At 71.8% G+C, this 56,980-nt stretch carries 48 protein-coding genes and 1 pseudogene (2 of these 49 running past the window's edge); 17 read left to right on the forward strand and 32 right to left on the reverse strand.

Translation table 11 applies throughout. The features are described from left to right. A protein-coding gene (locus WMF36_RS11230) for an nSTAND1 domain-containing NTPase (RefSeq protein ID WP_437579600.1) crosses the window boundary here: on the reverse strand, window positions 1-4,530 show its 5' portion. 1,272 nt of this gene lie to the left of the window's left edge; the window shows 4,530 of its 5,802 coding nt (coding positions 1-4,530); its start codon is at window positions 4,528-4,530; its stop codon lies beyond the left edge, outside the window. 666 nt (window positions 4,531-5,196) lie between these two features. Beyond that, entirely contained in the window at window positions 5,197-5,619 is a 423-nt protein-coding gene (locus tag WMF36_RS11235; RefSeq protein ID WP_437579601.1) for a hypothetical protein, read from the reverse strand. Window positions 5,620-6,294: 675 nt separating this feature from the next. Here WMF36_RS11235 and WMF36_RS11240 point away from each other — a divergent pair. The 3 genes from WMF36_RS11240 to WMF36_RS11250 all read left to right on the forward strand — a co-directional run bounded on the left by WMF36_RS11240 (window position 6,295) and on the right by WMF36_RS11250 (window position 8,501). Further along, window positions 6,295-6,822 carry an IS110 family transposase gene (locus WMF36_RS11240; RefSeq protein WP_437579602.1) on the forward strand — a complete coding sequence of 176 codons (528 nt, stop codon included), beginning with the start codon at window positions 6,295-6,297 and terminating at the stop codon, window positions 6,820-6,822. Window positions 6,823-7,215: 393 nt separating this feature from the next. Then, window positions 7,216-7,365, forward strand: coding sequence for a hypothetical protein (locus WMF36_RS11245; protein ID WP_437579603.1), 150 nt, complete (start codon window positions 7,216-7,218; stop codon window positions 7,363-7,365). A 296-nt stretch (window positions 7,366-7,661) separates the two neighbouring features. Then, window positions 7,662-8,501 (forward strand): transposase zinc-binding domain-containing protein, encoded by an 840-nt coding sequence (locus tag WMF36_RS11250; RefSeq protein WP_437579604.1) that lies wholly within the window; start codon window positions 7,662-7,664, stop codon window positions 8,499-8,501. 126 nt (window positions 8,502-8,627) lie between these two features. On the opposite strand, the gene WMF36_RS11255 is transcribed toward WMF36_RS11250, so the two are convergent. The 6 genes from WMF36_RS11255 to WMF36_RS11280 all read right to left on the reverse strand — a co-directional run bounded on the left by WMF36_RS11255 (window position 8,628) and on the right by WMF36_RS11280 (window position 14,796). After that, entirely contained in the window at window positions 8,628-9,800 is a 1,173-nt protein-coding gene (locus WMF36_RS11255) for a hypothetical protein (protein WP_437579605.1), read from the reverse strand. After that, window positions 9,793-10,470 carry a hypothetical protein gene (locus WMF36_RS11260; protein ID WP_437579606.1) on the reverse strand — a complete coding sequence of 226 codons (678 nt, stop codon included), beginning with the start codon at window positions 10,468-10,470 and terminating at the stop codon, window positions 9,793-9,795. The genes WMF36_RS11255 and WMF36_RS11260 overlap by 8 nt, the downstream gene beginning before the upstream one ends. An 8-nt stretch (window positions 10,471-10,478) precedes the next feature. Further along, a complete protein-coding gene (locus tag WMF36_RS11265; protein ID WP_437574015.1) occupies window positions 10,479-11,063 on the reverse strand; it encodes a transposase in 585 nt (194 codons plus the stop codon). 32 nt (window positions 11,064-11,095) lie between these two features. Further along, entirely contained in the window at window positions 11,096-11,539 is a 444-nt protein-coding gene (locus WMF36_RS11270) for a helix-turn-helix domain-containing protein (protein WP_437574014.1), read from the reverse strand. A gap of 1,688 nt (window positions 11,540-13,227) precedes the next feature. Beyond that, the gene (locus WMF36_RS11275) at window positions 13,228-13,908 is read right to left on the reverse strand and encodes a cysteine hydrolase family protein (protein WP_437581893.1); all 681 of its coding nucleotides are present in this window, start codon (window positions 13,906-13,908) and stop codon (window positions 13,228-13,230) included. A 405-nt stretch (window positions 13,909-14,313) separates the two neighbouring features. Next, window positions 14,314-14,796 (reverse strand): hypothetical protein, encoded by a 483-nt coding sequence (locus WMF36_RS11280; RefSeq protein ID WP_437579607.1) that lies wholly within the window; start codon window positions 14,794-14,796, stop codon window positions 14,314-14,316. Between the two features lie 166 nt (window positions 14,797-14,962). Here WMF36_RS11280 and WMF36_RS11285 point away from each other — a divergent pair, with 166 nt between their 5' ends. Then, window positions 14,963-15,439, forward strand: coding sequence for a hypothetical protein (locus WMF36_RS11285; RefSeq protein WP_437579608.1), 477 nt, complete (start codon window positions 14,963-14,965; stop codon window positions 15,437-15,439). Window positions 15,440-15,448: 9 nt separating this feature from the next. Here WMF36_RS11285 and WMF36_RS11290 read toward each other — a convergent pair whose 3' ends face one another. Together WMF36_RS11290 and WMF36_RS11295 are read right to left on the reverse strand one after the other, a co-directional pair. Beyond that, complete coding sequence (locus WMF36_RS11290) at window positions 15,449-16,234, reverse strand: hypothetical protein (protein ID WP_437579609.1); 786 nt, start codon at window positions 16,232-16,234, stop codon at window positions 15,449-15,451. A gap of 174 nt (window positions 16,235-16,408) precedes the next feature. Next, window positions 16,409-17,350, reverse strand: coding sequence for a hypothetical protein (locus tag WMF36_RS11295; protein ID WP_437579610.1), 942 nt, complete (start codon window positions 17,348-17,350; stop codon window positions 16,409-16,411). 929 nt (window positions 17,351-18,279) lie between these two features. On the opposite strand from WMF36_RS11295, the gene WMF36_RS11300 reads away from it, so the two are divergent. From WMF36_RS11300 to WMF36_RS11320, 5 genes are all read left to right on the forward strand, one after another. Further along, window positions 18,280-18,702, forward strand: coding sequence for a protein kinase domain-containing protein (locus tag WMF36_RS11300; protein WP_437579611.1), 423 nt, complete (start codon window positions 18,280-18,282; stop codon window positions 18,700-18,702). Window position 18,703: 1 nt separating this feature from the next. Continuing rightward, window positions 18,704-19,267 carry a hypothetical protein gene (locus WMF36_RS11305; protein WP_437579612.1) on the forward strand — a complete coding sequence of 188 codons (564 nt, stop codon included), beginning with the start codon at window positions 18,704-18,706 and terminating at the stop codon, window positions 19,265-19,267. After that, window positions 19,264-19,662, forward strand: a complete 399-nt coding sequence (locus tag WMF36_RS11310; RefSeq protein WP_437579613.1) for a PE-PGRS family protein — start codon at window positions 19,264-19,266, stop codon at window positions 19,660-19,662. Before WMF36_RS11305 ends, WMF36_RS11310 begins: the two co-directional genes overlap by 4 nt. Window positions 19,663-19,666: 4 nt before the next feature. Next, window positions 19,667-20,029 carry a hypothetical protein gene (locus WMF36_RS11315; RefSeq protein ID WP_437579614.1) on the forward strand — a complete coding sequence of 121 codons (363 nt, stop codon included), beginning with the start codon at window positions 19,667-19,669 and terminating at the stop codon, window positions 20,027-20,029. 171 nt (window positions 20,030-20,200) lie between these two features. Continuing rightward, window positions 20,201-21,013, forward strand: a complete 813-nt coding sequence (locus WMF36_RS11320) for a PP2C family protein-serine/threonine phosphatase (RefSeq protein ID WP_437579615.1) — start codon at window positions 20,201-20,203, stop codon at window positions 21,011-21,013. Between the two features lie 41 nt (window positions 21,014-21,054). Here the strand turns inward: WMF36_RS11320 and WMF36_RS11325 are convergent, their stop codons facing one another. Continuing rightward, window positions 21,055-21,495, reverse strand: coding sequence for a nucleotide triphosphate diphosphatase NUDT15 (locus tag WMF36_RS11325; protein ID WP_437579616.1), 441 nt, complete (start codon window positions 21,493-21,495; stop codon window positions 21,055-21,057). A 151-nt stretch (window positions 21,496-21,646) separates the two neighbouring features. Here WMF36_RS11325 and WMF36_RS11330 point away from each other — a divergent pair, with 151 nt between their 5' ends. Then, window positions 21,647-22,339 carry a hypothetical protein gene (locus tag WMF36_RS11330; protein ID WP_437579617.1) on the forward strand — a complete coding sequence of 231 codons (693 nt, stop codon included), beginning with the start codon at window positions 21,647-21,649 and terminating at the stop codon, window positions 22,337-22,339. Between the two features lie 20 nt (window positions 22,340-22,359). On the opposite strand, the gene WMF36_RS11335 is transcribed toward WMF36_RS11330, so the two are convergent. The 4 genes from WMF36_RS11335 to WMF36_RS11350 form a co-directional block, all read right to left on the reverse strand. After that, a complete protein-coding gene (locus WMF36_RS11335) occupies window positions 22,360-23,211 on the reverse strand; it encodes a PhzF family phenazine biosynthesis protein (RefSeq protein ID WP_437579618.1) in 852 nt (283 codons plus the stop codon). A 103-nt stretch (window positions 23,212-23,314) separates the two neighbouring features. After that, window positions 23,315-24,196, reverse strand: coding sequence for a tRNA1(Val) (adenine(37)-N6)-methyltransferase (locus WMF36_RS11340; RefSeq protein WP_437579619.1), 882 nt, complete (start codon window positions 24,194-24,196; stop codon window positions 23,315-23,317). A 27-nt stretch (window positions 24,197-24,223) separates the two neighbouring features. After that, window positions 24,224-24,937, reverse strand: a complete 714-nt coding sequence (locus WMF36_RS11345; RefSeq protein ID WP_437579620.1) for a hypothetical protein — start codon at window positions 24,935-24,937, stop codon at window positions 24,224-24,226. Between the two features lie 236 nt (window positions 24,938-25,173). Continuing rightward, entirely contained in the window at window positions 25,174-26,103 is a 930-nt protein-coding gene (locus WMF36_RS11350) for an SIMPL domain-containing protein (RefSeq protein ID WP_437579621.1), read from the reverse strand. 164 nt (window positions 26,104-26,267) lie between these two features. On the opposite strand from WMF36_RS11350, the gene WMF36_RS11355 reads away from it, so the two are divergent. Then, a complete protein-coding gene (locus WMF36_RS11355; protein WP_437579622.1) occupies window positions 26,268-28,469 on the forward strand; it encodes a serine/threonine protein kinase in 2,202 nt (733 codons plus the stop codon). A 58-nt stretch (window positions 28,470-28,527) separates the two neighbouring features. On the opposite strand, the gene WMF36_RS11360 is transcribed toward WMF36_RS11355, so the two are convergent. From WMF36_RS11360 to WMF36_RS11370, 3 genes are read right to left on the reverse strand one after another with little or no spacing between them, the layout of a single operon-like run. Beyond that, window positions 28,528-30,999, reverse strand: coding sequence for a SpoIIE family protein phosphatase (locus WMF36_RS11360; RefSeq protein ID WP_437581894.1), 2,472 nt, complete (start codon window positions 30,997-30,999; stop codon window positions 28,528-28,530). Window positions 31,000-31,016: 17 nt separating this feature from the next. Continuing rightward, a complete protein-coding gene (locus tag WMF36_RS11365) occupies window positions 31,017-31,394 on the reverse strand; it encodes a hypothetical protein (protein ID WP_437579623.1) in 378 nt (125 codons plus the stop codon). After that, a complete protein-coding gene (locus tag WMF36_RS11370; protein WP_437489736.1) occupies window positions 31,375-31,899 on the reverse strand; it encodes a hypothetical protein in 525 nt (174 codons plus the stop codon). Before WMF36_RS11370 ends, WMF36_RS11365 begins: the two co-directional genes overlap by 20 nt. Window positions 31,900-32,588: 689 nt before the next feature. Here WMF36_RS11370 and WMF36_RS11375 point away from each other — a divergent pair. Further along, window positions 32,589-33,041 (forward strand): annotated as a pseudogene (locus WMF36_RS11375) (DNRLRE domain-containing protein); the annotation flags it as partial. Between the two features lie 59 nt (window positions 33,042-33,100). On the opposite strand, the gene WMF36_RS11380 reads toward WMF36_RS11375, so the two are convergent. Then, a complete protein-coding gene (locus tag WMF36_RS11380) occupies window positions 33,101-33,286 on the reverse strand; it encodes a hypothetical protein (protein ID WP_437582068.1) in 186 nt (61 codons plus the stop codon). A 172-nt stretch (window positions 33,287-33,458) separates the two neighbouring features. On the opposite strand from WMF36_RS11380, the gene WMF36_RS11385 reads away from it, so the two are divergent. Further along, window positions 33,459-35,507, forward strand: a complete 2,049-nt coding sequence (locus tag WMF36_RS11385) for a PQQ-dependent sugar dehydrogenase (protein ID WP_437581895.1) — start codon at window positions 33,459-33,461, stop codon at window positions 35,505-35,507. A gap of 97 nt (window positions 35,508-35,604) precedes the next feature. Here the strand turns inward: WMF36_RS11385 and WMF36_RS11390 are convergent, their stop codons facing one another. Further along, the gene (locus WMF36_RS11390; RefSeq protein WP_437579624.1) at window positions 35,605-39,702 is read right to left on the reverse strand and encodes a serine/threonine-protein kinase; all 4,098 of its coding nucleotides are present in this window, start codon (window positions 39,700-39,702) and stop codon (window positions 35,605-35,607) included. A gap of 399 nt (window positions 39,703-40,101) precedes the next feature. Here WMF36_RS11390 and WMF36_RS11395 point away from each other — a divergent pair, with 399 nt between their 5' ends. Beyond that, window positions 40,102-40,521, forward strand: a complete 420-nt coding sequence (locus WMF36_RS11395) for a hypothetical protein (protein ID WP_437489746.1) — start codon at window positions 40,102-40,104, stop codon at window positions 40,519-40,521. Window positions 40,522-40,590: 69 nt separating this feature from the next. Here WMF36_RS11395 and WMF36_RS11400 read toward each other — a convergent pair whose 3' ends face one another. Next, on the reverse strand, window positions 40,591-41,127 hold the full coding sequence (locus tag WMF36_RS11400; protein ID WP_437579625.1) for an N-acetyltransferase family protein: 537 nt from the start codon (window positions 41,125-41,127) through the stop codon (window positions 40,591-40,593). A gap of 209 nt (window positions 41,128-41,336) precedes the next feature. Here WMF36_RS11400 and WMF36_RS11405 point away from each other — a divergent pair, with 209 nt between their 5' ends. Next, the gene (locus tag WMF36_RS11405) at window positions 41,337-41,777 is read left to right on the forward strand and encodes a CBS domain-containing protein (RefSeq protein ID WP_437489751.1); all 441 of its coding nucleotides are present in this window, start codon (window positions 41,337-41,339) and stop codon (window positions 41,775-41,777) included. Between the two features lie 174 nt (window positions 41,778-41,951). Here WMF36_RS11405 and WMF36_RS11410 read toward each other — a convergent pair whose 3' ends face one another. The 3 genes from WMF36_RS11410 to WMF36_RS11420 form a co-directional block, all read right to left on the reverse strand. Further along, window positions 41,952-42,326 (reverse strand): hypothetical protein, encoded by a 375-nt coding sequence (locus tag WMF36_RS11410; protein WP_437579626.1) that lies wholly within the window; start codon window positions 42,324-42,326, stop codon window positions 41,952-41,954. A gap of 120 nt (window positions 42,327-42,446) precedes the next feature. Next, window positions 42,447-43,031: a hypothetical protein gene (locus WMF36_RS11415; protein WP_437579627.1), complete on the reverse strand. Its 585-nt coding sequence runs from the start codon at window positions 43,029-43,031 to the stop codon at window positions 42,447-42,449. Further along, window positions 43,028-45,139, reverse strand: a complete 2,112-nt coding sequence (locus WMF36_RS11420) for a hypothetical protein (protein ID WP_437579628.1) — start codon at window positions 45,137-45,139, stop codon at window positions 43,028-43,030. The genes WMF36_RS11415 and WMF36_RS11420 overlap by 4 nt, the downstream gene beginning before the upstream one ends. 191 nt (window positions 45,140-45,330) lie before the next feature. Here WMF36_RS11420 and WMF36_RS11425 point away from each other — a divergent pair, with 191 nt between their 5' ends. After that, window positions 45,331-46,296, forward strand: coding sequence for a hypothetical protein (locus WMF36_RS11425; protein WP_437579629.1), 966 nt, complete (start codon window positions 45,331-45,333; stop codon window positions 46,294-46,296). A 170-nt stretch (window positions 46,297-46,466) separates the two neighbouring features. Here WMF36_RS11425 and WMF36_RS11430 read toward each other — a convergent pair whose 3' ends face one another. Further along, window positions 46,467-47,648, reverse strand: coding sequence for a vWA domain-containing protein (locus WMF36_RS11430; protein WP_437579630.1), 1,182 nt, complete (start codon window positions 47,646-47,648; stop codon window positions 46,467-46,469). 278 nt (window positions 47,649-47,926) lie between these two features. Between WMF36_RS11430 and WMF36_RS11435 the strand changes: the two genes are divergently transcribed. Next, a complete protein-coding gene (locus WMF36_RS11435; RefSeq protein WP_437579631.1) occupies window positions 47,927-50,173 on the forward strand; it encodes a molybdopterin oxidoreductase family protein in 2,247 nt (748 codons plus the stop codon). A 23-nt stretch (window positions 50,174-50,196) separates the two neighbouring features. Here WMF36_RS11435 and WMF36_RS11440 read toward each other — a convergent pair whose 3' ends face one another. From WMF36_RS11440 to rarD, 7 genes are all read right to left on the reverse strand, one after another. Further along, on the reverse strand, window positions 50,197-50,844 hold the full coding sequence (locus WMF36_RS11440; protein ID WP_437579632.1) for a class I SAM-dependent methyltransferase: 648 nt from the start codon (window positions 50,842-50,844) through the stop codon (window positions 50,197-50,199). Between the two features lie 21 nt (window positions 50,845-50,865). Then, the gene (locus WMF36_RS11445; protein WP_437579633.1) at window positions 50,866-51,219 is read right to left on the reverse strand and encodes a type II toxin-antitoxin system RelE/ParE family toxin; all 354 of its coding nucleotides are present in this window, start codon (window positions 51,217-51,219) and stop codon (window positions 50,866-50,868) included. Continuing rightward, window positions 51,171-51,407: an addiction module protein gene (locus WMF36_RS11450; RefSeq protein ID WP_437579634.1), complete on the reverse strand. Its 237-nt coding sequence runs from the start codon at window positions 51,405-51,407 to the stop codon at window positions 51,171-51,173. The genes WMF36_RS11445 and WMF36_RS11450 overlap by 49 nt, the downstream gene beginning before the upstream one ends. Before the next feature lie 177 nt (window positions 51,408-51,584). Continuing rightward, the gene (gene pepN / locus WMF36_RS11455) at window positions 51,585-54,167 is read right to left on the reverse strand and encodes an aminopeptidase N (protein WP_437579635.1); all 2,583 of its coding nucleotides are present in this window, start codon (window positions 54,165-54,167) and stop codon (window positions 51,585-51,587) included. A gap of 185 nt (window positions 54,168-54,352) precedes the next feature. Next, window positions 54,353-55,450, reverse strand: a complete 1,098-nt coding sequence (locus WMF36_RS11460; protein WP_437579636.1) for a lysylphosphatidylglycerol synthase domain-containing protein — start codon at window positions 55,448-55,450, stop codon at window positions 54,353-54,355. 201 nt (window positions 55,451-55,651) lie between these two features. Then, the gene (locus WMF36_RS11465) at window positions 55,652-56,743 is read right to left on the reverse strand and encodes a TauD/TfdA family dioxygenase (protein ID WP_437579637.1); all 1,092 of its coding nucleotides are present in this window, start codon (window positions 56,741-56,743) and stop codon (window positions 55,652-55,654) included. Between the two features lie 202 nt (window positions 56,744-56,945). Continuing rightward, window positions 56,946-56,980, reverse strand: the final stretch of a protein-coding gene (rarD, locus tag WMF36_RS11470; protein ID WP_437579638.1) for an EamA family transporter RarD. It continues 892 nt past the right edge of the window; only the last 35 of its 927 coding nucleotides appear in the window; the start codon falls outside the window, past its right edge; the stop codon is at window positions 56,946-56,948.

The following is a 56,980-nucleotide window of genomic DNA, read 5'->3' on the forward strand; positions in this document are numbered from 1 at the left end:
CTTGCCATCGGGGCTGAACGCCGCCGCGTAGAGCTCGTCCTCGTGACCACGGAGGACGGTGGGCACGCCGGTGCCGTCGGCGTTCCACACCCGCGCGGTCTTGTCCCAGGACGCGGTGGCGATGCGCTTGCCATCGGGGCTGAACGCCGCGAAAGAGACGCCCTCCTCGTGACCATGGAGGACCATGGGCGTGCCGGTGCCGTCGGCGTTCCACACCCGCGCGGTCTTGTCGTTGGACGCGGTGACGATGCGCTCGCCGTCGGGGCTGAACGCCGCCGAAGAGACCTCATGCTGGTGACCGCGAAGGACCACGGGCGTGCCGGTGCCGTCGGCGTTCCACACCCGCGCGGTCTTGTCGTTGGACGCGGTGACGATGCGCTTGCCATCGGGGCTGAACGCCGCGGAAGAGACGCTCTCCTCGTGACCATGGAGGACCATGGGCGTGCCGGTGCCGTCGGCGTTCCACACCCGCGCGGTCTTGTCGTTGGACGCGGTGACGATGCGCTTGCCGTCGGGGCTGAACGCCGCCGAAGAGACCTCATGCTGGTGACCGCGAAGGACCACGGGCGTGCCGGTGCCATCGGCGTTCCACACCCGCGCCGTTCCATCCGAGCTGGCGGTGACAATGCGCCCGCCGTCGGGGCTGCAGTGCGCGTACGTGACCCAATCTGGATGGCTGAGAACCGCGCGAGCGACCCCGCTGCTCAGCGCCCAGTTCGCGAGAACGGCCCACCCCCGCGGCACGTCGGGCGGCTCGACCTCGCGCAAGAGCGCGAGCACGGTCGTGGGATCTGCTTGCAACTCGCGGGCCGTGGCCATGCGGGTCGCGTTGCGCGCGTCCCGGGCCTCGACGTGCGCGCGGGTGGCCTCCTGGTCGGCGCGCGCGGCCTGCTGGCCGGCGCGGACCGCCAGATACGACACGATGAGCGCGATCGCGCCGAGCGTCGCGCCCACGCCCGAGGCGAGTCGGCGGCGCAGGCGGCGCGCGCGGCCGCAGAGGGCCAGGACGGCGAGGAGATACCGCTCCTCGCGCCGGCTGAGCCCGACGTGCCAGTCGGCGCCGATCTCTGCGCGACGGCGCTCGTACCACGCCCCCGCGTCGTCCGCCGCGCGACCGCGCCAGAGCAGCCCCTCGGCCCGGCCGCTCGCCTCCCACGTCTGGGCCGCGGCCCGCAGCCGGGCCAGGAACTGTGCGTCCTGCTCGCTCTCGGCGAGCCACTGTCCGAGCTTCGGCCACCGCTCGATCAGCGACTCGTGGGCCAGCTCCACGGTCGCGCGAGCGCGCGCGCCGCCGGTCTCCTCGTCGCCCGTCTCGATGAGCAGCAGCCGCGCGCCGGCCAGGTGCTGCACCACCTCCTCGATCGCGTCGCCGGCGCCGCCCTCGCCGTCCTGCGCGCTCTCGCGGAGCTCGTCCAGGCCGACCACGGCGCGCGTGCGCTCGGGCGTGACCAGGCGCAGGAGCACCGCCCGGGCGAGCCGCTGCTCGCGCGACGGCAGCGCCGAGACCACCGCGTCCGCGTGGGCGGACAGGGCGCCGGCGACGCCGCCGAGCTGTTCATAGCTGTCCCGGGTCAGGAGCCGGCGCTCGCGGTCGCGCGCCTCCCACAGCTTCGCGGCCGTGAACTGCAAGAGCGGCAACGGGCTCCGCGTGCCCTCGAGCGTGGCCAGCATGTGCTCGACCATCGTCGCGGTTTCGAAGCGATGCTTGGCCGCCTCGACCGGCCGCGTCAGGGCGTCGCGCAGGCAGTCCCGCCCCATGGGCGGCAGGAACGAGAGGCCGCGGGTCACGTCGATCATGAAGTGGTGGTCGTCGGCGACGCAATCGAGGAAGTCGGAGCGGACGGCGAGCACGACGCGCAGGGGCGACGAGGCGTCGTCGGCCGCGCCCTCGAGGCAGGCGATGAACGCCGCCCGCTCGTCGGGCGCGGCGCCGAGCGTGTAGAGCTCCTCGAACTGGTCGACGAAGAGCAGGACGCGGCGCCTCCTCCCCTCGCGGCGGCAGTGCGCGCGCAGCCGGGCGCCGAGATGGCCCGGCTGCGCGCTCAGGGTGGCGACGAGCCCGTCGGGGTCAGGGAGCTCGGGCGCGCCCGTCGCCGGGCCCGTCGTGCCGGTGGTCGACTCCGCCTCGGCGACCTGCACGAGCACGTCGGCGAGCGCCGAGAGCGGGTGGCGCCCCGGGCGCAGAACGAACGCCTGCCAGCGGTCCCCGGAGCGCTTCAAGCACGGGATCAGGCCCGCGCGCACGAACGACGACTTGCCCGCCCCGGAGGGCCCGGCGATGGCCAGGAGCGGCTGGTTGCGCAGCCGCGTCGTCACGGCGGCGACGTCGCGCTCGCGGCCGAAGAAGCGCGCGGCGTCCGCCTCCTGGAACGCGGAGAGGCCAGCGAACGGGCTCTCGTCCTCGCCGAGCTCGAGCGCCTTTCGGCCGGGCAAGAGCGCCTCGATCTCGGCGAGGAGCTCCCTGGCCGAGCCGATGCGCTCGGCCCTACGCTTCTTCAGGCAGCGGTCGACGATGTCGCCGAGCACGCCCGCGTCCGGGCGCCGCTCGCGGACGCTGGGGATTGGGACGTCGAGGTCCGTGACGTCCGAGAGCCGCGCGATTGAGAACGGATGCAGCGGGTGCTTCCTCGTGAGCAGCTCGTGGAGCATGACGCCCACGGCCCAGAGGTCGGCGCGATGATCGACGTCGCTGCCCAGCACCTGCTCGGGCGACATGTACCGGGGCGTGCCGAGCACCGCGCTGTGCCGGTGGCGGCCGGCGTCTCCGGCGAGCGCCGCCCGGATGCCGGTCATCGTCGAGGCCACGCTGGCCTCGACCTGCTTGGCGATGCCGAAATCGACCACCTTGATGGTTCCGGTGTCCTCCAGGAGGATGTTCTCTGGCTTGAGATCGCGGTGCACGATGCCGTGCTCATGCGCGCAGACCAGCGCGCGAACGACAGGGATCATGAGCTCGATCACGGCGCCCGGCGCCCGCGGGCCGGTCGGTGTGCGGGCGCCGGCCGATCCGGGCGCGCTCGGGCGCTCGCGCTGGGCCAGCCATTGTCGCAGCGTGGGGCCCTTGATGTACTCGAGCACGAGGTAGGGGTATCCGTGGATCTCGTCGACCTCGTGGATGACCACGATGTTCTCGTGCCTGCAGCGCGCCGTGGCCCGCGCCTCGGCCAGGAGGCGCTCGGTTCCGTGCCCGCCGAGCCGGAGCAGGACCTTGATCGCGACCAGGCGGCCGAGCCTCGTGTCGCGGGCCAGGAACACGACACCCATGCCGCCATGGCCGAGCTTGCGGATGATCTCGTAATGCTTGAGGGTGCCGCCGACGCTCATGGGCGCCCGGTCCGCGAGGGGCTCGTCCGGCATCGCCGCGGCGTCCGGCGGGGGAGGGGCAGCCCGAGGCGCCTTTCCGCCAGGCATCGGGCTGGCTGCGGCGCTCGCGAGGGGCGGGGCGGCGAGCTCGAGCGAGCGCGAGGGCGGCTCGCTGGAGGGGGCGGGCGAGCTCGGGTCGTGAGGGGCGAGGGGGTCGTGCTGCGCGATGGGGTTGTGGTGCTCGATCCCCGCGCGTCGGTTCGAGGCGGTCAGGGCGCCGACGTGGGTCTCTTGCCCCGTCCTGTCGGCGCCGCTCGGCGCGTCCTCCAGGATCAACGCTTCCCGGCGGAGCCCGTCCACCGCGCACGCTTCGAGCGCGTCGAGAAGCGCGTCGGTCGTGACGTCCCGCGCCGCGACATCCTCGGCCGTCGCCCGCCGCAAGAGAACGCCGAGCGGGTGCTCGAGGAGCGCGCGAGGGATTCTGGCAGGCTCGTGGCTCCTGGGCTGGAGAGCCTCGCCGTCCGGCGAAATGCCGGGGCCCTCACGCCTGCCCGTGAGGCACTCCAGGAACACGAGCCCCCAGGCGTACAGGTCCGAGCGCGCGGTCGGCGGGTAACCCCGGAGCTGCTCGGGCGCTGCGTAGGCGCGTGAGCCGACGCGCTCGACGCCCGTGTCGGACGCGCCGTCCTTTCCGTCGAGTGCTCCCATGGCGACCGCGCCGAAGCCGAAATCGAGCAGCCGCGCGCTGCGCTGCGCCCCGCTGGGCACGACCATCACGTGGGCCGGCCTGAGGTCCCCGTGGACCATGCCCTGTCGGTGCGCGCAGGCGAGCGCGTCGAGGACCTGCAGCATCAGGTGCTTTGCCTCCTGCGGATCGAGCGCGCCGTCTCGCGCCAGCAGCTCGGTCAGGCTCTGCCCGGGCACGTGCTCGAACGCGGCATAGAGCTGCCCTTCGTCCGTCTGCCCCCAATCGATGGGCCGGACGATGCCGGGATGGTGGAGCCGTGCGCAGCGGCGCATTTCGCGGAGAAAGCGCGCGCGGCAGCGCCGCGCCAGGTCCGCGGGGACGCCATCCAGGGCCAGGCGCAGCAGCTTGAGGACGACCGGCTCTCCGGTGGCGAGCTGCCGCCCCTGGTAGACAGCCGTGACGCCGGCTTCGCGGAGCAAGGAGACGAGCTCGTAGCGGCCCTGGAACACCGTCCCTGGACTGAGGATCTCCTGGTTCATCGCAGCCATTCCAATGGCTGTCGCCTGGCACGGCAGCCTCGGGCGAACGGCCTTGCATCACGACATCAATGTCGATACGGCGACGTCGGTTGTTGAGCGCGCCCCGCCGTGCGGCGGGAGAGCTCGACGATGTGGCTGGCCCGGTGCTCAGGCGAGCCGACCTCGCTGCCCATCATCGTCGCTTCATAGAGCGTTCTCTGCTGATCGTCCGGCGCTGGCGCGCCGGAAAGCTCTCCGTGGATGCGGCCGGAGCCGACAGCGGCGCGCGCTCGTCATCGCCCGGCGGCGCCGCTCGGCCGGTCGGCTGCACCTGGCGAGGGCTCCGGAGCGGCCGTCGCGCGCGCCGCTTCGATGCGGCGCAGGCAGTCCACCTGGTTCGCGCGGGCTGTGGCTTCGGGCACACGAAGGAGCTCCATCCTCCGCTCGATGGGCATACATCATCGAGCTTACACGATGCTACGTTGGTCCAGTTTGCCCTACGCCTCGGCCCATCCTGTCCCGTCGCTACCGATCCTACCTGGCTGAGGGCACCATGAGCGCGCCGCTAGGCAGCGGCTCGCGCTCCGCCCCGTCATCGACCTTGCCGTCGTCGTGAGGCGGAGCGCGCCTGCTTCTTCGAGAGTTCGTCCGTCGGAACAGGCGGTCGCGCGACGACCACGAGGCAGGTCAGCCCGAGGAGCTCTGGGGAGACCGAAAGCAGACCGCGAGGAGCGCGCCGAGAGCGCTAGCGACGATGGCCTTGTCTCTCTTGTCGAAGCCGCGCGCCTCGACGAGGGACAGCGAGCCAGGGCGGAAGGCCCAGCCCTGGCACGCCGTCGCGGCTCCGAGGAGGGTTGTTTCGAGCGAATCGTCCATGTGCACCGTGACGTACCCCGGCTGTTCCACGCGCTCGATCTCGATCGAATACCCGCCAAGCCCCCCCGCAAACCCGGATATGTAGGGCACGCTCTTCACGAACGTGGCGCGGCGCTGGAGCTCCCCTTGACCGATCTCGAACGTGGCGATCAAGGCGCGTCCGTCACGCGGCTTGTTCTTCAGCGGTTTTCCGCGGGAAAGCGCGCGCTCCAGATCGGCGATCTCCGGCTTCATCGACCCCTACGGTAGTCCATCCCTGGCCAGACCGGGTGGACGTCGACGGCGCGCGCGGCGGATTCTACCCGACGCCGACGCTACGCGACGGGAAGGAGCGAAGGCAAGCCGGAGGGCGCCGCCCGGGGGCTCACGCCCGGCGGAGGAGAAGGTCTTCTTCCTGGCTCAGCCGGTATGTCCCGTCCTCGGTCCAGCCGATCTTCGGCGGGGGATGGCTCCCCGCCGTCTTCCCCGCAGGCTGCTTCGTTCAGGCGGCCCCTTAGATGGGATGAGGCAGCCGAAGCGGCGCCTGGACCCATGATGCCGACCGCACCGACCCGAGCCTCTGCTCGACGCGTTCGCGCGGCGGGGCCTGCGAAGACAGCCCGCAGCATCGTGGAGATCGGCCCATCGGCAGCCGAGGATGCTGGAGTGCCCGGGGGCGTCAAGGGTTCGCGAGCGGAGCTCGCCGGCTCCGCCGCCCTTGACTCCCCCTGCGCGCTCCAGCCGGATACAGCTGCGGGCGATGGGCGGACGGAGGCCTCCGGCGGGGGCTCCAGGCTCCGGAGAGGAGCGCGCAAGAAAGAGCCGCTCGGAGCAGCAAGCAACATGGCTGACCTCTCGCCTGCAGGGTTGCCTGCGGGCCCCCCCACGCGTTCGAAGACGCAGAAGATGGGGGCCCAGGAGAGGTCAGCCATGCGAAGTGTAGCGCTGGATCTGGGGGGCCATGAGATCTCATTCTGCGAGGTGGCGGGCGGGGCCGTGGTGACGCGACGCACGGTCCGCTCGCTCGATTCGCTCCAGGATATCCTCGGCCCGTTGTCCTCGCCGGCCCGGGTGGCGATCGAGGCATGCCGCGAGGCATGGGCGGTGCACGACAAGCTGCGCGACTGGGGTCACGACGTGGTGGTCGTCGACACCACGCGAGCACGTCAGCTCGGCATTGGCCAGCACAGCCGCAAGAATGACCGCCTTGATGCCGAGGCGTTAGCGCGCGCCGTCGAGCGCGCGGGCATTCCACTCGCTCACGTGCTGTCGCCTCACCAGCGGGCCATTCGCCACCAGCTGGCCGTCAGGCGCGCGTTGGTTGAGACGTGGGCCCAGGTTGTCACCACCGTGCGCGGCATCCTGCGCGCTTGCGGACACAAGCTCGCGACGTGCACCACCGAGGGCTTCGTCACGGTGCTGAGCGCGGCGGCTTTGCCGGCCGCGATGCATGGATAAGCTGCTGATACAGCGTCACTTTTCCAGGAGGGATGCGGATCGCGTAAGGTTCTCTATGTCAACCAGCGCGTGCAGCGTGGCCGTACACGGTGGGACCGGTGGTGCCGCGGGCCCTTAACCGCGGGCGATGCGGCGGCGGAGGGCGCCCCGTTGGGCCACACCGGAGCCGCCCTCGGCGGCGAAACAGGCGGAAATTATCGAAATTGCTAATGTTTCCGGCGACCGCTCGTCATCGACCGGTTTTTCTGGCGGGACTCTTCCGCGGGGGCGAACCGTCGCGATCCGTCGGATCCTCCGGGATTTTGGGAGAGCGTGACGACGGATCGCACCCCCTCGGGAGGCATGGACCCAACCCGGGCCCAATGGTCAAGCCCCGGGCCTGGGGAGCTCGCCGTGACCGATCCGTCGCCTCGGGCGGCCGTGGTCGCCTCGCTCGCCAGCACCCTGAGCCGCGCCGTCGCCCTCGGGGATGAGGTGGCGGCCCGGGTCGTTCACGAGACGATTGGTCGCCTGCTCGGGCTGCCGGTGGCACCGGAGCGGTGAGCAAGCTTGGACCGAACGTCGAGCTCGCCGCTCGCGTGGACTCGCTGCCGGAGCCTTGCCGCTCGCCAGCGCCCGCGGGCTCTGCTGAGATCGCCCGCGCGCACTGGTTGCGTGCCGAAGTGCCCCGGAGGCCTCCGGCAAGTGCTATCGGCAAGCAGCATGCCTGTGCCGGGGAGGCAAGCGCGAGGGCGTACGCGGCGATCAACCTCTCGCCGCGACGATGCCTGGCGACGCCATGGCGGACCTGCGGACGCCACAGGGAGCGGTGAGAAAAGGAGCGGCGAAGGGGCTCCTGCATGTTGGCACGGATGCCGCCGGGTTGCGGGGCCATGTTGGCTTCAAGCGGCGCCTCCGTTGCTTCTGCTGGACCGGGTGCGGTGCATCTTGCGCCGTGGGCGAAGTTTCCGGCGGGGTACGCGCCCCATCGCCCCGAGGAGACGGTCCTTCATGGGCTGGTTCGAGAGAATCTCGAATCGTTCCTCGCGCACGCCCGCGAAACCTACGAGTGGCCGCTACCTCGGTACGTAGAGCAGGCGTTTCGCGGTTACCTGCGCTGCGGAGTCTTCGCGCATGGATTTCTACGGTTCCATTGCGATGAGCGCGGTCAGGACCTCCTGGTCGCTTTCTCCTGCAAGGGGCGCGGCCTCTGCCCGAGCTGCGGTGCGCGGCAGATGTGCAACACGGCGGCGCACCTCGTGGATCGGGTACTGCCAGCGGTACCGGTGAGACAATGGGTGATTTCGCTGCCATTCGAGATCCGGCGCTTAGCTGCATTTCGCGCGGAGGTCGCGACGGCGATGGGAAGGATCTTCATCGAGGAGATCGCGCGGATCGAGGAGCAAGCGGCGGCGACGAGCGGCGCCCAGCACGGGGCCGTGAATTTCCTTCAGAGATTCGGCGGCAGCCTCAACTTGAATTTACACTATCACGCGATTATTTCGGATGGTGTCTTCTTGAAGAGCAAGGTCGGGCAGATACCAGCAGGGGCAACGTTGCGGACGCCACGTTCACATGATGCCTTCTCCACGGGTCGTGAGCCGGGTCGACATGTGGTGGATCAACCACGGTCGGATCGTGCTCCTTACGCGCCCGCTTCACAACAAACCGGATCGTGGCCAGCGCCGCGAAGGCGATGACCACCGTGGCGAGCACCTTTGCCCCGGTGATCAGGTTGCGGATCCGAGTGTACATGCTCCGACCGGTTCGTTCCATGTTGGACGAGAGCCTCTGCGCGCGGCACTCCCGCGTGCGGACATGGACAATCAGATCTGTGAGGTATCCAGCCGAGCCGCCGCCAGGTTGAGCAGCGCTGCCATGGCGTCCCAGGCGAGCTGGCGTGTTCGGGGGAGGTGCTGGACGAAGTAGGCTTCGTGCTCCATCCACTCGTAGCTACCGCGTCGCCGCTTGATCGATGCGGCGCCCGTGCTGAGAAAGAGTGGCTTGCGGCGCTCGATCGACAATCTGAACGTGAACGCGAGCGCCATTCGGTAGCACGGGAAAGAGTTACGCGGAAGCTGAGGGTCGTAGCCGACGAGCGAAGACACGAGCCGCCCAGGATCCTCGAAGTAGGTAACGAACGCCACCAGCTCCCCGGTATCCTTACGCTCCAGTAGCGCGATCGGACTCATGCCGGTCGACGTTACGGCGTGAAAGAACCCGGCGTTGAAGCAGGCGTTCAGCCGGGAGTGCTTGCCGATGTACAAAGCGTGGTACAGCCACGCGACGCGCTGCGCCTCGGCAGGGGCGAGCTCCTTCGGCTCCCGCACGCTGAAGGGTCCGTCGTGGAAGAGCGCGAGATCCTTTCGGACCGCTGCTCGTTGGTTGGCCGACAGCCGGGCAATACGCGTTGGATCCCACTCGTGCACGGGTCGATGCGCAATCAATCGGTACCCGCAGGCGGCAATTACCGCCTCTGCCGTGATCTCACGCGGATCGACCGCACGCATTACAAGCGCATGTTCTGGAAACAGCCGGCAGAGCCCGGCAGTGAGCGTGGCCAGCTCGTCTCGCGTGAGCTGGTTTTGGGGCGATGTTGTCAACAGCCAGTTATTGATCGAGACGCAGCGATTGAAGCCCGCCCGGGTCACGACCCTCCCGAGCAGCCCGACGGCGCGCTGCAGCGGCCAGGTCTTCCAGCGCGGGCGTATCTTGCTCATCTCGAACATCATGTAGAGGATATAGTGACAACGCGTCGAGACGAGGTAGCAATCGTCCACGTCACCGTCGTTGACAACCAGCGGGACGAGCGCGTCGCCCACCACCGCCATGAACGCACGTGTGCTGCGGCCGTTGTCCATCAAGCCACTCGGGCCATGACGTAAAAATTCGACGAAGTAAGCCCGACGTTCTGGTGTGTATCGATCGTCGGAACAGCTCGCGATGCGTCGCGCGAACGCGTCCGCCTGTCCGGAGCGGAAAAGCTCGACTTCAGGCATTGCCGTGCCCATTGCGGTAGATCACCAGCGCCATCAGCACGAGTCTCGCAACCGAGAAATATGCATCGATCGCACGCTCGCGCAAGCGCCGCCCGCGGCCACGAGAACGCACGGGCGGAGCAAACACAAAGGCCGCATCGAGCATACCCGCAGCGCCGACCACGAGCGACAGGCCGATGAGCCCACTGCGGTGTCCCTGGAGTTCGTCAGCTCGCCACAACGCGGCGCAGCACAGGGCAGCAAGCGCCCAGACGCCGAGCGCCAGGCGTGAAACGCCGCGTTTGCCAAGCATCGCCGGCAACGTGTTCGGCAGCACAAAAATCTCGTCTTCGTCGTCGAGCGCGCACTCGTTCAGGAATACGGCGTAGTCGCTAAGCGAGAATGCTGCGCCGAGCGCGATCCACGCCCAGCCGCTCGGGCTCGTGAACTCCACGCCGGCGACGCTGAACCCGACGAGCCAGAGGGACAGATAACCCAGGAACACGGTCAGGAAGTTGCCCCACCAGAATGCCTTCATGCGCCCCTCTTTCCTGCGCCCTGGCGCGAGGAAATTGTACGAGTACAGCACGAACAGCGCGCACGAAAACATGAGCAGTCCCGCACTGACGAGCCCGGCGTGTACCCCGAGCAGCAAGACGATCAGCGACCAGAGCGCGGCCTCGACGTACAAGACACGCTTTAGAGCGGTTTTCGTTCGAGTGCGGTACACCCAGCATTCGGCGGGGCACGGGCTCGACCAACGCGCGCAGGAGCCTGCGACCGGACTGGGCGCCGCCGAGTAGGACGACGAGGTCGTCGGACGTAGCCTTTCAGCGCGAACCAGCCCTGCGCGTCCTGTCGGAAGACCTTGTCGACCCCACGGACCATCGCGTCGTAAACCGCCGGCACGGTGCGCGGAGCGGCGGCGCGAAGTGCCTCCTTGACCTTGGAGCCGCAGTTCTCCACCGGCGACAAGTCCGGCGAGTAGGCGGGCAGAATCCAGTAGCGGACGCCTCGGGCACGAAGCGCCTGGCGCACGCCACGTAGGCGATGCGCGCCAAGGCCGTCGACAATGACCACGTCTCCGCGCTTCAGCTCGGGCATGAGCACCTGGCGCACGTAAACCTCGAAGTGCTCACCGTTCATCGCCCCCTTGAAGGCCCACGGTGCAACGACACCTCGCAAGCCAAGCCCCATCACCAGCGTGATGTTCGGGTCCGGATTGGCGGGGACTTTGCCGTACGCACGCCTCCCGCGAGGCGCACGCCCATAACGGCGCGCCATGCCCAGGTTAGCGCCGAATTCGTCAACGAAGATCAGCCGACGCGCACCCGCCGCCCGCGCTCGGCGGCGGAACCTCCGACGCGCGACTTGGACATCGGGCCTGTCCTGTTCGCTTGCACATAGCGTCTTTTTTTTCGTGTCAAACCGAGCCGCATCAGCGCGCGGCACATCGTCGGGCGGCTCACGCGCGCACCCGTGCGGTGCTCCAGCAGCTCGATGAGCTCATCCAGGGTTCGGTCGTTTTTGTCGTCGACGAGCGCTCGTAGCTGCTGCGCTCCGGCCTCGTCGATCTTCGAGGCCCTTCCGCCACCGTGCGGCCGAGGCGCTACGCTCCCAGTCGACCGCTCGATACTGAGATACTCCTGCACAGTGCTGAGAACGACGGCGAAACGCGCGGCGATTTCTCGCATGCTTCCCTCGCCGTTGCGGTAGGCATCAACGATCCGCTGTCGCAGGTCGACACTGTACGGTCCCATGCGCGTAGCCCACGCAGCCTGCGTGCCATCACCCTACCGGACGTGCTCTGCTTGCACCGAACCCGAACGAAAACCGCTCTAGTAGGTCAGGGCCCTCGGTGAGCGCCCTATACAACGCCGGCTTTGTCCGGAGATGGAGCTCACGGTCGGTGAGCGCGTTGATCTGCATGCCAAACAACGATCCGAGCAAGTACCCCGAAAGCGCTAGCGCCAGCCCTCCCGTGGGCACGGAACGCCATACCATGAGCGCGCCCGTCACGGGTATCAATAACAATGGTAGTACCTTGTGCACGCGGCTGGCGCTCAAGATCTTGCCCAACCGCGACACCCACGCTTCATGCGACGAACCGTGGAGTTCGTTTTTCAAGCGGTGACTCTTCTCGCGTCGATTCACCTCGCCTCTTTCCCAGCCCACCGGCAGGCGGCCGCACGGCTGTAGACGGGCATAGGTCGAAGGTACGCCCATCTCCGACGTGGGATCGAGCCGGCCTGGTGTAGAAGGGCCCACCAGGAGCTTTCTCGCGTGGACCACTTGCCAGCGATGAGCCCTATTATCAGCAGATACGTCCATAATGCATGCGAAGATCGCGCAACGCGAAGGTCGCTCCACATCACCGCACCCGACTGGGACGGCTTCGCCCTCGAGCCGCGCGACGCAGACGGCGTTGACCACGCTTCCGCGACATCGCCCGCGCCATCTCTGCGGTTTGCTACTGTCAACACGACCTTGCTCGCCCGTCCGGTGCTGGCCTCCGGCCGAGCAGCTGCCCGATTGGCTTGTGAACGACCCGGGCCGCCGCCTCGTCCCCGAGCGCGACGGCGCGGCTGAGCGCGCTGGCAAGCTCGGCAACCACGTGTTACCGAGCCAGCTCATTGATGGCCATGAAATCCGTCTGGATGGTGGCCATCATCGCGCAGCAGCACGCCCACCACGGACGCGATGGTGCGGGCGTACTCGGGCGCGTCAAGGGTGCGCTCCCTGCCGGTCGCCGCTGCGCGCCCTTGACCCGCCCAGCGTGCGCCCGCTGGCTGGCGCCCCGGGTGATGGGCATACGGATGCCGCCGGCGGGGGTTCCAGGCTCCGGATGGCCATCAAGGAGTCGGCTCACAAAGTGCCCCAAAAGGCGCATCTACCGGGCGCGATAACAGCTGGCGCTCCTGGTCGTGTGGCCTTCCGCTTACGTGGACAGCGTCGGCACCCCGATCGATGTGATTTCGCGGCTCTATCGCCCTGCCTGCGCGTACCCCTGTCAACGCTTCGCGGACCCCCTCGCGGGAGCCTGCTCATGACTCGGGGCCATCTTGGCTCGCTACGCCTTCGATGTAGGTCTCTCTCATGCCCATCTCCGTGCCGGTTTATCCCGGCGCACCCACGCTCCCATGATGCCTCCTCCCTCGCGCTCGGTGGGCGAGAGGCAGGCGAAGAGGATAGCGGCATCCTGGCGCCGTGCGGGGGCGCCCGCGCACGAAACGTGCAGCGCGAGAGCCACCATCGACCTGAGCAGGCGCTCGCTCGTCGCGCTCGCCTGGGCAGCGAGCCATGTCGGGCAAACCGACCCTGGCAGGTCGCCGCCGCTTGACGAAGAACACGGCTGCTTGGCGGTCATCCCGCCGGGAGAGAGGGGACCTCCCGGAGCTGAGACGGCGATGAAGGCGGTCGTCCAGCCTCACCTCGACCGACGCGCGCCTCACCCCAGATTCTCGAATGCATCCAAAAGGCGGGCTGACGTGGATACCCAGCCGACGATGCCGCCTTGGGCTTTGATCATATCGAGGGTCGCTCGCTGAAAATCCGGAAAATAAGACGCAACGCAATCTTCCAGGACGAGACACCTGTAGCCCCGGTCGTTGGCTTCGCGAGTCGTTGTCTGAACGCAGACCTCGGAGGTCACGCCGGTGACGATCAGGCTGCTAATTCCGATATTTCTCAAGATCAGGTCGAGGTCGGTGGCGAAGAACGCCCCTTTGCCAGGCTTGTCGATGACGGTCTCTGTCGGCAAGGGCGACAGCTCATCAATGATGTCATGGCCGTACTCCCCGCGCACCAGCACGCGGCCCATTGGGCCTTCGTCGCCTATCTTGATCTTCAGTCGTCCGCGTTCGCGCTTGGAAGGTGGGCAATCGCTCAGATCGGGGCGATGTCCTTCTCGTGTATAAAGTACTGTCAAGCGTCTCTGCCGGCAGGCCGCGAGTACGCGGCGCGTCGGCTCGATCGCAGGGTGAAGCAGCTCGACCTTGTTTCCAAGAAACTCGCCGAACCCACCCGGCAAGATAAAGTCCCGCTGCATGTCAATGACAAGCAATGCCGTGCTGGCCGGGTCGAGGGTGAACTCGTACGGTTCTGCTTCCACCGTCAAATGCGTTTTCATCTTGCGCTCCACGATTTCAGGTGATTCCGCCAGATGCGGATCCATGTCGGCATTGATTCGTGCTTCTCGACTCCGGGGCGTTTGCGAGGGCGAAGCCTTCTGGCGTGGTGCGGCGCCTCGCGCTTCACGGGGCTGCTGCGAGCGCGAGGCGGTGTGCGATGACCTTCTGACTCATGGTTTGAGGCTTTGGCGGAGCTGTCTCGCCCGCATCGCTCGGTGATCGGAGCAGGATATTATCCATGTGGAGGTCAACGGCCTCTCCGTCAACCTGAGAAGCCAGCTCACTTTGCAGCCGTTTCCGGCTGGAATTGAACAGGAGGGCGCGGAGATGAGGAGATTTTTCTGAGGTTTTTCATCTCTCCGCCTCCTGTGAATCTCTGCAGAGATCGAGGGGATGCCTCGGCGTCAATTCGGCTGGACGAGAAGCTCAATGTCGGTACAAACAATACAGGGTGACGTGGTCGAGGTCGGGATCTCATCGGTGAGCGAGAAAGGCGCGATCATGAAGAAGTACGCCACCATCTGTGCAAAACAGAGCGAAGAGGACACGCGCGTGCGCGTCGCGGCGGCAGAGCGGCGCTGGCCGCTCCTTTTCCTGTCTCGACGCGTCCTCGGATTGAATGGAAGTAGGCGTCGATGATCGGGAATATACTGCGCGAGGAGATCGCGGCTCACGCCGCCCGAGTCCTCGACGGAAATCCGTTCCTGCTTCGCGCGAGAAAGGGCGAGCTCTCGCCAGACACGATGGGGAGATATCTCGCGTCCCTTCACTTCGCCATTGGCCACATCCCCGTCTTCCTCGAGCTGGCGGGAGCGCGCGCGCTGGCCACCGCGCAGGTGGCGCTGGCGGAGCACTTCGCCCAGAAGCTCAGGGAAGAGGAGGGCCACCACCGCTGGGCCGAAAGCGACCTACGCGTCCTGCGCGCCTCGTTCGACGTACGCGATCTCCGCGCCGGGGCGCAATGGCGCGCAGAACTTTCGAAATCACCTGCGCCGCGCTGGCATCGTTCGGCCCGAGCTGTTTGAGACCACACAGTCGAGGCTGAATATACGCTTGCACGACACCCGTGCGACCTTCATCACGATCAAGCTCACGAACGGCCGCACGGAGACGTGGATCTCCGATCGGACCGGGCATAAGTCGAGCCGTCAGATCCACCACTACAAGCGCGCGGCGCGCAAGGTTGCTGAGCTCGGCTTGGGGGACTTCGCGCCTCTGGACGAGGCAATCCCCGAGCTGAACGGCAAGGGCGGCCCCGCAGATGGAGGTGCTCCCACGTCCGCGGAGCTGGAGGCGGGCTCGCCGTCGCCGAGCGACGACGCGTCCCTCGCCCGCGCGCTGCATGACGAAGCGCCCGACGCGGTCGATGACGACGCCGGCCAGCCCGAAGGGGGCGACGCGACGGCTACCGGCGGCGCGTGGGCCATGCCGGAGGCTCGCTCGGCCGCGAATCAGCCGGAATTATTTGAAATTATTGATATTTCGTCGGCGTCCGCCTCGTCGTCGCAGAAGTCCTGGCGGGATTTCTGAGCCGCGGTACTAGGCGAGGCGGGGCCGGCTGCGCTCGCCCGGACGGCGCGCCCGCCACCCGCCTATACGCCCCGCTATCGTGGTGATCTTTCCGTATTCCCATCCGCCGGCGCATCGAGACGCCCGCGGGTTCTCGGGCGTTCGCCACTTCGAGCACGTCCTTAGAACCGCTCCGCGACGACGTACCGGGTGCGCCCCTGTCGCCACACGAGGAGCAGGACGGGGCGAGCTCCCGCACGGGCGAGCTGTTGCTGCAGCTGCTCCGGGCTTCCAACCGGCGTCGGTCGCGGCCACGAGGTCGTCGCGCGGGTCGCACGTCAGCGTGCCGAGCGCGAGCCATTCGCCGCGCTCCTCGTCGAGCTGCACCTCGATCGTGGTCACCCGCTGCCCGCCAGCCGTCCTGTCACGGAGCCGGATGCACCGCCCGGCGCTGTCGATCACCTCGGCCAGCCGGCCATCCTGCTCGTCATAGGCCAGCGCGATCCGGTTGCCGTTGCGGTCCTCCACGGCTGTGGGCCGCGCGCGCCGCAGCGGACCCGGCAGCGCGCAGATCGGGATCGCGTGCGTGAAGACGCGGCCCGTGACGACATCGATGGGGTGCGAGACCGTGCCGCACTCCGGATACCGGTTCGGATCCGGCGCGCTCTTGCCCCCGCCGCCCGCGCGGTCCCCGCCGCTGCCCCCGCCGGCCCCTTGGCCACCGGCGCCACCCCCGCCGCCCGGGCCGCCGCTGCCGCCTCCCCCCAGGATGAAGATGCCGGGGTTCATCCCGGGGATTGCGGGGATGTTCGGCACGGGCGCAGTGCGGGCCACGGAGGCAGGGGTACCTGCTCCTCCGGGGCGCTTCAATCGCCGGTCATGGCAGGGCGTCGAGCAAAACCGGAAGGGGAGTCCGCGCCGTCGAGAGCCGGCTGAGGCTCGCCTGCCGGCGGCGCGGGGGCGACAGGAGCGCGGAGCGGCGGCGGCGGCTCAGCTGGGTGGCACGACGGCCGGCGCGCCCGGCGGCACAGCGCCCGGCGTGCCGGGCGGTGCGGGCGCCGGCGCGCCGGGCGGTGCGGGCGCCGCCGTGCCGGGCGGTGCGGCGCCCGGCTGCGCCGGCGGAGCGACTTGCGGCGCAGCGTCCGTGTCGCTCGACGACGCCCCGCGACCGCCGCGGCCCTTGTAGAGGGACGGTGCGATCGTCTCGACGTCATCTTCGTTCCAGCGGAGGTAGGTGACGGCGCGGCGGGTCTGGTCGTACGCGTTCACGAACAGGGTGAACGCGCGCGCCCGCTTGTCCGCGGCGTCGCTCGGGCCCGGGGCGGCGCCGTGCTCCCTCACGCCGAGGGCGGCGAGGAGCTGCGGCCCGAGCTCGCCGGCGCGCCTCACCTCTTCCTCGGTCGCGGCGGTCTTCCCCGCGATCTCGGACCAGCTGTCGCTGAACAGCGCCGAGAGCGCGACGAGGTCGTTGGCCGTGTCCATGTGACCGTTCCCTGCCCGGATGTCTGCGACCGTCTCTGCGTCGAGCAAGCCGCGGCGGGCCAGGGCCTCTGCGTCGCCGAGGAGGTTCGCGCGCAGCGGCACAGCCTCCTCGGCGAGCGGCTTCAGCCCGTTCTGCGCTCCTCCGCTGGACAGCCACGCGAGGTGCGCAACCCAGGCGGCGAGCGCGTAGGTCTCCAGCCGGTCAACCAGCCCGACATCGTGCGTCGGCAGTCGCTCGGCGATGAGGGGGCGCAGGGCGAGCAGGCCGGGGAGCACCCCGAGCACCTGGGAGACAGCGCGCGGGATATCGATGTTGATCGGGATGAGCGCGTGCCGCTCCAGCGCGTCCATGTCGGGCGCGACCTTGTCGAACGCCGCCGCCGCCTGGGGCGGCGCAGCGGGTTTCGTGGGAGCTGGCTTTTTCTTGAGCGGAGCAGAAGGCTTGGCCATGAGGGGACCACCTCTCGTTGATGCCGGACGCGGAGAGGCGAAGAGACACCCTGTCGTGCTCCTGGTCCCCCGCGCTGGATTCGATAAGATCGCCCGGCGCGCGCCGGGCGGTCCACCAGGGATAGTCACCCCGGTCCGTCCGTCAACGTCGTTGATTTGCTGTTCTGGATCGCTCCCCGGCGCTCGCCGCGCATTCGGCCTGTCACTGTCGCCCGCATCACGCGCTCAAAGCACATCCCGCGCCGGCCCCTGACCTCACCGGCCAGGAGCACTGGCCGCAACCGGCGGGCCGCCCGCGGTGCTCGAAGGCAGTCGGCTGCCCTGCCGGATCCGGGATGGGTGCGCCGGAGGCAGCCAGCAGCCACCTCGGGATCGGGATCGATGCACCGGAGGCAGCTAGCAGCCTCCCCGGGATCGGGATCGATGCTCCGGGGGCAGCCAGCAGCCTCCCCGGGCTCGGGATCGATGCACCGGAGGCAGCCAGCAGCCTCCCCGGGCTCGGGATCGATGCTCCGGGGGCAGCCAGCAGCCTTCCCGGGCTCGGGATCGATGCACCGGAGGCAGCCAGCTGCCTCCCAGGACCCATGGCGGTCCACGCCGCTCCGGTGCCACGATGCCTGGGATGCGCCGGGGACGCCGCCGGGAGCATCGCGTAGGCTCTCCAGGGTGGTGGCCGGATTTGAACATGAAGGCGGGGAGGCGGGAAGAAAAGATCAATGATCTTCCTGTCTTCCCGCCTTCATGGGAATCACTCCGGGGCAAATTAGGCCACCACCGCACTCCAGCGGCGTCGCGCGGCGCGCGACGTGAGCACCTCGGGGACCGTTTCCGGATAACCAGCATGGAAGCGACGCGGGAGCGTGGGAGGGCATGGCTCGCGGCGCCGGGCAGTCCTGGCGGCGTCCCGGCGCCGGGCGCGGAGGTACACGGTGAAACGCAGGTCACAGGACGACGAGGTCTCCGAGGCGCGCGCCGGCCAGGCGCCCCCGGCGGCGGCCGGCCGGAACCGTCCTCCGCTCCTCGATCCAGGCACCTGGTTCCTGCGGCGCTTCCGTGTCGAGCGGCTCCTCGGCCAGGGCGGCATGGGGGCGGTGTACGCCGTCGCCGACAAGGGGCAGATCTGGGCGCTCAAGATCGTGCGATCCGAGTTCCTCGACGATCCGGACCAGCGCCGCCGGCTGCTGCGTGAGGGCGAGGTGCTCTCGCGGATGCGGCACCCGAACGTGGTGCAGGTCCACGAGGTCGCGGCGCCGCTTGCCGCACCTGGTGGAGTAAGCTCCGCGGCCGCAGGCGCATCCCCGCCGCCAGAGAGCAGCGCGGGGCCGGGGCCCCTGCCACCGGAGGTGTTCTGAGATGAAGGCGAGAGCGATGGGGGCCCGCGCGGCGGGCTGGCTGGTGCTGGTCGTGGGCGCGGTGGCCGCGGCGCCTCCAGCGGCGCGCGCGCAGGCGGCGCCGGCGGGCGCGCAGGCGGCGCCGGCGGGCGCGGCGGCGGCGGGCGCGCAGGCGCCGCCGGAGAGCGCGGCGGCGGCGCAGGCGTCCCGCGACGCGGACGCGGCGTTCGCGCGGGGCAAGGAGCTGTACCGGCTCGGGAAGCTCGACGCGGCGTACGAGGCGTACCGGACGGCGTGGTCGCTGAAGCAGAGCTACGACATCGCGGCGAACCTCGCCAACACGGAGGTCCAGCGCGGGATGAAGGTCGAGGCGGCACGAGCGGCGGCGACGGCGCCCCGGGCACAACCGGCGGACGGGGTCAAGGCGGCGGAGGGGGAGGCGGGGCGAAGGCGGGGCTGTTCTGCAAGGTCGGACCGGACACCGTTGACGGCGTGGGGGCCAGCGGCGGAGGCGGCGGGGCCGGGGGCTGCGGTGGGAAGGGAGGCGGAGGCGGGCAGGCGGGCGGGTCGAGCATCGGGATCGTGAGCCTGGGCAACCAGCTGAAGCTGACCGGGGTGACGATCGCGGTCGGCAAGGGCGGCAACGGAGGCGCCGGGGCGGCGGGGCAAAGCGGCGCGGCTGGCGGCAATGGGGCCGCGGGCGCGGTGGCTTCGGGGACAGCGCCTAGCAAAGCCGGCTGCGATGGCGGAAAGGGTGGCGCAGGCGGGTCCGGTGGCTCGGGTGGTGGCGGCCGGGGCGGCTATGCCGTAGGCCTTGCGTATGCGGTGACACCGAGCGAAGCGCCGGCGGTGCAATTCGCGGCCGGCACACCCGGCACCGGCGGCGACGCCGGCCCCGGAGGAGCCCCGGAAAACGCCGGAGCGCCGGGGAGCGAAGGGAGCTGCTGGGACTTCGCGACGCAGTCGCCGTGTGGAGGGTGAAGCGATGAAGTCACCGAACGAGACGCCGGCCCGCGTCCTGCCTTCGTGGGTGGATCCGGTGTGGAGCTCGACCACGCCGGAGGCGCAGGCGGAGCAGCTCCGAATGCTGCGCCGGGCGCAGGCGCGCGGCTCGCTGCTGCTGCGGTTGGCGCGAGGCGCGGACGTGCGGGCGGAGCTCGCGAAGTTGGCGGCTCAGGCCGAGGCGATGGAAGCCATGGAGCAAGAGGCCAACGAAGCGTGGGCGGGCGCGGTGCTGGTGGAGGGCGAGGACGCCAGGCGCAGGTCGCGCCTGGCGTGGCTCGGCACGGCGGCCTTCGTGCTGGCGGTCCTGTGCTGCGTGGCGCTCGTGGCGCTGCGCCTGAGCTGATGAGACGTAGCGAAGCGACGACGTAGCGAAGCGACGAGGTAGCGAAGCGACGACGTAGCGAGACGGCCGCGCGCGGCGCGGCCTGATCACATCCAGGGAAACGCGCGCCGCCGTGCGCGGCGCGCCTTTGGCTCGGCTTGTCTCATCGACGAGCGTGCGAGGAGGACGAACGTGTATCCACAGCTCGCCATCGAGGCGGCAGCGCAGTCGGACGTGGGTCGGCGCCGGAGCCGCAACGAGGACAGCTTCGCGGCGCTGCCGTGCCTGGGGCTCTTCATGGTGGCCGACGGCCTGGGAGGCAACGCGGCGGGTGAGGTCGCGTCGCGGATGGCCATTGAAGTGGCCAAGAGCTGCTTCGACGTGGATGAGGATCTCGAGGAGACGTGGCCGCTCGGCACGTCGAGGCCGCGCGACCGGGACGAGGTGCGGCTGGTGCTGAGCGTGCGGCGCGCGAACCGGGCGATCTACGAGGCGAGCCAGCGGCAGGACGAGATGCGCGGGATGGCGACGACCTTCGCGGGCGTGCTGCTGGGGCCGGGCATGGCGTACATCGCGCACGTGGGCGACTCGCGTGTGTACCGGATGCGCGAGGGGAAGCTGGAGCGGCTGACGCAGGACCACACGCTGCTGGAGGAGCTCCTGCGGGACGGGGGCTGCTCGCTGTCGGCGATCGAGGCGCTGAGCGACCGGGCGAACGCTGTGACGCGGGCGCTGGGCTGCGACGAGAGCGTGGCGATCGAGTCGCGGGTGGAGGCGACGGTGCCGGGGGACGTGTTCCTCGTGTGCTCGGACGGGCTGTGGGGGCCCGGTGCCCGAGGAGCGCATCGCGGGAGTCCTGGAGGCGCACGGGGAGCTGAGCCTTGCGGCGAGCCTGCTGGTCGACCTCGCGAACGAGCACGGCGGGCCGGACAACGTGACGTGCGTACTGGCGCGGCTCGGAGGGGGGTGACGTGCGCGGCGGCGACGTGCTGCGGCTTTCGCTGACGAGGCCCGGCGCAGGGCGGCGCCGCCCCGGGCCGGGTGGGTCAGGGGTTGTAGCGGCGGCCGCTGCGGTAGCTCGCGATCGCGAGCTCCACCGGGCGGAAGAGCGGCTCGGGGAGAGCGTCGAGAGGATACCAGGCCCAGCCGGCAATCTTGTGGGGCTCGCGATCCTCGGGCTCGCCCTCGAAGTCCTCGGCGAGGAGCTGGATATCCACGTAATGCTTGCCGTAGGCGATGAGGTTGCTCAGGCACAAAAACGAGAGCTCTCTGACGACGAGGCCGCTCTCCTCGAGCACCTCGCGGACCGCGCAGGCCTCGAACGACTCGCCAAACTCGAGGTGGCCTCCACACCACGAGTAGCTGCCGTCGCCGTGGCTGCCGCGCCGCCGCGCGAGGAGCACGCGGCCATCGCGCACCAGCATGACACCTACGCCCACCAGCGGACGATCCGCGGCGGGAGCTCCGACGATCGGGGGGGATCCCACAGAATACCTCCGGGCCGCGCGCAAGCGCTGGCGCGGGCGCTGTAGCACAGGGAGGCCCGCGGTCGCCGATGCGCGGGAGGTTTCAGGGGGCATGGCGGTGGAGCGAGAGGTGATTGACTTTTCAGTGAACATGCGTAGCGTGCCGGGTCCGATGGATGCCGCCCTTCCCTGGGAGCTGAACCCCGTCCTTGAGCCGAGCCGGCTCGTCCTGCTGGCGCAGACGGCGGTCAATGTCCGCAACAAGGCGTTCAGCGAGGCGAACCGCGAAGAGGGCGATACAAGCTGGGGCATCGGCTGCAAAGCGCACGAGCGGTTCGGTCATGCCCTCTGCAGGCTGGCAGAGAGCGGAAAACACCCGTGGCTGACCGTGCAGCGAGACGGGCTGTACCTGATGCCCCATATCGAGGGGGTCGCGGTGCGCGTGTACCGCGGGCCGGCCGATAAACCGTCGCAGAGACACCTCGAGGCCGCCCGCAGCGAGCACAACCGGCGCAACGAGCCGCGACAGATGACCTTCTCGTTCCTCGGACAAGAATCCGAGCCGGATGGGCCGTGGTTCTGGATGATGGCCGTCGAGACGGACGTCGAGGGGAGGGCGCTCCGCGCCGTGTTCTTCCAGGCCAACGAGGCGGGCGGGACCCGAAACGCATGGGAGGCGCCGGTCGAGATGGCGCCCGCTGCGCCTGCGCCCCAGCCGGGAGACAAGCCGGCGCGACCGGCGCGACCGGCACGACCGCGCGCGGCCGCGGGCCAGCCGGCGAAGGAGGCGCTCCTCTCGCGCGACGGACAGCCGCTGTTCCGGGCGCAGACGATGACGCTGCCGCTCGTGTCGCAGCCGAGCTGACCCTCGGCGCCAGGCGCGGATCAGCGGGCAGGAGGGCTGTCCGAAGGGGGAGAGCCCTCGCCCCGGATGTTCGGCTCCGCGCGGAGCTCGCCCTCCAGGATGGTGACGGCCTGGCCGCCCAGGTCGACGCGATCGCCGCGCAGGCGCACGCGCACCACGCCGCCCCGCGCCGAGGCCTGATAGGCCAGCATCTCGGCCTTGCCGAGGCGCGCAGCCCAGAACGGCGTCAGGCAGCAATGAGCAGAGCCGGTGACCGGATCCTCGTTGATGCCCGCGGCAGGGGCGAAGAACCGTGAGACGAAATCGAAGTCCCGGGACGAGCTCCGGCTCGTGATCATGACGCCCCGCGCGGGCAGCGTCGCGAGGAGGCCAAAGTCGGGCGTCGCCGCGCGGACCTCATCCTCCGAACCCAGCAGGACAAGGTAGTCGAACGCGTTCCTGCCAATGTAGAGCGGCTCCACGCGGAGCGCCTGTGCGAGGCCCGGGAGCGGATCCTCCTTCTCTTCCCGCTTCGCCGGGAAATCCAGCTCGATCCAGCCGCCGTCGCGGCGAGAGGCGGTGAGCAGGCCGCTCTGCGTGAAGAAGCGAGCCTGCTCGTCGCGCGCGAGCAGGCCTGCCTCCCACAGCACATGCGCGCTCGCGAGCGTGGCGTGCCCGCAGAGCGCGACCTCCACCGCCGGGGTGAACCAGCGGAGATCATGGCCGCCGTCGCCGCGGGCGACCAGAAAGGCAGTCTCCGAGAGGCTCATCTCGCGCGCCACAGCCTGCATCCACGCCGCGGGGCGCGCCTCGGGCAGGACGCAGACCGCCGCCGGGTTGCCGCGGTACGGCTTGGCCGTGAACGCATCCACCTGGGTGATCCGAAGGCTCATCGCGGACGATTACCGCGGTCGTGCTCCGCGGTCCACGCCGAAGCGGCCGACCTCGGACTCGTATGCTGGAGATCACCGAGATCCGTAGTGCGCGGACCCGTCGTTACACCGGCATTCCCATCGTCCGGAGGAGCGCGTTGTGCTCCTCCGTGAAGCGTCCGTTCGGGCCGCGCAGCACGAGCGGCGCCTCGTCGCGGCACGACGCCACGTCCCCGGCGCGGCGCAGGGCATAGACCGAGAACAGCGCGGCCCTGCCCTCCTTCGGGACGACGTCGCGCCACGCCTCGAGCGCGAGCCCCGCCGCCGCCGCCGCCGCCTCGACCCGCCCCCGCTGCCGCGCCGACGCGCAGGCCACGAACGGCGCGCCGGGAGCGAGCAGCCGCGCCGCCGCGAGGCAATAGTCCTCCACGCCGCCCCGGTGCTCGAAGCGGCACGGGCCGCGCTGGACCCGATCGGACTCGATGCCTGTCCCGACCGGCAAGTACGGCGGCGTCCCCGTCACGAGGTCCGCCGGCCCGAGGCCGTCGAGCACCGCAGGGTCGCGCAGATCCCCGGACCGGACCTCGCAGCGCACGTCGACCCCGTTCCACGCGACCGAGCGCCGCGCCATCGCCGCGCTCACCTCCTGCGCCTCCACGCCCGCGCAGCGCGCGTCCGGAAAGCGCCACGCGGTGAACAGGAGCACCGTGCCGATCCCGCACCCGAGGTCCACGGCGCGGCGCGGGGGCGCGTGCCCCACCCGTTCGGCCGCGAACCAGGCGGTCACGAGATCGTCGGCCGACCAGCGGTGGCCGTCGAGCCGCTGAAGGATGCGGAAATCGCCCGAGAGATAGCAGAGGTCCTCGCCGGGGCCGGGCCAGACCTCCGGCCGCTCCGGCGTCACCGGCCGCGGCCCAGGGGCGACCCACCCGGGCGGCCGGCGCGCGGGCCGTACGACCCCGCCGCGCGGCGCGAGGGATGGCTGGACGTCGGGGGGAGCGCTCATCGGCCCCATGTACCACGCCCCGCCGGCTCAGGGGCCCGCTGAGCCCTCCTGCGCGGCGCCAGAGCTCGTACAGGTGTCCTGGAGCGAGGGATCATCGCAGAAGATGCACGGGCTGTCCTCGCAGTCCGGCGCTGGACACGACGCCGGGCAGGTCGGTTCGTTCGGGTCGCAGTTGATGACCTGCCAGGTGAGCCAGCTCGTGTCATCCGGGTCGGCCGGGCAATTGCACCTGCGGCTGTCGAAGGCGTGCGACGCCACCATGGTGATCGTGTGACACTCCCGCTCCGGCGTCATCCCGTCCGTCGGGAGCTGGTCCACGCTGAAGCCCCACTTGACCGTGATGGGGCGCTGTCCGCCAGCGATGGTCCCCGCCCCGAACGGCATCGGCGTCGGGGACACGATCCTCCGGTACGGGTACCCGTCAGAGCCCTTCCCATAATCGATGTACAAGGCGACCTGCACGGGGTCGCCGTTGTCCTCGGAGAGCACCGACGCGCGGAAATCCATGGACCTGTCCTGCGGATCGATGTGCACGGGGATGTGCGGCGAAGGAAAGACCGCCGTGAGGACCGGCGCTGTCTTCTCGGGGTGCTCGTACTCCGGCGGCGAGATCACGAGGCAACCTGCGGCCGACACGGCGAGCGCCGCGGCCCCGAGCGAGCGCGCGAGCGCGGCAGAAGAACGCGGGCGCGCCGCGGGGACGGCAGCGCGGAGGAGGGAAGGGCAGGTGGGAGCGGTCATGATGGCGCTGTGGAGGGGCGGAGGGGGGTGGGGTCAGGGCCGGACGCCGGAACTGTATCTGTCAGGGCGACGCGCGGTTGGAGATAGCTGCAATCCGACCGCCGCGGCGCGCGGCGGCGCCATCGACCCGCCGCCGGGCGAAGCGCCGGCCGCTCAGCGCACGAGGCCGAGGCTCGGCCCACGGGGAGCGAGCGCGTGAGGGCCGGCGCGGAGAGTCGAAGGGCTGCGCCGGGGGATCACTTGCGCGGGCTCGCCGGCGCGCTCTCCAGGGCGTAGACGACCTTCACCTGCGTGCCGAACGACACCTCGCCGGGCGAGACGGGGGTGCCCATGTCCGCGGCGTACGAGGCGGCAGCGAGGCGGGGGGCGTGGATCGGGCCCTGGTCGACGATCTCGCTGATCGCGACGACGCGGCCGAGCGAGACGCCCTGGAGCCTGGCGAGCGCCTCGGCGCGAGCCCGCGCGTCCGCGATCGCCTTCTCCCTCGCCTGCGCCTCGAGCGGGTCGGTCTTGTCGAGGCCGAACGAGATGCCCCACACGTTGTTCGCGCCGGCGGCCACGGCGGCGTCGAGCACCGCCCCGACCTGGTCGAGGTTGCGCACGACGACCATCACCGTGTTGCTCACCTGATAGAAGTGCGCCGGCGGCGCCGGCTGGGCCGGCGCCAGATCGGGCGGCGCCAGCGGCTTCTGCGCCGGAGGCGGCGCCGGCTTCGGCCCTCGTCCAGCGGGCGCCGCGCGCCCCGCGGGCGCCGCGGCCGGCGCAGAAGCCACGGCCGGCGCGGGCGCCGAAAGGGGCTGCGGGGGATGCATCCAGGGCGGCACGTCGGCCGACCGCACGAGCTGGATGGAGTAGTTGCTGGTCTGGATGTCCTTGTCGGCGACGCCGGCATTCCTGAGCGCCGCGATGATCTCGGTCATGCGCGCAGCGGCCGACTTCGTCGCCTCGGCCACGGTGGGCGCCATGACCTCGATGCCCATCTGGGCGCGGGCGATGTCGGGCCTCGCGCTGACCTCGCCCCGGCCGACGACCGTGATGGTGTGGGACTCCGGAGCGACGGCCTGGGGCGGCGTCGCCTGCGCCGCGCACGCGGCGAGCAGGGGCGCGGTCGACAGCAGGAACGCGGCGAGACAAAGCCGGCGCGACAGAGAGCTCTGGTTCTTCATGCCCGTGCAACGCGCGACGCCCGCGCCGCCTTACAGGGCGCGCCGGGCGCGCCGGGCACAACAGAGCGCGCCGGGCGCCGCGCGGGGGATGCCCGGAGGGGGCCGCATTGCCCCCCCGTCGGCAAGCTGTTCCACGGCGCGCCGGGTGCGCTATGGTCGTTCACGTGCTCACAATACCCAGCGATGAAGAGGCCCTCGGAGGTCTGCAGGGGGCCACGATCCCCAGCGACCTCTCGCCAAGCATCGGCTACCGGATCGTGTCGCGGGCCGGGGCCGGGGCGATGTTCGTCTCGTACTACGCGGTCCGCACCGCCCCCGAGGGCGAGACCCCCGTCGTCGTCAAGGTGCTGAGGCCGTCGCTCTTCCGGCAGATGGGTCCGTCGGCGGCCGTCATCGTGAAGAAGGAGGCGGTGTCCCTCGGCCGCCTCAACGAGCAGGTCCCCCCGACCCCCTTCGTGGTCCGGCTCATCGACACCGGCACGTTCGAGGTCCGCCGCGGCACGAAGACGCTCGACCTGCCCTGGATCACGATCGAGTACGTGCACGGCGGCGTCCAGGGCGTGACGCTCCGCCAGCGGGTGCAGGGGACGATCCAGGCCACGGGCCACGCGTTCGATCCGGCGCGCGCGACGCGCGCGATCGAGTGCATCTCGAGCGGGCTGTCGGCGGTGCACGACGTGGGCGTCATCCACCGGCAGCTCACGCCGGAGAGCATCCTGTGCTGCGGCTCCGGCGACGACGAGCTGTTCAAGATCAGCGACTTCGGCATGGCGCGGCCGCGCGGCATCCGCGAGACGATCATGGCCGGCGTCGTCGGCGGCTCCGGGGTCGCGCCGCCGGAGATGCTGTCCGCCGATCCGAGCACGATCGGCCCGTGGACCGACATCTTCAACCTCGCGTCCGTCATCTTCTTCCTGCTCACGGGCGAGCAGTTCATCGTCGCGGAGTCGCAGGCGCAGGCGCTCATGGCGGCGATGGCGCGCACGCGCCGGAGCCTCCTCGAGACGCGGTGGCTCCACCCCGCGCTGCGCGGGAACGACCAGGCGTGCAAGTCGATCGACTTCGCGCTCCGCTGGGCGTCCGCCGGCGAGGCGCAGGAGCGCCTCCAGGAGGCCGTGGCCGTGGCCGCGATGCTCTCGCCGTACCTCCGCCCCGCCTCGCCGGTCTCGGCGCTGGAGCAGCGGATCGTGGCGAGCGCGGGCGAGCAGCGCACGCGCGCCCAGGAGGAGATGGCGCCCATGACCCTCCCCGGGACGCACGTGAAGGCGCCGGTGCAGCTCAAGGGGGAGCTCGGCCAGACGCTGCTCTCGCCGCGCCAGCCGAGGGGCGCCGCCGCGGATCGCGCGCCGGATCGCGGCGCAGATCGCCCGAGCACGGACCGCGCGATCGAGGCCGAGCTCATCAGCGCGCCGCCGCGCGCCAGCCGGGAGCCGCCGCCGCGGCAGTCGTCGTTCATCGTCGAGCGCTGGACGTGGAGCGTGCTCCACCACCCGAGCCTCGACTCGGTCATCCGGAGCGTGGCCTGGGACGGCTACGGCCGGTGCCTCGCGGCGGCGACGGGCGGGCTGCTCTTCTGGAACGGGACGAGCTGGAGCGAGGCGTCGTCCGGCGGCCTCCCGAGCCCGCAGGGCGTGCGCTTCGTGCACCGGATCGGGCCCGGCCGCTGGCTGCTCGGCGGCGACGCCTCGACGCTGGCGGTGTACACGACGGGCGGCGTCACGGGCGTCTTCCAGCTGCCGGGCGAGCCGCAGAGCCACGTCGCGCTGAGCGGCGACCTCGAGGACATGGGCATCCTGGTCTCGACGACGCCGAACGATCCGCGGCCGCTCCTGCACGCGTTCATCGCCAAGCGCTGGCTGCGGCCGATGCCGGCCGAGGGGGTCGCGCTGCTCGCCGCGGTCGCGCGCGTCGAGGACGAGCGGTGGCTGCTCGTCGGCCGGTCGACCGCGGGCGAGGGGCTGGTCGCGCTCTACGCGCCGCTCGACTGGCACCTGGAGCGCATCCCTGCGCCGCCGGCGCGGGCGTTCGTCGCGTGCGCCGGGCGGCCCGATCTCGGCGTGGGCATCGCGGTCGGCGCGGACGGGAGCGTGGTCTGGCGGTACGGGCAGAGCGTCTTCACGGAGCACATCGAGCCGCGGCGCGCCCTGTCGGCGGCGACGATCGACGCGGAGGGCCGCGCCTGGGCGGGCAGCGCGGGGCGCATCTGGGTGCGGCGCGGCGGCATCCCGCCGATGGCGGGGACGTGGGAGTGCGTCTGGGAGAACGACGCCTGGGTCGGCCCGGTCGTGTCGCTGTTCGTCGACTCGGAGGTGGTCGTCGCGATCACGGCGGACGGCGGCATCATCGAGGGGCGCGTCACCGGCTGACGGTCGGTCGCGCGCTGCCCGCTGTCACGCGCGCGCTCCTCCCCGGGGCGGAGCCGGGTTACCCGGCGCCCGGGGGCGCGCGGTGCCTCGCCACGACGATCGTGATGTCGTCGTCCGGGCTCGAGCTCCAGCTCTCGACGTCCCTCACGATCCGGTCGCGGATGAGCTCGACGGGCGCGTCCTGGGAGACCTCGACGGCGGAGCAGAGCCGCTCCAGCCCGAACTGCTCCTGCTCCGCGTTGCGCGCCTCCGTCACCCCGTCGCTGTAGAGCACGAGGAGGTCGCCGTCCTCGAGGCGGAGCTCGGCGTCGTGGGTCATCGCGTCGATCGACGGGAGGACGCCGACCCACATGCCGGAGCTCGGGACGCACTCGCACCGCCGCGTGCCCGCGCGGCACACGACGATGTCGTCGTGCGCGCCGGCGAACGTCACCCGCCCGCTGCGCTCGTAGCGGAGCAGGAGCAGGGTCGCGTGCTCGTCGCGCTTCAAGCGCTCCCGGACGTTCTCGTAGATCGCCCCGTTCAGCGCCGAGACGAGCTCGCCCGGGCTGGCCATCGGATCCCTGCGCGTCATGGCCGCGACCATGCTCTGGATCATCAGCATGACGAGGCCCGCCGCGAGCCCGTGCCCCGCGACGTCGCCGATCCCGAGCCACCCGCCCTCCTGCGTCGCGATCACGTCGTAGTAGTCGCCGCCGACCTCGGCGGCCGGCTTCATCACGGCGCAGAGCTCGAGCCCCTCCACGTGCAGCCGCGACGGGACGAGCGTGGTCTGGATGCGCTCCGCGACGAGGCTCTCCTGGCGGACCCGCTCCTGCTCCAGCCGCTCGCGTATCTCCACCTGCCGGACGATCTCGCGGTGCATCGACACGGCCTTCATCGCCGAGCCGATCTGCAGGCGCACCGCGTCGTAGACCACCTCGTTCGCGCCGCTGTTGACGAGCGCGACGCCGAAGTGCTCCGCCTCGCCGAACGTGAGCGGCATCGCGATGACGCTCCAGCGCTCGGCGGAGCCCAGGAAGCCGGGCGGCGCGAGGCACGAGGACGCGAAGGTCGCGGGCGGCGGCTCCACCTCGCGGCTGTTCTCCATCAGGAAGAGCGACCGCAAGGTGGCGTGCTGCGGGTCGTCGTAGAGCGAGATGGCGACGCGCGTGAGATCCACCCTGGGCAGCTCCGTCGCGAGCGTGCGCCGGAGCGTGGGCATGCTCAGGCTGGTCGAGAAGCACCTGCCGGTCCAGCTGAGGTGGATCGCCGCGCGCTCCAGGTGCAGCCGCTTCTCGCCCTCGGCGCGCGTGGAGGCGTGGCCGATCAGGGTGCGGGACGCGTGCCAGAGCCGCTCGAGGTCGTCCTCGGGGGCGCCGGCGGGCGCCCGGCGGACCCGCGCGCGGAGCAGCGTGATCGCGCCCTGGAGCTGGTCGAGCGCGACGCCCTCGCGCCCGGCCGCGTCGAGGAGGCCCTGGAGCGCCCGCAGGAAGCGGCCCTCCTGCCCGGCGAGCTCCTCCTCGAGCGCCGAGAGCAGCTCCCGGGGCCAGGCCCTGAGCGACGCGGCGGAGGCGGTCACGGACCGCGCGAGCGCGCGCTCCAGGTCCTCCCGCTGCTCGGCGGTGGAGAGCGGCTCGCCGCGCGAGGGCGCCCCGGCGGACGCGCGCGGGAGGGCGGCGTAGTAGCCGCAGCCGCACGACTCGCGCCGCGTGAGCTCGACCGGAAGCAGGCTGCACTCCGGCACCCGCTCGCCGCCGAGCTGGCGCACGACCGTCGTGACCGCGAGCGCCCCGAGCTCCTTGATCGGCTGGCGAACGGTCGTCAACGACGGCCTCGTGACGCGCGACACGGCGACGTCGTCGAACCCGCACACGAGGACGTCGCCCGGGACGTCGACGCCGTGCGCCTTCAGCGTGTCCATCGCGCCGAGGGCCATGTTGTCGTTGCCGGCGATGACCGCGTCGAAGTCGACCCCGCGCGCGAGGAGCTCGCGCATGGCGCGGCGGCCGCCGTCGATCAGGAAATCGCCGAACACGAGGAGGCGCTCGTCGTAGGGGAGCGCGCGCGCTTCCAGCGCCCTCCGGTACGCCCGGGCGCGCAGCTTCGCCTCCTCGTTGTTGACCGGCCCGCTGATGTACACGATGCGCCGGCACGCGTGGTCGTCGAGCACGTGTGCGACCGCCGCCTCCACCCCGAGCGCGTTGTCGACGATGACGCTCGGGATGCCCTCCATCGCGAGCCCCACGCTGCACATGGGCAGGGACGCGTACGATCGGCAGAACGCGTACGCTCCCTCGACGCCGAGGTGCTTCGTGAGCGCCGACGAGACGATCACCAGCCCGTCGACCATCGCCGCGCCGACGAGCGCATAGATGCTGCCCCGGGCGTCCAGGGTGCAACCCCGGCGGGCGCCTGTCTCCCCGAAGGCGACGACGAGGTTGACGTCGTGCGCCTGGGCGGCGCGCTCGACGCCGAAGCGCACCTCGGACTGATACTCGCCGCAGAGAGAGTCGGTCAGGAGGGCGATCGTGGGCCGCTTCGCCGCCATGCTCGAGCGCTCCCGGCTCACGCCTCGTCGATGGACACGAGGCTCGGGGACATGCGCTGGAGGGCCGCCAGGCTGCGCCGCTGCCACCCGAGCCGCGCGTCCGTGACGAACCTGATCTCGCACCCGAGCCCGTGGGCGGCGACGCCGCAGATGAAGGCGATGAACGCCTTCAGGCAGCTCGAGTTCAGGAAGTACAGGGCGCGTATGTCGAACTCGACGGTGGTCAGCGAGAGGCGCTTCACCTCGTGCTGGACCTCATTGCAATAGCTGCCGAGCGGCGCGGCCGCCGCCATGTCGCCCGTCCCGGTGAGCTTGATGCTGAGCCGATCGCCGTTGAGGGCAGGCTCGATGCCGAAGCTCTCGGTGACGACGGGCTCAACCCTTAAGCTGCTCATTCAGCCTCCACCGCTCGAGCGGCGCGTGCGCGATGATCGTGAGCTCGTTGCCCTCGATCTTGTAGTCGACGTCGAGCCCTCCCTCGGCGCGGACGCGCGCGAGGCCCAGGCCGGAGACGCCCTCGATCATCGCAGTCTCCGTGATGAGCTCGTCGTAGTGCTTCAGCGGGTCGCTCGCGGTCTTCAGGTCGAGCAGCCGCTTCTCGACCTCCCGCAGGCGCTCCGGGGACGCCTCGTTGCGCGCGCGGATCTTCATGATGTGCGACCTGTCGTCCTCCTCCAGCGCGAGCTCGAGGCTGACGCGAGGGCCGGTGGAGTACTTGGTGATGTTCTCGGCGAGCTCATGCGCGGCCATGTAGAACCGCGAGCTCACGTTCGCGTCGTCCAGCACCGCGCCGCAGAAGCTGGACACCAGCCGCAGCACCGCCGTCGCCAGGCGCTCGCTCGGAAAGAAGGTGATGCAGAGGAATAGCGAAGCGCTCTGCGTTGGTTCGGGGGATGACACAATCTGTCATTATACGCCGCCCTCGCGCCGGATCCAACCGGGGACTTCCGCGAGCGGCGTGACGGCGTGACGGCGGTCACGCGCGTTTTCGTTCGCGTTCCCGCGCGCGGTGTCGAGCGAGGCCGTGGAGACGCGCGAGAGGGATGGACCCTCCCGGCGCGAGCGCTGACGCTGTCCATGGGTGTAATGCGCTTCGCCGACGGGGCGAACGGCGCGCTTCACGTGGGCCGTGACGTGACGCGGCGCGCTGTCGCGATCGAGTGGCACGTTCATTGATGTCATCTCGGCGCCCATCGATGGCGAGGTGTGTCCGTGGATCCGGTCGGGTCCCCGAGCGCCTCGCGCACAACTGCCGTCGCCTGCGGGAGAGATCCCGGCGGGCAACCCCACCAGGAGGTTATTGCTGTATGAAACGACGACCCCTCTCGCCCGGGCCGCTCGGGCCACCCGTCCGCCGCGCTCGCCGCTCGATGGCGATATCGCGATCGCGCGTGCATCCCCTCGTGAGGCGCGGCATCGTCGCCGGAGCCGCCGCCGCGACTCTCAATTGTAGCTCAGGGCCCGGGGCGGAGCGCGACATCGCGCAGGGAACCGGCGGCATCGACGATGTGGGGGAGGGCGACTCCGGCGATTCGCCCGCTCTTGGTCACGCTCTTGCCACGGCTCGCGCGGCGCTCTCGAGCGATGCAATGGTGTGCGTCTCGATCCAGCGTGGAAGGCCTGGCACGGTGAGAGATGCGACACTGTGGCAAAATGCTCCAACGTGGAGCGACTCGGCGTCTCCGAACCTCTCGACGGGATCCGCCGGGAGCGCGGGCCGCCGCCGGTCCGTCGTGCAGTTCGACCTCTCTCCCGTGCCCACAGGCGCGACGGTCGTCTCTGCGTCGATGATCTTCCATCAGACGTACAAGGCCGAGCGCAGCGCGATCAGCGTTCATCGGGTCGTGGTCCCGTGGGAGGAGCGCACCGCCGCGTGGCGCAGCGTCGGCGACAGCGGCTTCGAGCGGGAGAGCGCGGCGACGATCGCGGCCGAGGCAGGCGTCGGCGCCCGCGCGGCGGACGTGTCGTCGCTCGTCCAGGCGTGGGTGCGCGGGACCGCGCCGAACCACGGCGTGCTCCTCGACGAGGCGACGGCGCACCGTACCGACCTGAGGAGCAGCGAGATCGGCAACGTGGAGGAGCGCCCCCGGCTCGACGTCTGCTACGTGACCTGCTCGGACGGCGCGAGGAACGGCCTCGAGGCGGGCGTCGACTGCGGTGGGCCGCACTGCGCTCCCTGCTCGGGCGCGACGACCGGCACGTCGAGCACCGGCGCGGCGAGCACCGGCGCGGCGAGCACCGGCGCGGCGAGCACCGGCGCGGCGAGCACCGGCGCGTCGAGCTCCACGGGCGATCCGTGCGCCGACCCGGCCGCGCTCCCGCCGGATCCGTCGCCGCCCGAGCGGCTCTCCGAGACCGGGCTCTATGCCGATATAGCGACCCGGTCGCGCGCGGCGAACACGCTCGAGTTCCGCCCCGCTTTCGAGCTCTGGTCGGATGGGGCAGCCAAGCGGCGCTTCGTGTACCTGCCGCGCTGCTCCACCGTCGACACGAGCGACATGGATCACTGGTCGCTGCCGGTGGGGGCGCGCTTCTGGAAGGAGTTCCGCGCCGAGGGGGTGGCCGTGGAGACGCGGCTCATCCACCGGTTCGGACCGGGGATCGACGACTGGTTGTTCGCCGCGTATGCGTGGGATCCGTCGGGGAACGACGCGTTCCTTGTCGAGGACGGCGTCGAGGACGCGCGCGGGACCGCGCACGACATCCCGCGGACCGCGGACTGCTGGGAGTGCCACGGCAAGCTCCCGGAGCGCGTCCTCGGCTTCAGCGCGCTCCAGCTGAGCCACCATGGCCCGGGCGAGACGATCACGTCGCTGAGCAACGCCGGACGGCTCACCGTGCCGATGCCGGGAGGGGTCCGCCCGCCGGGCGACGCGACGGCGGCCGCGGCGCTCGGGTATCTCCATGTGAACTGCGGCAACTGCCACAACAGCGCCGGCGTCGCGACCCTGCGGACACGCCTGCTCGCGGCGAACACCACGGTGGAGAGCACCGACATCTACACGACGGGCGTGGGCGTGACGCCCAGCTTCTGGGAGCCCGGCGTGGTCCACAGGATCGCCGCGGGAGATCCCGAGTCGAGCGCCGTGGTGCGGCGGATGGCGCACCGCGGCTCCAGGGCGCAGATGCCGACGATCGGGTCGGAGGCCATCGACACGGCGGGGCTCGCGACGGTCCGCGCGTGGATCGAGGGTCTGCGGCCGCCGGCCGGGGCGGCGAGCGGCGCCGGCAGCAGCGCGGCCAGCGGCAGCGCGAGCGCGAGCGCCGGCAGCGGGAGCTCAGGCGCCGGCGGTGCGAGCACCGGCACCGGCGCGGGCGGCGGGAGCTCCGGCACCGGGAGCTCCAGCGCGAGCACCGGCGGCGGCAGCGCCGGCCCCGCGTGCTCCGGGGTGCCGCGCCTGAAGCTCACGCAGATCGCCTCCGGCCTCGAAACGCCCCTCTTCCTCACGAGCCCGCCGGGCGACACCTCGAGGATGTTCGTCCTCGAAAAGGACGGAGTCGTCCGCCTCATCAAGAACGGTGTCCTCCTGTCCACGCCGTTCCTCGACCTCCGGGGCGGGACCTCGTGCCCGCCGTCGCATCCGGCGAGCGCACACCCGCTCGTGTGCACGCCCAGCCCGACCGCGGAAGGCGGGCTGCTCGGGATGGCGTTCCACCCGAGCTACGCGACGAGCGGCAGGTTCTGGCTCTTCTACACCGCCGCGCCCAGGGGCAACGTCACGATCGCCGAGTTCCGCCGCTCGGCCACGAACCCGGATGTCGCCGACACGTCGGCGGGGAGCCTGCCTGTCCGGACGCTCCTCGATGCGAGGCACGGCGGCTGGAACCACGTCGGCGGTACGCTCGCGTTCGGACCGGATGGCCATCTCTACGCGTCGGTCGGCGACGCGGCCGTCACGCCGTACTCGACCTCTCCGGCCAAAGAACTCTCGTCGCCCCTCGGCAAGATCCTGCGGATCGACGTGACGACCGGGCTCGGGCCGTCCGGCAATCTCTCCGGCGCAGGGGTGAACCCGCTCGTGTGGGATCACGGCCTGCGCAATCCGTGGCGCTTCAGCTTCGACCGGCGCACGGGAGACCTCTACATCGCCGACGTGGGACAGAACGCCTGGGAGGAGCTCAACATCGAGCCGGCCCGCACCGGGCGGCGCAACTACGGCTGGCCGACGATGGAAGGCGACCACTGCGTCTCATCCGGGTGCTCCCGCGTCGGGGTCGCGCCCGCCGTGGAGCACAGCCACTCGAGCGGAGAGGGCGGCTCGATCACGGGCGGCCACGTCTACCGCGGCTCGGCCATTCCGTGCCTCCAGGGGAGGTACGTTTACGGCGACTACGGGACACACCGCTTCTGGACGCTGCGGTGGGACGGCGGGGCGGTCCGGGATCACGTCGAGATCACGGCGGACCTCGCGTCGAGCCTGCCGGCGGCCTCGTTCGGCGAGGACGCCGCCGGCGAGCTGTACGTGGTGATGCTCACCGGGGAGGTGTTCCGCATCGATCCGAGGTGAGGCCGAGGTGAGGCCGAGGTGAGGCCGAGGTGAGGCCGAGGTGAGGCCGAGGTGAGGGCGCCGCGTCGCAGGGGGTGGCTCGCCCGCGAGCGCAGGGCTAGCCGGCGAGCTGCCCGTACCCCGCCCGGAGCTTCGCGAAGCGCGGGCGCCACGCCCTGCTCTCGGCGAGCAGCGGCGCGGTGCGCGCGAGCAGCAGCGCCACGTCCTCGGGGCGGCCGGCGTCGAGCAGGGCGCGCGCGCGCCAGTAGAGGAGCTCGACCCGCTGGTCAGCGCTCAGTCCGCTGCCGAGCTCGCCCGGCGGCTCCCCCTCCTCGCGCATCGTCGCCCGGGTGCGCGCGCCCTCCATGCTGTACCGCGGGTCCCTCACGGCGAGCTGCATCACGCCGAGGAGCGCCTGGGCGTACGGCGGCAGGTCCGCGACCGCCCCCTGCGCCCTGAGCCATCGGAGCTGCCGGCTCGCGTCCGCGTGCTCGTCGCGCATCGCGTGGATCCGCGCGAGGAGGAGCGCGCTGCTGTAGACAGGCCGGTCCTTGAACTGCTCGTCCAGCGAGCGCACCTGCCGCACGAGGGGCAGCGCGTCGTCCTCGCGCCCCCAGAGGTAGAGCAGCTCCGCGAGCTTGATCGTCGCCTCGCGCTCGGCCCAGGTGTTGGCCTCCTCGCGGGCGAGCCGGACCGCGCGCCTGAGGTCGGCCATCCCGCGATCCGGCGCGTCGAGCGCCGGCCAGAGCTCCGCCCGGCGGACGAGCGCCGCGCAGAGGTGGACCCGATCGCCGCGCGCCTCGCAGCTGCGCACCGCCTCGTCGAAGCGCTGCTCCGCCTCGTCGAGGTGGCCGCACCGCATGAGGACGCAGGCCAGCAGCGTCAGCCCGGTCACGTGCGTGTCGTGGTCGGCCTCGCGGACCCGCTCGGCGCCCTGCGTCAGCCGCTCGAGGGCGTCATCCAGGTTGCCCTTGCGGAACGACGAGCGGCCGGCGGCGACCTCGAAGCGCGCGGCGAGCGCCGGGTCGACGTGGCCTTCGCGGACGTCGAGCAGCGGGATCACCTCCTCGACCCGCGCCGCCGACTCCTCCCAGGCGCCGGCCCAGTCGAGCGCCGTCGCCTCCTCGAGCAGCGCCTCCGCGATCATCCGCGGATCCTTCATCGTGCGGGCCAGCGCGCCCGCGGAGCGGAGATCGTCGAGCGCCTCGCCGGTGCGCAGGACGCGGTAACGCACGCGCGCGCGGCCGAGCAGCGCGAGGTAGCGCTGGCGCTGATCGTCGCCGTCGGCCCAGAGGAGCGCGGACGAGTAGTGGCCCTCCGCCACGGCGTTGTTGTGCCGGTCGCGGTGCAGATCGCCGAGGATCAGGTACGCGTGCGCCGCGCGGGCGTGCGCCCCGGCGGCCGCGGCGTGCCACGCGACCGGCTCGAGCAGATCCGGCGCCCTCGGCTGGGCCTCGGCCAGGCGCTCCCAGACGGCGAGCGCGTGCCGGTGCATCCCCGCGCGCTGCTCCTCCGTGAGGAGCGCGTAGATGGCCTCCTGCAAGAGCGCGCTCCGGAAGGCATAACGGGCGCCCCCGCACGGGGTGCCCTCGCCGCGCGCGGCGTCGTGCACGCCGCGGGGAGCGAGGATCCCCCGCGCGACGAGCGCGCGCAGGCCGCTCGGGACGTCGAAGCGCTGCGCCGCCGCGTCCTCGCGCTCGCCTTCGCGCTCGAGCGCGCGCTGCACGCCCGCCGCCACGTCCTCCGAGAGCTCGAAGCCGAGCACGGCGCAGAGCTGCGCGCACGCGCCGAGCTCGGGCGGGAGCGCCTCGAGCTGCAGCGCCGCGGACCACTGCCACGCGGGCGACGGCGGGAGCTTCTCGAGCTCGGCGGTCGCGAGCTGGTAGCTGTTCGAGCGCGCCCGCAGCCGCACGAGGCCCGCGCGCTTGATCGCGCGGGTGAGCTCCACGAGGCAGCGGGGGTTGTAGCCGGCCCACGCGCAGATCCGCCGGAGGGCGGCGCTCGGCGGGTGCTCCGCGGGCCGGAGGAGCTCCGCGCAGAGGAGGAGCCCGGCGGCGTCGTCGAGCGGCAAGAGCGCGACCCGATCGCGCGCGTGATCGCGGGCGCTCAGCGCGTGGCGTCGCGCCGCGAGCTCCGGCGCGCCGGTGAGGAGCACCCAGAGCGGGAGCTGCGCCTCGCGGCGCGTCGCGAGGTCGAGCGCGTCGAGCGCGGCGCTGTCGGCGAAGTGCGCGTCGTCGACGATCACGACGACGGGACGCTCCGTCGCCCGGCGGCGGAGCCCCTCGGCGATCGCGCGGATCACGCTGCCGCGGCGCGCCGGCAGCGGCCGGTCGGACGAGCCGTCGAGCCAGCCGAGGGAGGCGGCGACGGCGGGCCACACGTCGCCGCCGAGCGGCTCGCCGAGCCGCTCGATGCAGAGCGCGCGCGGGTCGCGGGGCGCCGCGCGCGCGCCGTCCTCCGCGCTGTTCTCCGCGCCGTCGTCAAGGCCGAGCACCTCGGCGAGCAGGGCGGCCGCGGTCTGTCCGGATCGGCCCCCGGTGCGTCCGGAGAGCTCCAGCTCGGCGCGCACCGAGATCACGAGCGCGCCGGGGTGCGCGAGCCGGCTGCTCTCGGCGAGCTCGTCGGCGAGCCGCGACTTGCCGACGCCGCGCTCGCCGATCAGGGCGCACAGGCCGGGCCCGAGGCCCGCGAGCGCGCGCTCGCGGCTCCCCTCGACGGCGCTCTGGGGGTCGCCGCGCCCGACGAGCGGCGGCGGCGCGGCGCGCGCTGCGTCGCGCTCGCCCGGGGACAGGGGCGCCTCCTGCGCGAAGAAGTAGCGGCCATCCTCGCTCGCCGCGGCGACGTCGAAGCCGGGGTGCGCGGTGACGAGCTCGGCGCTGAGCGCGATCCCGCGCCACGGATCCGCGGGGAGCCACGCCTCGGGTCGCTCCACGGCGAGCCCGGTGACGGCCTGGACGCTGTCGCCCTCGCGCGCCTCGCGCCGGAGCTTCAGCGGCGCGACGTGGATCGCGAGGGGCGCGCCGACCGACGCGACGATCTCCCGCCCCGCGAGCAGCGCGCGCTCCGCGGCCGCCTCCTTCGGCCCGGGGAAGATCGCGACGAAGCGGTAGCCGCGCTGCCGCGCGAGGTGCCCCTCGTGCCGGGCCACGGCGGCGCGGACCTCGGCCTCGGCGCCGCGGGCCTCCAGCGCGAGCACCACCGTGTCCTGCCGGTCCGAGGAGCTGCTGGCGGCGTCCTCCCCCGCGGCCTCCGCGGCGCCGGCGGCGCCGCCCTCCGGGGCGAGCACCGCCGCGCCTGCCGACGCGAGCGCGGCCCGCAGGCCAGCGGCGTCGTGCGGGCGGAGCGCCCGCTCCTTGGCGAGGCAGGCGAGGACGAGGGCCTCGATGGACGGCGGGATCGGGGCGAGCTCGCTCGGCCGGGGGGGCTGCCGGCCGAGGTGCCCCTGCGCGACGTTCGCGCGATCGCCCGCGAACGGCGGGCGCAGCGTGAGCAGCTCGAAGAGGAGCGCGCCGAACGCGTAGAGGTCCGCGCGCCTGTCGATCGGCTCGGCCCGGAGCCGCTCGGGCGAGGCGTACTCGGGCGTCCCGAGCAGGACGCCGAGCGTGGTGAGCGCGCTGTCCGCCGGGTGGCAAACGACGCCGCGATCGCGCTGCGCGAGGCCGAAGTCGAGGAGCCGCACGCCCCCGCCGGGCTCGAGGAAGAGGTTCTCGGGCGCGAGGTCCATGTGGACCAGGCCGCGCCCGTGCACGACCTGGAGGCAGCTCAGCACGGCGAGCGCGATCTCGAGGGCGGAGCGCAGATCGAGCGCGGCGGGCAGGCCCTCGAGGCGAGCGGCCAGCGTCTCGCCCTCGAGCCGCTCCATGGCGATGTACGCGTGCCCGTCCTCGAGCACGCCGTTCTGGAGCAGGCGCGGCGAGACCGGGGGGCCGAGCTGCTCGAGCGCCCACGTCTCGCAGCGGAAGCGCTCGCGCGCGAGGAGCGGGTGGGCCCGGCTGATCTTGAGCACGGCGGGGGCGCCGTCCTCCAGCCGCGTCGCGCCCCAGACGACCGAGAACGCGCCCGCCGCGAGCGGCTGGCCAACGAGGAAGCCCGCGAGGGACGGCGGCGTCTCGGCGCCGAGATCGATCGGCGCGGCGCGGAGCGGCGCCAGGGCGCCGTCTGCTGGGCAAGGGGCGAGGGCTGCAAGTCGGCGATGGCAGGATGGGCAGCGCGGCAAGAAGACCTCGAAATGACCTCGGAATGGGGGGCCGGCGCGATACGTGGCCGATATTACCGGGTCTCCGCGCGTCACAAGCGAGAAAAGCCACGTTGCACGCGCAGCTTTACGCCCCCGGCAAAAGCGCACGGCGCAGGTCGCACGCGACAGCGTGGGCGTCGTGTCGACACGGGGGGACAGGTGCGGCGAGGGTCGCAGTGCGCGAAACGCGCGGCGGTCATCGCCTGCGAGCGGCGGGGTGGCCTGGTGGGGGGCCGGGTATCCGGCGGACCCACCTGCGGAGAGGCGGAGTCGGGCCGCGCCGGGGGAACGGCAGAGTCCGGTGGCTGGTCGGGGTGCGGCTCGGCGCGCGGGGCCGGGAGCTGTGGTGTATGCTGCGCCGAGAGGTCGGAGGGTTGGATGATCCATCGACAGACAGGCGAGCTCGAGCTCGCATCCGGGGTCCGCATCGGACCCTCGTACTCGGAAGCGCAGTTTTTGTCGTCACCGCTCGCGCGGACGGCCAACGCCCTGAGCCAGGCGCAGCCGTGGAGCGGTTACCGGACGGCGCGCCAGCGCATCGGCTTCCGGACCTTCCGCGTCACGCTGCACTTCTGCAGCGGCAAGATCGCGTGGGTCGAGCTCTTCGAGGTGGGCGCGGAGTCGAAGGCGTTCTGGAACGACTGGTCCGAGAAGGAGGAGGCCGAGCGCAAGGCGAACCACGATGCCTGGCTGGAATCGATCCTCGGTGCGCCGCCGTACGAGTATCCCTGGGGAAAGATCACCTCCCAGTACGACCCGCGGGGCGGCTACAGCAGCATCGTTGTGCGCTTCGCCTAGCGCCCAGGCCCGGGCTGGCTGCCGGCGTCCCTCGGACGGGGGCGCTGCGGCGCTCGCCGGTGAGGGGCGCTACAGCGCTCGCCGGTAGCGGACCTCCGGCAGGCTGCCCGCGCCGACGCGCGCTTGCCGCCGCGCGCCGTCGCGGGCGAAGCCGGAGAGCTCGTAGAAGCGGCGCGCCCGGGTGTTCCCCTCGAGGACCCAGATCGTCATGGTCCGGTGGCGGCGCTGGGCGAGGTCGGCCTGCGCGGTGTCGAGCAGCGCGGCGCCGAGGCCGCGACCCCACGCGGCGGGCAGGAGGTAGATCGTGTAGAGCTCGCCGACCTCGAGGGGGTCGTCGTCGTCGTCGCGCGTCGGTCCGGCGCTCGCGAAGCCGAGCACGGCGTCCGCGGCGCAGAGCAGCCAGGCCCGCGTGCCTGTCGCGGCGCCGTGGCTCAGGATGCGTTGCCAGCTCGCCTCGCGCAGCCGCGGGGAGAGGGCGTTGAGGTCGTCCGCCGGGACGAGGCCGAGGTAAGCCGCCCTCCAGGAGTCGACCTCGACGCGCGCGATGGCGGCCGCGTCTGCCGGCTGCGCCCGGCGGATGACCGCCCTCGTGATCCGCTCCGACATGGTGTCTCGCGTCCCAGTATGCCTGGCGTCGCGGCGCGAGGCGCTGCCGTTGTGTCGTCCGGAGCGCTCGCCGGCCGGGCGCGCCATCAAGCGGCGCCCGACGCCGCATTCATCACGCTGCTCCATCCGCTACCGGCGCCGGTCCCCTAAGGTGCGTGTGTGCGCGGTGACGCAACCGAGCGCTGCAAACGGAGCCGAAGGAGGAAACCATGCTGTGCAAGGAGATCATGAAGAGAGAGATCCAGAGCGTCATGACCGAGGACACGATCCAGACGGCTGCGTGCAAGATGCGCGATGCGAACGTCGGCTTCCTTCCTGTCTGCGACGACCAGGGGAAGGTCCTCGGTACGCTCACGGACCGCGATCTCGCCATCCGGGTGCTGGCCGACAACCGCCCGCTGAGCACGAAGGCGGGCGACGTCATGACCCGCGCGGTGGTCGCGTGCCGGCCTGACGACGAGGTGCAGCGCGCCGAGCAGCTGATGGGGCAGCACCACAAGTCGCGCGTCCTGTGCACCGAGGCGGACGGCCGGCTGGTCGGCATCATCAGCCTGTCGGACATCGCGCAGCGCGAGGACGACAAGAACACGGCGCAGACCATCCGCCGGGTGACCGAGCGGGAAGCGGCTCAGGGGGCAAGGGCGCAGTAGCCGACCCGCGGCGATCGCGAAGGGAGCCGCCTCGACGGGCTTTCCGGGCCCGGGCTGGACGACCTGGCCGGGGCGGCGCCGCGCGAACCGCTCGTCGAGGCGGACCGAGGAGGGCGGCCTCGCGCCGGCACCCAGCGGGCATGACGCCGAGCCCGGGGGCCGCGCGCGGTCACGTCACCTTCCCGGGCCCCGCAGCGCTTCGACCAGCGCCTCGACCAGCGCGCGCACCGGCAGCGAGGGCGCCCGCTCGCCGAGCAGCTCGAGCACGTCCTCGTCGTCCTCGCCGCACGAGAGCTGCACGGCCGCGACCACGGCCCCATCGCGCTCGACCGCCAGGTCGAAGATCCCTTCCTCGTCGCTCACCGGCACGCCGAGCAGCGCCGACAGCCGGCGGCCCAGGAGCTCGGCCAGCGGCTCGTCCCCGTCGAGGCTCGCCTCGTCGGGCTCGATCCTGGCCTGGACCGCGCGCGCCGGCCCCCCGCTCACCTCGGCGCCCTCGCGATCGAGCCGGAAACGCAGGCCACCTGCCTCGAAGAATCCCGTCGTCACGCGCTGGATCAAGGCATGGCGCGCGCCCCCCGGCAAGCCGGTCCGACCGCGAGCGCTTCCGCCGCGGGTCCCGGCGCGGAGTTGCCCCTGGGGCGCCGCAACGACGCGCCCGACGGGGGCTCAGAGCACGCTGACGAGCGGCCCGGCGTCGCCGTCGAGCCATTGCTCGGAGATCACGAAGCTTGTCGAGATCCCGATCTGGCCGCGGTATGCCGAGGTGCCCGCGAGGATCTCGATCACCCTCCGGTCCCCGAGGCGGACGGGGAAGACCACGGAGACGCCCGTCGCGAGGTCCTCGCTGCTGTTCTGGTCCAGCGAGAACCACGCCTCCCCGGCGCTCGCTCCGAGCGTCCTCACGGCGGCCAGCGAGGGCGCCGTGCAGTCGATGCGCAGCCACTCGCGCCGCATCCGCGCCTTGCATGCGGCGCCGCTCCTGTCCCGCGCGAGCCGCACCGGCTCGGCGGCGTCCCACTCCGCCGCCGCGGGCCGTGGCGTCCGCTCGGGCGCAGGCGGCGCCTCCTCCAGCGCGCGCACCCCGGACGCTGCCGCGGCCTCTCCCCCGTCCGGGAGGACTGCCCCCGTCTCCGCCCGAGGTCCGACCGCGGCGCCGTCCGGCTCGGCTGTCCGGGCGATCAGCGACTCCGAGGCTTGCGCCGGCGCGAGCGCGCCGAGCAGGACTGTACCGAACCACAGGAGCTTCTTCATAACGTCCTCAGGAAGGCGACGAGCGCCGCCTTGTCTTTCCTCGACATGTGGCTGGTGCGGCCCATGCGATCCTCGTTCTGCTCGACGAGCGCTTCGAGCGTCCTCGCGGAGCCATCGTGGTAATAGGGCGCTGTCCCGGCGATGAAGCGCAGGGAGGGCGTCTTGTACACCGTGCCCTTCTTTTCCCTGTAGAACCCGGGCCGAGCGACGAGGCCCGGCATCGGGTAGCCTGTCCGATCGGTGTACTCGGTCTCGGGCACATGGCAGCGCGAGCACTGCGCGGCCTCGCTCGTGAAGAGCGCGAAGCCGTGCTTCTCCTCCGGCGTGAGCGGCCTATCCTCCCTCGGCGGAGGCACGAGGCCCTCGCGGAGGAAGCTGGCCAGATAGCTCGCGCGCAGCGAGAGCGCGCCGTCCGCGCCGCCGCCCATCCCCCATCGATGCAGGCCGAAGCCCTCCAGGATGCGCGCGGCGAGGATCTCGCTCTGGGCGTTCCAGCCATAAGGGCCCTCGGCCGAGACGCGCCCTGCGAGCATGGGTGTCTGTCGAGCCACGCCGCCCGCGAGCCCTGCCATCGGCCGGTTGTCGGCGGATCCGAAGAAATTGGCGAAGTCGCCGCCGCTGACCTCGTGCCACACGTGGCCGTCGTCGCGCCCATCGGGGTGACACCCGGCGCACCCGAGCCCGCCGCTCGTGATCCAGTCGGTCGCGTTGTAGAAGAGCTTCCGGCCGATGGCGGTCTGCTCGGGGAGCGGGGGCTCGGCCAGCCGGATGAACGGCACGGGCCCTGGCTCGTAGGGAACACCCGCCTTGTGCTCGTCGAGACGGACGAGGGCGAGGGTGTCGGTAGAGCGGCAGTACACCCAGGCCAACGATTCGTCCCCGGAGAGGGCGACGCCGCTCGGCGCGCCGCACAGGGTCGCCACGCCGGCGTCGCGCGAGAGGGCGTCCAGGGACCCCGGCGCCGCGCCGGCGAGCGCCGGTGAGCTGCCGAGCGGGTACGTATGGAGAGGCCGGAGCGTCGGCTCGACCGAGAGCGCGTCGAGCTCCACCAGGGCGTCGGTGCCCTCGCTGGCCACGAGCAGCGTGCGGGTGCTCTCGCGGTACACGAGGGCGCGCGGCTGGACGAACGGGGCGAGCTCGCTCCTGGGTGCTTCGAGCTCCGGGTCGCCCGGGATGTCGAGCTCGAAGTCCCGCGCGAGCCGGCTCGGGGCGCCCTCGCGGCGGCGAGGCGCGAGGGGCTCGTCGTTGCCCGTGACCAGGACGTCGACCGTGGCGGCGCCGAACCACGAGAGCTCGCCGATCGCGCCGAGCGCGTGGCGCGCGACGAACAGGCGGCGGCCGTCCGGGGAGAGCGCGGCCGCGTATCCGAGCGAGGCAGCGCGCGGCTCGTCCGGAGGGGCGCGGTAGGGCGACGGGGAGAGCGCGATCGGCCTCGCCTGGGGCGGAGAACGCAGGTCGATCCGGGTGAGCGCCGACGACGTGAGGTGCGTGATGTACGCGGCCGCGCCGTCCTCGCGGACCACGACGCCGCGGGGCTCGCGCGGGACGTCGATCGACCAGGCCTTCGTGGCGGTCGCCAGATCCACCGCGGAGACCTTGCCGGTCCACGCGCTGGTGACGATGGCGGTGCGCTCGTCCGGCGTGATCGCCAGCCCCCAGGCGTCGGCCGGCAGCGGCACGCGCGCGACCTCCACGAGCCCCGCGGCCGGATCCGGCCGCATCACGAGCAGCAGCCCGGGATCTCGGATCGTGACGAGCACGCGGCCCTCGAGCGCGAGGACCTGCGCGGGGCGCCCCGGCATCGCGATCGCGATCGGCGGAGCGCTCACGTCGACGGGCAGCGGGATGCGCCGGAGGGCGCGGTGGTCCTCGTCGGCCAGGTAGAGCGCGTCGTCCTGCGGCGCGCGCACGAGGGCGCCGCCGGTTCGCAGGACCGCGCGGAGCTTCGGGGACGGCGGCGGCGGGGACGGTGGTGGAGGAGACGGCGGCGGAGTGGCGGTCTCCTCGGCTCCGGCATTGCGCTCGTCCGGCGCGGTTTGCCTGGAGGGGCTCGAGCAGGCCGCGGCGAGGACCGCGGCGAGAAGGAGAGTCGATGTTCGCGGCTTCATCGGGCGCCCGCAACAACGACAGCGCGCACCGGAGTTATTCCAGGATCCGCCGGATCCGGTTCTCCGCGCCGCGGCCGGCGACCCGACACTGCGCCATGGCGCCGCCACCTGCCCGACGGCACGCGTCACCGGGAATCCCTTGATCTTTGCCTCCTGAACCCCTGGTACGCGATCTGCCATGAGCGCCGCGCATGGGAGACGCCGACATCACCTTGCGCCACCTCGCCCGAAGGCGCCCCGAGGACCTGGTGCGCGCCCTCGTCCCGGAGAGCCGCCCCATCGAGGTCCTCGGCTGGATCGACAGCCAGGTCACCCACATCGAGCGTCGCCTCGACAAGGCCCTGCGCTTGCGAATCGACGGCGAGCCACGCGTGCTGCACGTCGAGTTCTGCTTCGCGCTCCGCGACGACGTTCCGGATCGCGTCTTCGAGTACCTCGGCTTCCTCTTCGCCGCGCTTCGCCTCGAAGCCCCCGGCGAGCCCGTGCCGCCGATCGAGAGCGTCGCCGTGGTCCTGTCGGGCCGCAGGCGGCGCTTGCCGGCGACGGGCAAGCGCCGCATCGCCTGGCCGGGGCGGCCGTTCAGCGGCGCGCACTTCCGCGTCGACGCCGTCTACCAGCGCACGGTCTCCGAGCTCCGGTCGCGCGGCAGCGTGCTCTGGCTGGTGTTCACCCCGCTCGCACGTAACGCGACCGCGGCGGCGCTGCGCGACATCGTCAGGGAGATCCACGCGGGGGCGAAGACCGCAGAGGAACGGGCCGAGCTGTACACGGCGCTCCTGGTGATGGCGACCATCGACCCCTGGGGGCATAATCTGCTGAAGGAGCTCATCATCATGATCGAGGACAAGGAAGAGGGGCTGCTCCGGCGCACGCCGATCATCGGGGAGATGATCATCGAGGCCGAGCGACGCGGCGAGCAGCGCGGCGAGCAGCGCGGCGAGCAACGAGGCGCGGAGCGCGGCGAGCAGAAGGCGATTGCGGAGCTGCTCGGTCGCCTCTTCGCGCGGCGGATCGGGCGCCGACCGACGGCCGAGGAAGAGCGCTCGATCGTCGAGCGAGCCCGCGCGATCGGTCCAGGCGAGGTCGAGGATGCCTTGCTCGATCTCGAGGGCGAGGCGCTGGTTCGCTGGCTCGCGGAGCCGATTCGCCCCTCGTGAGCCGGTCCAGCGCCTGCCTCTTTCGGGACGACGCCATGCCTGACGGCGCTCCGCCCGTCTCCCTGCGCGAGGTCTCCCGCGATCACCCCGGCGCCGTCCTCGATCTCTCGGGCTTCTCCGGCGCCAGGGATGCCATCGACGGGCCTTTCAGCAGGACGAAGCCCGCAGGCTCAATACGCGAGCACCTCGCCGCCCGACGAGAGCTCGCACGCGCCGTCCAGCGGATCGCCGCCCGTGCGGAGGATCTCGGACGGCACCGGCTCGTGGTAGACGCCGGAGAGCGCGATGTCGACCATGCGCAGGATCGCGCGATCGAGCTTGGTCACGTAGTAGCAGGGGATCGTCGGCTCCTTGTGAGCGCCGCCAACCCCGGAGTCATCGGTCAAGAAGAGGTATCGGCCGCCCGTCAATTGCGCGGCTGAGCGCATGGTGAGCTCGGTGAGGTCGTCCACGCCGCTCGACGCGACGGGATAGACAGCCACCCCGCGGTCCTTGAGGGCTTGTATCCCGTCGGCCATGGCCGCCGAGTTGCTGTCGTGGTGGGGCGCGTCCGCGACCCAGAAGGCGAGGCGCGCTGTGTCGTCGTCCGTGCTCCAGGCGAGGTCGGCCGCCTTGGAGAGCGCCTGGTCGGGCGCCTCCGGGAAGTCGTTGCCGCCGTCGGCCACCTGCTCGGCGAGCTTCGCCTGGAACTCGCCGGGATCGGTGCGGAAATCGAACCACCGGACGACGTAGGTGTCCTCGGTGTCTTTATAAAGGACCAGCGACCAGCGCTGCTCGGCGTTCGGGTACTTGGCGAAGATGGAGTCGGAGAGGGCGATGAACTCCGTCTGGAGATACGCGATCTCGTCGCCCATGCTGCCGGTCGTGTCGATGATGAGCGAGACGTCGAGCGTCTCCCGCTTCACTGGAGGCGCCGCGAAGAAGCTGTGCGCGGCCTGGTGATCGGCCTCGGTGAAGGGCATGAGGCCCGGGAGCTGCTGCGCGTAGAGCGTGCTCCGGTACGAGAGGAAGAAGTCGAAGTTGCGATTGTCGTCCCAGACGCCCGCGGTGAGCGTGCCAGGCTCGATGCTGCTGCCGCCACCGGCGCCTCCGCCACCGGCGCCTCCTCCGCCGCCGCTGCCGGGGGCGCTGGAGCCGCCTGAGACATCGCCGCCGTCCGTCGGACCTCCCGTGCCGGCCGAAGCGGTGCCTTCGCTATCGCCAGTGCCGGGGCCCGTCCCCGGGATCTCGCCGTCGCTGCCCGTCCCCGGGATCTCGCCGTCGCTATCGTCGCCTGAGCTCGAGCTGACCGAGCACGCCCCCAGCGCGAGAAGGCATCCCACCGTGAAAGCGATGCGGAAACAGGTACGCATAGGGTCTCCTTGGCCGCCGGGGTCCTCACGTGCCGACGTCGGACGCGGCCAGGCGTGCTGCAAAGCATGGAGCGTACCGAGCCCCGATCGCGCGATCTCCGGCGTTTGCGTGGCTGCCCGTGGTGCGGTCTGTGCCAGGACGCGCCGGAGCGCGACCCCGACGGCACAGGCGCTCGCGGTACCGTCGGACGCAGCGACCCGCCCCGGATTGAAGCGCGCGCGGGCGGGCGAGGTCAGGCGCTCGCTGGCCGCGCGGCGCGCTGATAGGCTCGCGCGCCATGTCGAGCCACGGGACCACGCGCACGCACCATCGCACCTGCAATCTCTGCGAGGCGATGTGCGGGGTCGCGATCGAGGTCGACGGCGGCCGGATCGCGTCGATCCGCGGCGATCAGCGCGACCCGTTCAGCCGAGGGTACATCTGCCCGAAGGCGCTCGCGCTCCAGGACCTCCACGAGGACAAAGATCGCCTGCGGGTTCCGGTCCGGCGCACCGCCTCCGGATTCCAGCGCATCTCGTGGGACGAGGCGCTCGACGAGGTCGCCGGGCGGCTCCGGGAGATCCAGGGGCGCCACGGACGGGACGCCGCCGCGGTCTACCTGGGCAATCCCACGACGCACAACTACGCGTCGCTCCTCTACCTCATCCCGTTCCTGGAGACGTTGCGGACCCGGAGCCGCTTCTCCTCGACCTCGGTCGATCAGCTCCCGCACCACCTCGTCGCGACCCTGCTCTTCGGGCACCAGCTGCTCGTCCCGGTGCCCGACGTCGACCGCACCTCGTTCCTGCTCATCGTCGGGGCCAATCCGGTCGTGTCGAACGGCAGCCTCATGTCAGCGCCCGGGATGCCGCGGCGACTCAAGGCGATCCGCGCGCGGGGCGGCACGGTCGTGGTCATCGACCCGCGGCGCACCGAGACCGCGGAGATCGCCGACCGCCACCACTTCATCCGGCCCGGGACCGACGTCTTCCTGATGCTCGGGCTGCTCTCGACCCTCTTCGCCGAGCGCCTCGTCGCGCCGGGGCGGCTCGGCGATTTCATGAATGGAATCGACGACATCGAGCGGCTCGTCAGCGATTTCACGCCCGAGCGCGTCGCCCCGAAGGTCGGCATCCCGGCCGCGCAGATCCGCGAGCTCGCGCGCGCCTTCGCCGCGGCGCGCCCGGCCGTCTGCTATGGCCGGATCGGCGCCTGTCTCCAGGAGTTCGGCGCGCTCACCACATGGCTCATCGCGGTGCTCAACCTGGTCACCGGGAACCTGGATCGCCCCGGCGGGGCGATGTTTACCCGGCCGGCCGTCGATGTGGTCGCGATCCAGGATCTGCTCGGCCAGCGGGGCGATTTCGACCGGAGCCGCAGCCGCGTGCGCAAGCTGCCGGCGTTCGCCGGGGAGTACCCTGTCGCGGCGCTCGCGGAGGAGATCCTCACGGAAGGGCCGGGGCAGATCCGCGCGCTCCTCACGATGGCGGGCAACCCGGTGCTGTCGACGCCGAACGGCCGGGCGCTGGATCGGGCGCTGGCGGGCCTCGATTTCATGGCCTGCATCGACTTCTACATCAACGAGACGACCCGACACGCCCACGTGATCTTGCCGCCGACCGGTCCCCTGGAGCGCGACCATTACGATCTCGCGTTCCACGCGTTCGCGATCCGGAACACCGCCAAGTACGCGCCCGCGCTGTTCGCCCCGGCGGACGACGCGCGTCACGACTGGCAGATCCTCGTCGAGCTCGGGGTGCGCCTCGCGGCGCCCGGGCGCGCGGCGGGGCTCGCCGGCCGCGCCGCGCGCCTCTTGAAAAGGGCGCTCCCGCCGACGCGGCTGCTCGACGCGGCGCTCCGCTTCGGGCCCTACGGCGCCGGCGTGAGCCCGCTGTCCGGCGGCCTCTCGCTGCGCAGGCTCGAGCGCGAGGTGCACGGCGTGGATCTCGGGCCGCTCGTGCCGTGCCTGCCGGAGCGGCTGTTCACGCGGTCCGGGCGCATCGAGCTCGCGCCGGAGGTCCTCGTCGCCGATCTCGATCGGGCGCGAGCGGCGCTCGACCGGGAGGGGGGCGGGGCGCTCGGCCGCGCGGTGAACGGGGCGGGGGAGGCGAGCGCGCCGGGGCAGCGGGGCGAGGCGGGGTATGACCTCCAGCTCATCGGCAGGCGGCAGCTCAGGAGCAACAACTCGTGGCTGCACAACAGCCATCGCCTGGTGAAGGGCAGGAACCGGTGCACGCTGCTCATGCACCCGGAGGACGCCGCGCGCCGCGGCATCGCGGCCGCGCAGCGGGTTCGTGTGTGCTCGCGGGTCGGGAGCATCGACCTCGAGGTCGAGCTGACCGACGAGGTGATGCCCGGCGTCGTCAGCGTCCCGCACGGCTGGGGTCACGGCCGCGACGGCGTGCGGCTCGAGACGGCGAGGCAGCACGCTGGCGAGAGCGTCAACGACCTGACGGACGACCTCGCGATCGACGCGCTCTCGGGCACCGCCGCGCTGAACGGCGTCCCGGTCCGCGTCGAGCCGGTCGGGATCCCACCGGCGTAGCCTGGCAGCCCGCCCGTCGCCCCTCAGCCGATCGCCTCGGCCGTGAGCCGCCGCGTCCGCCGGCCCGACGCGAGCGTGAGGTGCTGTCCCCAGCTCGTCTGGTGCGGCACCTCCCCGTCCACGATCTCGCTCGCCTGGATCTCGAACCCTGCGGCGCGGTAGGCGGGGCGCAGCGCGTCATCGATCCACGCGTCCGAGAGCTCGGGGAGGCCGAGCCGCGCCGCGTAGGGCCGGTCGTCGAAGACGCTCTGGTTGAGCAGCGCGATGAGCTCCCCGCCCGGCCGGACGAGCCGGCGCAGCGCCTCGAGCACCGGCGCCTCCGGGAGCACGAGGGACGAGAGCAGCGAGGCCCAGGGGAAGTTCAGCGTGAGGGTGTGGGCGAGCCCGGCGAGCTCCTCCGGCAGCGCCTGCACCGACGCGACAACGAAGAGCGCGTTCGGCCGGCCGCCCCGGGCTGCCTTGCGGCTGGCGCGCCACGACACCTCGCGCATCCGCTCGCCCGCGGGGTCCACGCCGATGCAGAGCGTGTCGGGGTGGGCGCCGGCCGAGCGGTACACGAAGCGGCCGTCGCCCGTGCCGACGTCGATGAGGACCCGCGCGTGGCCAGCGAGCTTCGCCTCGAGGTCCGCGCGCGTCCACGTGAGGGACGCCTTGCCGAGCTGCACGATCATCGTCGCCTCGAGCGCCGCCGCTCACTGGCCGGGGCGTCGCATCCAGTACCCCGGCCGCCGCTTCGCGTGAGCGAACGCGACGATCTGGATCGCGGAGCCTTCTGCGGTGAAGAACACGACGAAAGGGAAACGGCGCAGGGCATACTTTCGATAGGGATAGCCATCCTGCCATCGGGGCCATGTATCGGGTGCATCGGCGATCGCGTCGAGCGCCCCCTCGATGGCGCTCACGAACTCGAGGCCGAGCCCAGGACGGCGCCGCTCGTACCAGTCTACAGCTTCGTCCAGCTCCGTCTGGGCGTCGACGCGAACGAGGATCGGTCGGGTCAACCAGCGCCCAGCCGCGCGAGGACCCGCGCCCGAACCTCGGACCACGGGGCCCCTTCGCTCCCCCCATCGCGCACCGCCCGCTCTCTGCGCTCGAGCTCCTCGAGCCAGGCGGCGTCCCAGGCGTCATCGTGCGGCTCCCCGACGCTGGCGAGCAGCTCGGACGCGATCTTGAGGCGGTCTCCTTCAGGAAGGGACAGGGCGGCAGCGAGGATGTCCTCGGTGGGATGAGCCATCGTGTGTCTAGCGTACCTCGGCTCGCGCGCCGGATCGACCCGTCGCGCCGTGCCGGGCTGGTTCAGCCACGGGAGCGGTCGGTGCAACCGTCCCGGCTCCCGGGTCGCAGAGCTCGCTCGCGACGCCCACGCGCGCACCGATCGCTCCTCTGCGCGGAGTCGCGAGGGCCGGCTCGCCTACCCGCTCGCCGCCGCGAGCTCCCGGCACCCGATCGCCCGCACGAGGTCGTCGCTCGACTCGCGCAGCATCCGGACCAGCATCGGCAGCCGCGGCTTCGCCGGCGGCGCGCCGCCCGGGGCCTCCTGGAGCGCCGTGAGCCGCGCCTCGGCCGCCGCGAGGAGGTCCCGATCGACGCGGTACGAGGGGAACAGGTGGGTGAAATACGCGGACGCGAGCTCGTGCGTCCGCGTCTCGAAGACGTGCTGCACCCGCTCGAAGAACCCCTGCACGTACGGCTCGAGCAGCGCGCGCTGGAACGACCAGTTGAAGCCCGACATGGCCGCGCTCGTGAGGTGCAGCGAGCCGTACCCGCCCTCGTGGAAGCGCTCCCACGCCGCGGCCTTCGCCGCCGGATCCGGGCGCGCCGTCTCGGCGCGCAGCGCGGCGCGCTGGCCGCGATCGGACGGGTCGCGCTCGCGCTCCTGGGCGAGCCGCTCGTCCGCGCCCGCCATGCCGCGCGCGATCCACTTCACGGCGACCGTCCAGCGCATCTCTTGATCGATCTCGAGCCCCTCCACCTCGATCTCGCCGTCCACGAGGCGCGCGGCCACGACGAGCTCCGGCGCCGAGTAGGCGGCGTGGAGGAGCGCCCGCGCCCACACGATCTGCGCGTCGCCGCGGGGCGCCGCCCGGAGCGCCGAGAGGGCGAGGCCCGTGAACGCGCTCGCCTCGGCCTCGCGCATCGGGTCGGGCACGTAGCGCGCGAGCGCCGTCACCGCGTTCGTGAGCACCGGCTCGACGAGCGAGAGGTCCGGCTCGGACGGCAGCTTGTCCCTCACCAGCGCGAGGTACGCGGGGGAGGCGAGCTTCTGGTCGCGCACCATGCTCCAGAGCGACGACCAGAGCAGCTGCCGCAGGAGCGCGTCCTCCACGCGGCCGATGTGCTCGCGCACGAACGCGAGCGAGCCCGGGTCGAGCGCGATCTTCGCGAACGTGAGGTCGTTGTGGTTCGGGAACACGAGGAGCGGCGCTCGCTGCCCCCGCGCCGCGACGACCTCGGTCGTCGCGCCGTCGATCTCGGCGGGCACCGAGTCGACCACGAGCGCGCCGCCCTCCTCGCGCGCGAGCGCCACGTCGATGCGGTGCGGCCGGAGGGTCGGGTAGTCCACGGGGGCCGTCTGCACCACGCGGAGCCGGCCGATGCGGTCGCCGTCGGACTCCCACTCGGCCGTGAGCGTGTTGAGCGACGCCTGCTCCAGCCAGACGCGCGACCAGGCGCCGAGGTCGCGGCCCGAGCCCTCCTCCAGCGCGGACAGGAACTCGCGCAGGGTCGCGTTGCCGTACTGGTAGCGCTTGAAGTAGCGGCGCATCCCGTCGCGGAAGGCCGGCAGGCCGATCGCCGCGACGAGCTGCTTCATCGCGGCCGCCCCCTTGCCGTACGTGATGCCGTCGAAGTTCAGGAACGTGTGCTCCGTGTCCGCGAGCTCCCCGGCGATGGGGTGCGTCGTCACGAGCTGGTCCTGCCGGTAGGCCCAGCTCTTCATGACGTTGAACGCCTTCCACACGGCCGGCTCGAACCGGGTCGCCTGCTCCATGGCGAGGAAGGCCATGTACGTGGCGAAGCTCTCGTTCAGCCAGAGATCGTTCCACCACCGCATGGTCACGAGGTTGCCGAACCACATGTGGGCCATCTCGTGGAGGAACACCTCGGCGCGCGTGAGGCGCTGGTGCTCGGTCGGCGGGTCCCGGAAGATCATCCGCTCGCTGTGGGTCACGGCGCCGACGTTCTCCATGGCGCCGGCGTTGAACTCGGGGACGAAGACCTGATCGTACTTTGTGAAGGGGTACGGGTAGTCGAAGAACTCGGGGTAGAAGTCGAAGCCCTGCTTCGTGATCGTGAAGAGCTCGTCGGGGTCGAGGTGCTTCTCGAGCGATCTGCGGCAGTAAAGCCCGAGCGGGATGCCGCGGTGCTCGTCGCGGACGCCGCTGTAGGGGCCGGCGATCAGCGCGAAGATGTAGGTGCTGAACCGGGTCGTCTCCTCGAACACCCGCGTCGAGCGCCCCAGGCCCGCGCCGATGGTGCGGCGGACGCGGGCGTTGCCGATGATCTCCCAGTCCTCGGGCGCGGTCACGGAGAGCCGGTAGCTCGCCTTGATGTCCGGCTGGTCGAAGCAGGGGAACAGGCGGTGCGCGCTGAACGGCTCGAGGTCCGAGTAGAGGTAGTCCTCGCCGTCCTCGGGGTCGCGGAAGTGGTGGAAGCCGTCGCCTGTATGGTCGTAGTCGTTCTCGTAGACGACGCGCACGCGCGTCTCCGGATCGAGCAGCTTCCCCGGGAGACGGATGCGGCAGTCGGACCACTCGGGCTCGACCTCGACGCCGTTGATCTCGAGCCGCTCGATGCGCCGGCCGCGGAAGTCGATGAAGGTGTCGCCGCTGCCGCGGACGTCGAAGTAAGCGAGCGCCTCGCCGCGGTAGCCGCTCTCGCCGCGCGACAGGTCGAGGGAGAGCTCGTAGCGCGCGTTGCCGATGCGCGCGGCGCGCTCCTCGGCCTCCTTCTGGGTGAGCACGTCCCGTCCGGGGCCGCCGGTCTTTTCCGTCATGACGTGCACACCCTAGGACGAACCGCCGGAGGGTGGCCAGCGCATCCGCCACGGTCGCGATCGCCACACCCGGGGTTGCGATCGTCACGCCGCCGAAGGGGGCGGTGACACACCGGGTCCGGATCGCTCCAGAGCGCTCGGCAAGATACGCTCCGATGGGTTTGTGACATAAATCACAGTTTTGATCAAGATCCTGCGCCCTCCTCAGAGGCGGCTCGGCGCGTGGGAGGGCTGCGGCGCCACGCGAGCGTGGCGGCGATCCCCGCGAGCGCGAAGGCCGCCTGGAGGAGGTGCAGGAGCAGCGAGACCGCGATGGCGGAGCTCGCGGTGAGGCCGAGCAGCGAGGCGGCGAGCGTGAAGGCGCCGTCGGTGGCGCCGATCTGGCCCGGGATGAGGTCGCCGGCCGCCGTGCCGGCCGCGCCCACGCCGTACGCGGCGAGCGCGCGGAGGGGGCCGCTCTCGGCGCCGACGGCGGCGAGGAGGACGCCATACTGCGCCGCCTGGAGCGCGCGGCCCGCGACGCAGGCGACGAACGGCCAGCCCGGGACGGGCGCGCGCTCGCGGACGGCCTCCTGGAAGGCGGCGGTGAGCTGGCCGGCGCGGGCGAACCGCCGGGTGATCCACGCCGAGGCGGCGCGCTGCCGCGCCGCGAAGGCGACGCCGAGGCCGCTCGCGACCAGGAGGGCCGCGTGCGCGAGCACGCCCAGGGCGAACGGGGAGGCGCCGCCGCCGATGCGGAAGAGCGCCGCGGCCGCGAGGAGCGACAGCGGGGCCGCGCCCAGGAGCGCGAGCGACTGGTTCGCGGTGGCGATCGCGGCCGCGCGCGGGGCGCCGACGTGGGGGGAGAGCAGCGCGGCCTTGACCGCCTCGCCCGCGGCGCGGCCGGCCGGCATCAGCGCCATGACGGGGTAGCTGACGACGTGGATGCGAAGGAGCTCCGCCGCCGGGACGCGCCGCGGCGCGCAGAGCACGGCGGTGGCGATCGTCTCGCAGCCGATGCGCGCCGCCTCCAGCGCGATCAGGAAAGGCAAGAACGGCGCGGCGCGGGTCACCGCGGCGAGCATCTCCGCCGCGCCGACGTGCCGGATGAGCGCGACAAGGGCGGCGAGGCCAAAGGCCCCGAGCGCCGCGTGGAGCAGCGCCCTTCGCCGCGCGCCGCGGGCGGCGGACGTGTTCAGGGCGGCGGGCGGCGCGGCAGGGACGCCCGCTCCGCCGCCGGGCATGGGCGCGGGGTCGCCGTCGGGGCATTCCTCTGCCGCTCGGGCCGGAGGCAAGGGAGCCATGGGAAGGGGGTACGCTGCGAGGCGCATGCCGGCGCCGTGTGGGCGCGGCGTGCGCACGCGGCGGCGGGGCGCCCCGCGGAGAGCGCAGGCGCCCCGGGCGCGCGGCGTGCGCCCGCGGCGACGGGACACCTCGCGGAAGAGCGCCTCAGCGCCGCGGACAGGCAACCGTGAGCGCTCCGGGGCCCTCCCGGGCGCGGTCGCTCACGCGGGAGCGAGCGGGGCGTGGAGGCGCGTGCCCGGCACGACGATGCCCCCGCGGTCGCCGGGGGTGAGCGAGCCGAAGCGCTCGCGGAACACCGGCGGCAGCGGCCGCGCGCCGGGCGGAGCGAGCCAGAGGCGGAGCAGGTGCCGCCGGCGATCCGGCTCGGGCCAGTCCTCGAACGCCGTGCGATCGTGGAGCAGCGTGTGGTTGTGCACGAGCTGGATGTCGCCCGGGCGGAGCTCCATGGTCATGTGGAGCGCCGGGTCGTTGGCGAGGGCATCGAACAGGTCGAGCGCCTCGATCTGCCGCGCCGTGAGCGGCGGGACGTCGGGAAAGCGGCGCGCCGACTCGATGTACTGCCGCTGGTAGACGGCGGACAGGAGCTGGGTGTGCCAGCTCAGCACCGGGATGTGAAAATAGGGCCGCTCGCCCGCCGGCACCTCGCCCCGGCGATCGGTCTCGAGCGGCGCGAACAGCGCCTCGGCCAGGTCCGGGCGCGCTCGCCGCATCTCGTTGTACAGCGTGACCGAGCTGACCAGCGCCGAGAGCCCGCCCGCCCTGGCGGTCCGGAGGCAGAGCAGCGCCACGACATCGCACGAGTCGGTGTGGAAGGTCTGCCGCTCGCGCGTCTGGTAGATGCGCACGCTCGGGTCGTGGCTCGACAGGCCGAGGTCCTTCACGTGGCCGAGCACGTGTCCTCGCGCGTTCTGCGAGCGCGCGCTCCCGAGGTGGCTGCCGATGCCGAGGAACGCGATCGCGGCCGCGCGGAGGTCGCCGCGGTCGAGCCAGGCGCCGCGCAGCCCGCGGAGGAGGGCGAAGCCGCGGCCGTCGAGCACCTCCGCGAGCACGCGGCGGAGGCGCGCGGCGAGCGACGGCAGCGGGAAGGCCTCGCTGCGCATCCGCGCCGGGTCTTCGCCCGTCTCGGCGAAGCGCCGGACGGCGGCCTCGACCTCCTCGAGCTCCGCCGGCGTGAGGTGCTCGATCCAGCCGTCGCTCTGCGCCATCGCAGGGCCGTACCAGGCCGAGGGGCCGGCGATCTGCGCCGGGATCTGCGAGAGGTCGGTGCTCGGTGCTGTCTCTTCGGAGCTCATCGTCTGGCCCAGAGCAAGGATTTGAACCGTCGAGGCGCGAGGAACGCCAGGGGAGGGGATTGTAGATGAATTGTGGATGAAGAGATGAACAGAGTCGAAGGCGCCAGTCACGGAAGGAGCACCCTCTCTCCTCTCTCTCCTCTCTCTTGGCGCCCTCGGTGTCCTGGCGGTTCGAATTCCTCTTGTCTCGTCTGCGGAGCGCTCAGGATGCGCTCGTCCTCGACGCGCGGCGCGCGC

The sequence above is a fragment of the Sorangium sp. So ce887 genome, from assembly GCF_051521455.1.
In the GTDB taxonomy this organism is placed as follows: Bacteria; Myxococcota_A; Polyangia; order Polyangiales; family Polyangiaceae; genus Sorangium.

Coding starts and splice junctions, on each gene's coding strand:
- WMF36_RS11235 (WP_437579601.1), bottom strand. CDS start 5,619: ATGAAGCCGGAGATCGCCGATCTGGAGCGCGCGCTTTCCCGCGGAAAA.
- WMF36_RS11240 (WP_437579602.1), top strand. CDS start 6,295: ATGCGAAGTGTAGCGCTGGATCTGGGGGGCCATGAGATCTCATTCTGC.
- WMF36_RS11250 (WP_437579604.1), top strand. CDS start 7,662: ATGTTGGCACGGATGCCGCCGGGTTGCGGGGCCATGTTGGCTTCAAGC.
- WMF36_RS11255 (WP_437579605.1), bottom strand. CDS start 9,800: ATGCCTGAAGTCGAGCTTTTCCGCTCCGGACAGGCGGACGCGTTCGCG.
- WMF36_RS11265 (WP_437574015.1), bottom strand. CDS start 11,063: ATGGCGCGCCGTTATGGGCGTGCGCCTCGCGGGAGGCGTGCGTACGGC.
- WMF36_RS11270 (WP_437574014.1), bottom strand. CDS start 11,539: ATGGGACCGTACAGTGTCGACCTGCGACAGCGGATCGTTGATGCCTAC.
- WMF36_RS11275 (WP_437581893.1), bottom strand. CDS start 13,908: ATGAAAACGCATTTGACGGTGGAAGCAGAACCGTACGAGTTCACCCTC.
- WMF36_RS11295 (WP_437579610.1), bottom strand. CDS start 17,350: ATGGCCAAGCCTTCTGCTCCGCTCAAGAAAAAGCCAGCTCCCACGAAA.
- WMF36_RS11305 (WP_437579612.1), top strand. CDS start 18,704: ATGAAGGCGAGAGCGATGGGGGCCCGCGCGGCGGGCTGGCTGGTGCTG.
- WMF36_RS11315 (WP_437579614.1), top strand. CDS start 19,667: ATGAAGTCACCGAACGAGACGCCGGCCCGCGTCCTGCCTTCGTGGGTG.
- WMF36_RS11330 (WP_437579617.1), top strand. CDS start 21,647: ATGGATGCCGCCCTTCCCTGGGAGCTGAACCCCGTCCTTGAGCCGAGC.
- WMF36_RS11335 (WP_437579618.1), bottom strand. CDS start 23,211: ATGAGCCTTCGGATCACCCAGGTGGATGCGTTCACGGCCAAGCCGTAC.
- WMF36_RS11340 (WP_437579619.1), bottom strand. CDS start 24,196: ATGAGCGCTCCCCCCGACGTCCAGCCATCCCTCGCGCCGCGCGGCGGG.
- WMF36_RS11345 (WP_437579620.1), bottom strand. CDS start 24,937: ATGACCGCTCCCACCTGCCCTTCCCTCCTCCGCGCTGCCGTCCCCGCG.
- WMF36_RS11350 (WP_437579621.1), bottom strand. CDS start 26,103: ATGAAGAACCAGAGCTCTCTGTCGCGCCGGCTTTGTCTCGCCGCGTTC.
- WMF36_RS11360 (WP_437581894.1), bottom strand. CDS start 30,999: ATGGCGGCGAAGCGGCCCACGATCGCCCTCCTGACCGACTCTCTCTGC.
- WMF36_RS11365 (WP_437579623.1), bottom strand. CDS start 31,394: ATGAGCAGCTTAAGGGTTGAGCCCGTCGTCACCGAGAGCTTCGGCATC.
- WMF36_RS11395 (WP_437489746.1), top strand. CDS start 40,102: ATGATCCATCGACAGACAGGCGAGCTCGAGCTCGCATCCGGGGTCCGC.
- WMF36_RS11400 (WP_437579625.1), bottom strand. CDS start 41,127: ATGTCGGAGCGGATCACGAGGGCGGTCATCCGCCGGGCGCAGCCGGCA.
- WMF36_RS11405 (WP_437489751.1), top strand. CDS start 41,337: ATGCTGTGCAAGGAGATCATGAAGAGAGAGATCCAGAGCGTCATGACC.
- WMF36_RS11415 (WP_437579627.1), bottom strand. CDS start 43,031: ATGAAGAAGCTCCTGTGGTTCGGTACAGTCCTGCTCGGCGCGCTCGCG.
- WMF36_RS11420 (WP_437579628.1), bottom strand. CDS start 45,139: ATGAAGCCGCGAACATCGACTCTCCTTCTCGCCGCGGTCCTCGCCGCG.
- WMF36_RS11425 (WP_437579629.1), top strand. CDS start 45,331: ATGGGAGACGCCGACATCACCTTGCGCCACCTCGCCCGAAGGCGCCCC.
- WMF36_RS11430 (WP_437579630.1), bottom strand. CDS start 47,648: ATGCGTACCTGTTTCCGCATCGCTTTCACGGTGGGATGCCTTCTCGCG.
- WMF36_RS11435 (WP_437579631.1), top strand. CDS start 47,927: ATGTCGAGCCACGGGACCACGCGCACGCACCATCGCACCTGCAATCTC.
- WMF36_RS11440 (WP_437579632.1), bottom strand. CDS start 50,844: ATGATCGTGCAGCTCGGCAAGGCGTCCCTCACGTGGACGCGCGCGGAC.
- WMF36_RS11450 (WP_437579634.1), bottom strand. CDS start 51,407: ATGGCTCATCCCACCGAGGACATCCTCGCTGCCGCCCTGTCCCTTCCT.
- pepN (WP_437579635.1), bottom strand. CDS start 54,167: ATGACGGAAAAGACCGGCGGCCCCGGACGGGACGTGCTCACCCAGAAG.
- WMF36_RS11460 (WP_437579636.1), bottom strand. CDS start 55,450: ATGGCTCCCTTGCCTCCGGCCCGAGCGGCAGAGGAATGCCCCGACGGC.
- WMF36_RS11465 (WP_437579637.1), bottom strand. CDS start 56,743: ATGAGCTCCGAAGAGACAGCACCGAGCACCGACCTCTCGCAGATCCCG.